The following is a 56,446-nucleotide window of genomic DNA, read 5'->3' on the forward strand; positions in this document are numbered from 1 at the left end:
CAAGGCTTGGGCGGCGCGCTGATGTTGCCGGTCGGTCGACTGGTGGTTTTACGTGCCTATCCAAGATCGGAACTGGTGCGGATCATGGGTTTCATCACCATCCCCGGCCTGCTCGGCCCGTTGATCGGCCCGACCATGGGCGGCTGGATGGTCGAATACCTGACGTGGCACTGGATCTTCCTGATCAACCTGCCGGTCGGCGTCATCGGCTGCTACGCAGTGTGGAAATTCATCCCCGACCTGCGCGGTACCGAGCGCACGCGCTTCGATAGCTTGGGCTTTCTGTTGTTTGGCGCGGCGATGATTCTGATCACCATCGCCATGGAAGGGCTCGGCGAACTGCACCTGCCGCACCTGCGGGTGATGTTGCTGCTGTTCGGCGGCATGGCCTGTCTGGCAGCGTACTGGTTGCGCGCCGGGCATATCGAAAACCCGCTGTTCGCGCCGTCGCTGTTCAAGACCCGCACCTTCGCCGTCGGCATTCTCGGCAACCTGTTCGCCCGTCTGGGCAGCGGCGCCCTGCCGTTTCTGGTGCCGTTGCTGCTGCAAGTGGCGCTCGGTTATTCGCCGTCGCAAGCGGGGATGAGCATGCTGCCGCTGGCCGCTGCGGCGATGGTCGCCAAATGGGTGGCGCGGCCGCTGATCGAACGTCTCGGTTATCGCATCGTGCTGACCGGCAACACACTGGCGCTGGGGATCATGCTGGCGAGCATGGGCCTGGTCAGCGAGCAGACACCGTACTGGCTGCTGCTGTGTCTGCTGGCGGTTCTCGGCGCGATCAACTCGCTGCAATTTACGGCGATGAATACGGTGACGTTGATTGATCTGGATGATGCGAGCGCCAGCAGCGGCAATAGTTTGCTCTCGGTGGTGGCGCAGTTGTCGTTGAGTCTTGGGGTTGCCTGCGCCGGTGCATTGCTCGGCGGATTTACTGCGGAGATTGGTAACGATGTTGTCGAGACCGTATTGGGCGCGTTCCAGCTGACCTTCGTCACGGTCGGGATCATGGCGATGCTGGCGGCGACAATTTTCTCACAACTGTCGAAAGAAGACGGCCGCCGCGCCAAACGCCCGGAAGAGCACATCGAACACTGATTTGCGCTGGAGGGCTTTTGTGGCGAGGGTGCTTTGTGGTGAGGGGATTTATCCCCGATGGGTTGCGCAGCGCCCCCAAGAAAGCTGAATGCGATCAGTCTGATGCACTGAGGCGGCAGGTTTTGGGGCTGCTTCGCAGCCCATCGCGGATAAATCCCCTCACCACAGAGGCTCCTCTGCCACAGGTTCATCTGCGGTCCGGGAACAACTCTGGGTTGTTGATTCAGTCACTGTTCGTCCAGAACTTTCGAGGAAAGTGGCCCGGGGCTGCTACACTGCGCGACATTTTGTTTTGCAGGCCAGTCCCGTGACCACCATCGCCACCGCTTTTAATACTCTGCCGCTGTCCGCCGCCATGCTGGCTAACCTCGAATCACTCGGTTATGCCCAGATGACGCCGATCCAGGCGCAGAGCTTGCCGGTGATCCTCAAGGGGATGGACCTGATCGCCCAAGCCAAGACCGGCAGCGGCAAGACCGCCGCGTTCGGCATCGGCCTGCTCAACCCGATCAACCCGCGCTACTTCGGTTGCCAGGCCCTGGTGATCTGCCCGACCCGTGAGCTGGCCGACCAGGTTGCCAAGGAAATCCGTCGTCTGGCCCGTGCCGAAGACAACATCAAGGTCCTGACCCTGTGCGGCGGCGTGTCGTTCGGCCCGCAGATTGCTTCGCTGGAGCACGGCGCGCACATCATCGTCGGCACCCCGGGGCGTATCCAGCAGCACCTGCGCAAGGGCTCGCTGGTGCTCGACGGCCTGAACACGCTGATCCTCGACGAAGCCGATCGCATGCTCGACATGGGCTTCTACGACGCGATCGAAGACATCATCGTCAAGACCCCGGAGCGTCGTCAGACCCTGCTGTTCTCCGCCACCTACCCGGTGGGCATCAAGCAACTGGCCTCGAAATTCATGCGTGATCCGCAAACGGTCAAGGCCGAAGCGTTCCACGATGACACGCAGATCGAGCAGCGTTTCTACGAGATTTCCCCGGAAGACCGGATGAGCGTAGTGACCAAAGTCCTGCACCACTTCCGCCCGGCGTCCTGCGTGGCGTTCTGCTTCACCAAGCAGCAGGTTCAGGAAACTGTCGACCACCTGACCGCCAAAGGCATTTCCGCCGTCGGCCTGCACGGCGATCTGGAACAGCGTGACCGCGACCAGGTGCTGGCGATGTTCGCCAACCGCAGCACTTCGGTACTGGTTGCCACCGACGTTGCCGCCCGTGGTCTGGACATCGATGCGCTGGACATGGTGATCAACGTCGAACTGGCCCGCGATTCGGAAATCCACATTCACCGCGTCGGCCGTACCGGTCGTGCTGGCGAGAAAGGCATTGCGATCAGTCTGGTTGCCCCGGGCGAAGCACACCGCGCTCAAGCCATCGAACAACTGCAGAAATCGCCGCTGAACTGGGATCAGGTCGAAAACCTCAAATCCCAGGGCCTTGCCCCGCTGCAGCCGCCGATGACTACGCTGTGCATTGGCGCTGGCCGTAAAGACAAGGTGCGTCCGGGCGACATTCTTGGCGCATTGACCGGCGACGCCGGCATTCCGGGTGCGCAGGTTGGCAAGATCGCAATCTTTGATTTCCAGGCCTACGTGGCGGTTGACCGCACTGTAGCCATGCAGGCTTTGCAGCGTTTGAACGACGGCAAGATCAAGGGCCGTTCTCTGCGCGTGCGTATCCTCTGACCCGATCGTTCCCACGCTCTGCGTGGGAACGCATCCTGTGACGCTCCGCGTCACGATTCAACAGCGGACGCAGAGCGTCCATGGCGGCATTCCCACGCAGAGCGTGGGAACGATCATTGTGTGAGGACACCGTTTTGCGCTCTACCGAAGTCGTGATCATTGGCGCTGGCGCCGCTGGGTTGATGTGTGCACTGACCGCCGCCGGGCGTGGGCGTCAGGTGTTGCTGCTCGACCACGCGAACAAGGCCGGCAAGAAAATCCTGATGTCGGGCGGTGGCCGCTGCAACTTCACCAACATGTACACCGAGCCGAGCAATTTCCTCTCGCAGAACCCGCATTTTTGCAAATCGGCACTGGCGCGTTACACCCAGTGGGATTTCATCGGCATGGTCGGCAAGCACGCCGTGCCGTACCACGAGAAAAAACTCGGCCAGCTGTTCTGCGATAACAAGTCCAGCGACATCCTCGAAATGCTTCTGACCGAATGCGATCAAGTCGGTGTCGACCTGCGTCTGGACACCTCGATCCAGACCATCGAGAAAGTCGAAAATGGCTACCTGCTCGACACCACCCTCGGTCAAGTCCAGTGCCAGTCGCTGGTAATTGCCACGGGTGGTCTGTCGATCCCGACGCTGGGCGCCACCGGTTTTGGTTATCAGGTCGCCAAGCAATTCGGCCATGAACTGCTGCCGACCCGCGCCGGGCTGGTGCCGTTCACCATCACCGATCAGCTCAAGGAATTGTGCACCGAACTGTCCGGGACGTCGGTAGATTGCCTGGTCAGCTGCAACGAGCAGAGCTTTCGCGAGAATATCCTGTTCACGCACCGTGGCCTCAGTGGTCCGGCGATTCTGCAGATTTCCTCGTTCTGGGAATCCGGCGACACGGTGGAGATCAACTTGCTGCCGGATCACGACGCCGCGAGCTGGCTGCAACAGCAAGTGGCCGAACGCCCCAATAGCGAGCTGAAAACGCTGCTGGGTGAAATCTTCACCAAGAAGATGGCCAACCTGCTGGCGGACAACTGGTTCGTCTCCAAGCCGATGAAGCAGTACACCCACGCGGAACTGGCGGAGATCGCCGAGAAGCTGGGTAGCTGGAAAGTCGTGCCGGCGGGTACTGAAGGTTATCGCACCGCTGAAGTAACACTCGGTGGCGTCGATACTCGCGAAGTGTCCTCGAAAACCATGGAATCACTGAAAAGCCCCGGCCTGTACTTCATCGGTGAAGTGCTCGACGTCACCGGTCATCTGGGCGGCTTCAACTTCCAGTGGGCCTGGGCCTCGGGTTACGCGGCTGCGCAGTACGCTTAATTCAAAGCTAAATACAAAAACCTGTGGGAGCTGGCTTGCCAGCGATGAGGCCGGCGGATCCAACATCATTGTTGACTGTCAGGCAGCCATCGCTGGCAAGCCAGCTCCCACAGGGTTCCGTGCCCAATTCAAGATTTAATCCAGCACAAGATCTCAAAGGAACACTTTTTGCTGTCAGATGTGATCGGCGCCATTGCGTCGGCGTCATTACTGGCTCAATTTAGCGGCATCGCCTCGGAAGGCCTTCGCACTTCATGTCCTCGACCTCGTTTCGTCAGTCTTTGCGGCGCCTGTGGGCGCTGGATAAATTCAGCTACAGCGTGCGGGTGTTCATCGCCCTGACCGGCAGCATGGCGCTGTGTTGGTATCAGGATGAAATGGGCCTGCTGATCCCGTTGTTCCTCGGCATTATCGCCAGCGCCCTGGCCGAGACCGACGACAGTTGGCAGGGCCGCCTCAACGCACTCGCGGTGACGCTGGTGTGTTTCAGCATCGCCGCGCTGTCGGTGGAATTGCTCTTCCCCTACCCCATCGTGTTTGCCATTGCCCTGGCGCTGGCCAGTTTCGGCCTGACCATGCTCGGGGCGCTCGGCGAGCGTTATGGGGCGATTGCCTCGGCGACGTTGATTCTTTCCGTGTACACGATGATCGGCGTCGATCAACGCGGTGGCGCGGTCACTGATTTCTGGCACGAACCGATGCTGCTGGTGGCCGGTGCGGCGTGGTACGGCTTGCTCTCGGTGTTGTGGCAGGCGATGTTTTCCAATCAGCCGGTACAGCAGAGCCTGGCGCGGTTGTTCCGCGAACTGGGGTTTTATCTGAAGCTGAAATCGTCGCTGTTCGAGCCGATCCGGCAGATGGACGTCGAAGCACGACGGCTGGAGCTGGCCCAGCAAAATGGCCGCGTGGTGGCGGCACTGAACAGTGCCAAGGAAATCATTCTGCACCGGGTCGGCAACGGTCGCCCCGGCTCGAAAGTCAGCCGTTACCTGAAGTTGTACTTCCTCGCTCAGGACATCCACGAACGCGCCAGCTCTTCGCACTATCCCTACAATGCGCTGGCCGAAGCGTTTTTCCACAGTGATGTGCTGTTCCGCTGCCAACGACTATTGCGCCAGCAAGGCAAAGCCTGCCGCGCACTGGCCGAATCGATCCAGATGCGCCAGCCGTTCATCTATGACGCCAGTTTCGCCGAAGCGCTGAGCGACCTCGACGCCTCCCTCGAACACCTGCGCATCCAGAGCAATCCGGCATGGCGCGGACTCCTGCGTTCGTTGCGCGCACTGGCAGCCAACCTCGGCACCCTCGACCGTTTGCTCAGCGACGCAAGCAACCCCGACGCCTTGGCCGACGCCACCGACAGCAGCCTGCTTGACCGCTCGCCACGCAATCTCAAAGACGTGTGGATTCGCCTGCGTACACAACTGACACCGACTTCGTTGTTGTTCCGCCATGCCCTGCGTTTGCCGCTGGCGCTGAGTATCGGTTACGGCATGGTGCATTTGATTCACCCCTCGCAAGGCTACTGGATCATCCTCACCACGCTGTTTGTCTGCCAGCCGAACTATGGCGCGACGCGACGCAAACTCGGTCAGCGGATTCTCGGCACCGCCATCGGCCTGACGGTGGCGTGGGCCTTGTTCGATCTGTTCCCGAGTCCGCTCGTGCAGTCGTGCTTCGCCATCGCCGCCGGGGTGGTGTTCTTTACCAATCGCACCACCCGTTACACCCTGGCGACCGCCGCGATCACCATCATGGTGTTGTTCTGCTTCAATCAGGTCGGTGACGGTTACGGGCTGTTCCTGCCGCGACTGTTCGATACCTTGCTCGGCAGCCTGATCGCCGGCCTCACGGTATTCCTGTTCCTGCCGGACTGGCAGGGTCGGCGTCTGAACAAAGTGCTGGCCAACACCCTGACCTGCAACAGCATCTACCTGCGCCAGATCATGCAGCAATATGCCGCCGGCAAGAGCGACGACCTCGCTTATCGTCTGGCCCGGCGCAATGCGCACAACGCCGATGCGGCGCTGTCGACAACACTGGCGAACATGCTGATGGAGCCGGGGCATTTCCGCAAAGAAGCGGATGTCGGTTTCCGCTTTCTGGTGCTGTCGCACACCTTGCTCAGTTATCTGTCAGGGCTGGGTGCACACCGCGAGACGCAGCTGCCGGCGGAGGTGCGCGAACATCTGATTGACGGTGCAGGTGTGAGCCTCGCGGCGAGCATCGATGAAATCGCTCAAGGGCTGGCGAGCAAGCAGCCGATTGCGATTCAGAGTGATGAGGAAGAAGCGCTGGCCAATGAGCTGGAGCAGATGCCCGATGAGATTGATGAAGGGCAGCGACTGGTGCAGACGCAATTGGCGTTGATCTGCCGGCAGCTGGGGCCGTTGCGTACGCTGGCGGCGCATTTGATCAAGGACACATCTGAAGTTTGAGGTGGCCTGACTGGCCCCATCGCTGGCAAGCCAGCTCCCACAGTGGGTCGGGTGATTCACAAAATTGTGCTTCACCAAAGAACCCTGTGGGAGCTGGCTTGCCAGCGATGAGGCCCTCAGCAACAACACAACTCTGGGATCAGACACCTACATCCCATGCTGCCTCAGCAACCGGTCATAACTGCCATCCGCCTTCATCGCCGCTATCGCCCGATCAAACCCCGCCACGATCTGCTCATGCTGCGGATTTTTCAGACTCACCAATATATGCAGGCTGTTCTCGCTCAACGGTTTGGGCAAGAACTCCACCGAATTGCGCACCTTGGCTGATTCCCGCGCCAGGTAGTACTTCGCGACATACTCGTCCTCCAGCGTCAACTTGACCCGGTCCGCCGCCAGCATGCGCACCGCCATGGCGAAGTTATGCACAGGGACTTTCTGCAAAGCCGTGTCGGCATCAAATGGCGGCGAATAGGCATAACCGCGCACCACTGCAATCGGGTATGTGTGCAATTGCTGCAGATTGGAGTATTCAAGCGGCGTGTCTTTGCGCTTGAGGAAGCGGATGCGGTTGAGCAGGTACTCACCGGAAAACTGCCCGAGTTTCGTCCGCTCATCGTTGTACCAGGCGTTGACCAGTACATCGTAACGGCCTTCGCCGACACCCAGCAGCGCCCGTGCCCACGGCACCTGTTCATAACCGCTGGCATAACCGGCCCGGGCCAGCGCGGTGCTGACGATGTCGGTGGCCAGGCCGCCATTGACCAGCGTGTCGTCGGTAAAGGGTGGCCAGATATCGAATACCAGCCGCAGCTTATCGGCTGCAGCGTTCTGACCCAGCAAGAGCAATCCGATCAAAGCAAAGGCTCGATGCAATCGCGGCATGCTTGAAAATCCTTAGCGGGCGAGCTGCCCGGCGTATTTTTCAGTCAAAACCCAAGGCCCCTTACCGGCGAAACCCAGGCCCTAACGTTAGCTCATTGAAGCCAGTGCACAGCGCTCTCCAGCAGATTACACAAAGAAGACACCGTCGCGAGAAAGGAATGATGGCATTTTGACCTTTATCACAGACTCTTCAGCCATACAGACATCTTTGGCGTCTGCGCTTAGTATCGGGCGACGCCTTCAAGGAATCGAAAAATGACAATCGAATGGGTCTGCAAACATCACAGTGATTTGGGCAAAGAACAGTTGTACGCACTGCTGAAACTGCGTTCGGAAGTCTTCGTGGTCGAACAGAAATGCGCCTACCCCGACCTCGATGGCCAGGATCTGGACGGTGACACCTATCATTTGATGGGTTGGGAGGATGACCAGTTGATGGCGTATCTGCGCCTGCTGGATCCGGAATCCCAGGGCGGTGACGTGGTGATCGGCCGGGTGATAACTGCGCCGCAAGGGCGAGGCAAAGGGCTTGGGCACGAAATGATGGAACAGGCGCTGAAACAGGCCGAGAAGCATTGGCCACAGGTGCCGATCTATCTGTCGGCACAAGCGCATTTGCAGGGGTATTACGGCAAGTACGGGTTTGTGGTGGCGGGTGAGGAGTATCTGGAGGATGACATTCCGCATATCGGGATGCGTCGCTCCTGAAAGCCCCATCGCTGGCAAGCCAGCTCCCACAGAGATCTGCGGCAAACACACTTTTTGTGAATGACAGAAAAACCTGTGGGAGCTGGCTTGCCAGCGATGGCGTCAGCTCAATCGATACACAGCTCAGGGATACTCAAGCACTGCCTTGATCTGCCGCAAATTACGCTCGATCCACCCGCGATCAATCGCCCCCCACTCGCGAATCCGATAGCGCCCGGCATGGTTGCGTGCGCCCTCTTCCTGCTCGAATTCACAAACGATATCCAGATCCGCCAGTGCCGCAATCGTGTCCTGCGCCGTGCGCCGGGGCATGCCGGTCACTTCGGTCAGCGTCGGCACACTCGGCGCCAGACCGCTGTCGATCAGGTACGCCACGTACAAGCGGCGGTAGAAACTGCTTTTGGTCTTGCTGACGTCCATCCACACCTTCCTGGTTGCGTACTGTTAAGCCTGCAGATCCCGCCACGTCAGGTACACGCGCAGATCAAACTCGACCTGGTGATACCCCGGCAGCATGTGCTCACACAATTTATAAAACGCCTTGTTGTGATCCGACTCTTTGAAATGCGCCAGTTCATGCACCACGATCATCTTCAGAAAATCCGGCGCGGCATCCTTGAACAGCGAGGCGATACGAATCTCTTTCTTGGCCTTGAGCTTGCCGCCCTGCACTCGCGAAACCGTGGTGTGCAGACCGAGCGCACGGTGGGTCAGATCGAGGCGGTTGTCGAACAGCACTTTGTCGATGGCCGGGGCGTTGCGCAGATATTCCTGCTTCAAGTCCAGTGCGTAGCTGTACAGCGCCTTGTCGCTCTGCACATCGTGCCGCCCCGAATAGCGCTGATCCAGGTATTCACCCAGACGCCCGTCGGCGATCAGTTGGCGCACCTGATCCTGAAGTTGCGCGGGATAGGCCTGGAGGTACTTCAACACAGTCATGGACGAGCGACACGGTTCGAAAAATGTGCGCCAGTGTAGCGAATTCAACCGGGCAGTGCGCTCCAGTCAAACGGCGCGGCGAAGCTTGCAACGTCCTCGGCGATCAGTGGTCGTGCGACGAGGAAGCCTTGCACATACTCGCAGCCGTGGGCTTGCAGCCATTGATACTGCTCGATGGTTTCGACACCTTCGGCAATCACCAGCAAACCGTATTGCTTGCACAGGTTGATCACCGTGCTCACCAGCGAAGCGTCCCTTTCGGAGTCCGGCAACCGGGCGATCAGATGGCGATCAAGCTTGAGCGTATCGAGCTCCAGGTCACGCAGATGCGTCAGCGAACACGGCCCGGAGCCGAAGTCGTCCAGCGCCACGCGCACCCCGAGATTGCGCAGCAAACGCAGTTGTTTGCGGGTTTCATCCGGGTTTTGCATCAATGCTTCTTCGGTGACCTCGACTTCCAATTGCCGTGGCTGCAAAGAATGTCGCTCCATGACCTGACGCAACTCGGTGACCAGATTCGGCAGGCTGAACTGGGTGTTGCTCAAACTCACGCCGAGCACCAGGTCTTCGGCAAACAGGGTTTCCCAGGCTTTGCGCTGACCGGCACCGCGATGATAAATCCAGCTGCCGAGACGGCTGATCAATCGCGCCTCCTCCAGCAGCGGCAAGAACAACCCCGGCGGCACATCGCCAACGCTCGGGTGCTGCCAGCGCAACAGCGCTTCAAAGCCACGAATCTGGCCGCTGTCGATGGCCACCTGCGGTTGGTAGACCAGATTGAAATCGCGGTTTTCGATGGCCGTGCGCACACTCTCCTCAAGCATCAAACGCGAGCGCGCCCGGCCATTCATTTCGTGATCGTAAAAACGATATTGCTGACGCCCGGCGCGCTTGGCCTCGTACATGGCGATGTCCGAGGCGCGCAGTAATCCGTCGAGGTTCGAACCGCAATCCGGATACGTCGCGATGCCGATACTGGCACCGAGGGCGATGTCCAGCCCTTCGATCTGCTGACAGATCGACACACGTTCGATGAGTTTCTCGGCAATCTTCGCCGCCTGCTCGGGAAACTCAAGATCCAGCAGTGCCGTAAATTCATCGCCGCCCATGCGCGCAAGAATGTCGAACGGCCGCAGACACGCCTTCAACTGCTCGGACACCCAACGCAACACGCGGTCGCCAGCATCGTGGCCAAGGGAATCATTGACCCGCTTGAAACCGTCGAGGTCCAGATACAGCAGCACCCAACTGCTGTCGCTGCGCTCACCGCGCAACAACAGGTTCTCCACGGTCTGGTAAAAACCGCGACGGTTGAGTAACCCGGTCAATGGGTCGGTCACGGCTTGAAATTCGAGCTGTTGGTGCAAGTGGCGCACCACCGACATGTCAAGAACCGTGACCACCATCGCCTGTTGTTCAGTGGGAAGCGCCGCGCAGGACAAGGCCACCGGCACCTGTTGGCCTGGCGCTGTGCGCAATAACGCATCGTGAAGTCTCAAGGTTTCAGCACGCTTGAAGCTGGCATAAAACTCGGATTCGGCCCACTGAGGGATATGTGGTTTCTGCAGATAATCGAGAAACTCCTTACCCTCCAACTCCTTCACCGGCGCGTTCAGCAGGCGCGAAATTGCCGGATTGGCAAAGCGGATCAAGCCGTCCTCGCCCACCACCAATATCCCCTCGGCAGCGTTATCCAGCACCGAGGCATTGAAGGCGCGCGCCACTTCCAGGTCATGACTCAAGCGCTGCAACGCGCGGCGATTGCGCTGGTGTTCCAGCAACGCCTGCACTTTCGGTTTAAGGATTTGCGGATCAAACGGTTTGAACAGGTAATCCACCGCGCCGCTGGCGTAGCCCTTGATCACGGCGTCCTGGGATTGCTCGTTGGCAGTCAGGAAAATAATCGGCGTGAGGCGCGTACGCTGACTGCCGCGCATCAGGCGCGCGACTTCAAAGCCGTCCATGCCCGGCATCTGCACATCCAGCAGCACCAGATCGACGTCGTGTTCGAGCAAAAGATTGAGCGCCTCGAAACCGGAGGCCGCGGTCAACACGTGCCAATCCTGACGCTGCAGCAACGCGCGCATGCTGATCAGGTTTTCAGGGTAATCATCAACGATCAAAAGGACAGAGCTGCCTTCACCTGGCGGGGGTTGCACGCATTCCATGCTGCTTCTCTTGTCGGGACATCAGACCGGTTCCGGTAAAAACCGTACACATACTGAGCCTTCACTCTAGTCGCGGATCTGCAAAAGCAGAAGCTGTCATCAGGCCATCATTTAACCAATGTCAGGTCTAGCCGACTAACGGTCACGCGTGAAGGCCCCTGAAACCGGGAAAGATGGCATTTCGACAGGATGTTGACGCCAAACGTCCGCCGGACGGCGGTTAACAAAAAAACCCTCTACGCTTATAAAGGCCGCCCCAAAACGTGCGGCCTAGAGCTTCTGGCACGTGCGTGCAGTGAAACTTGAGTGGAAGAACCGACATGATCGACCTCGCAACCTGGAACCTCAGCGTTCCCGTTGGCAGCCCGCCATACACCGTCGAAACCTCCAAACTGGTGAACGGCTTCAAGGATCAGTACTTCCATTCCGACACCGGCACTTTGTTCTTCTGGTCACCGGTTACCGGGTCAAAAACCGAAAACGCCATCTACCCGCGCACCGAACTGCGCGAAACCTACAGCAACGGCACTCTGCGCAACTGGTATTACCCCGACGCCGACAACTCGTTGCGTGCCACCGTGACGGTGAACAAGGTGCCCAGCTCCGGCAAGATTGTCATCGGCCAGATCCACGCGTACGAAAGCCAGAAGCCGATGGTCAAACTCGAGTACCAATACAAGACCAAAACCGAGACCGGTAACCTGGTGATCAAGGTGCGCATGCACCCGGATGACGACGAGGGCCGGGTCATCACCCTCGCCACCGGGATCAAGCTGGATCGCGAATTCAACTACCTCATCCACTTGAGCCCCGGCGGCGCACTCGGCATCAGCGCGGCGGGTTATCAGTGGGACAGCCAGATCAGCGCGACGTGGCGCAACAAGCCGCTGTACTTCAAGGCCGGGGTTTATGTGCAGGACAACACCGGCTACACCAGCGAAGGTGGGCAGGTCACCTTCAGCAAACTCGATATCGACCACGATAAATAACTCTTTATTGGCACACATCCTGTGGCGAGGGAGCTTGCTCCCGCTGGGACGCGCAGCGACCCTGAAAAGCGAGGCCTGCTGCGCAGTCCAGCGGGAGCAAGCTCCCTCGCCACAGTGTTATTTATTGCCAGTCGGACATCCTTTAAACGGGGTTGTTTAGATTTGTCGGCCGTTACTTCCGGATGCCTACAACAGCTTGCGTCGTTGCCTACGGGTACGCCAGAATCCGCCGGCTTGTGCGCCTGGCGGGCCATCGGTAACTTGATTCGCGTCACTGATTTCCAGTGATCGGGTTTAGTAGCCCGTGGTGTTTTTCAGTTATGTGCAAGGCGCATCAGTCAGCTTTTGTTAGCCGACTTGATGGTGGCTGTGTGCAGGGCGCTTCGGCGCGCCGGTCAATGCTGAATAACTCCCCGGTCTACTAACCTGCGCACAGCTGCCACCCTCCTTTTAGTAGAGAAGGCAAAGCGGCTCCATCAGGAGTTTTCAGCAAATGATCAAATCAACGCCTCACCCGCCGGTCACCGACCCGGCCTCCCCGTACGAATCCCTCAATTCCAAAAAACTCAACGATGCCGCTGAACGCGCCCTCGACCACTACCTCACCCCTGCCGCCTGCATAATGGCCAGCACCAACAAACCCGAGCCGATGTACCTCGCCAACCCGAAGTACAACACCGAATCCCTGCTGGCCAACGCCAGCGAAACCCTCGGCTCAGCCAGCGAAATGCTCAACAACTTCGCCGCCATGCTCGACATCTCACACCGCAAGACCGCGCTGGGCATCGCGCAAGTGGTCATGCTCGGTGAATTGGCAGTGAATCAAGCGCTGGATCACGTGGAGTTGAAGGAATAGCCACCCATATCGGACTTTTCATCTAAAAACCTCTTGGATGTCCGCTGTAGGTGACAATTCCTTGTCACTGATGGGAAATCATCCACAGATAAACCCGCCCCGCGGCGGGTTTATTCTATAACAGTCCAACGCTCCGACTTATTTGCCCTTAGTCTTCAACTCTTCCTTCAGATAACGCCAGTAACATCGCTTCCAGCGAGATCGTTTTGGTCTTCGAAGTATTACCGGCAGTAGCGAATACTTCATTACGAGCGATACACACATCACGCATCGGGATCACAGTGACTCCGGAGATATTACGTGGGTGGAATTCGCTCAAATTGCTTAAATAAAGGGAACAGACCTGCTTAAATTCCAACTTCTTATACCGAATTTATGAATTACTCGAACAGATCATCGCGAATGACTATAAAAAACTGTCATTTCTATCAGGTTACAAGAAACAGACTTCAACTTAACCTCATCAGCGTGATACCGGAAAAACGACTTCGGACTGAAATTTAGCCCGAGCCTTAAATATCGCGAGCAAAAGGTTAAGAAAATAATGCTTACTTTCCAAGGAACCGTCTCTGATACAGGCCACACTTACATTTGATGACCTAAGCCAACAGGGTGGCAAGTTAAATAATGGGAAAATGAAATATTACGGGCTTAACTTCACCGTCACCGGGAACTATACCGCGAAGACATCCAGATCTTTTAATCTTCAGGCAAAAGCAAAAGCTTCAGATGGGGATGAATATGGGCATGGAGACAGTTCACTCACCATCACCCTGAAATCGTCCGATGGCAACGACAATCAGTTGGGCGGTACTGTTAAAGTTCTCGCAGGCGGGCCGAATGTGGGTAAGACCTACAATATGAACTTCACAAGAGGGTAACCCCAGAGCACAAAAAACCCGCCTTTCGGCGGGTTTCTTGAATCAGCAAATTAACGCTCAGGCTCAGTTAACCTTAGCGTTCAACTCACCCTTCAGATAACGCTGGAACATCGCTTCCAGAGAAATCGGCTTGATCTTCGAAGCATTACCCGCAGTACCGAACGCTTCATAACGAGCGATACACACATCACGCATTGCAGTCACGGTCGCGCCGAAGAATTTACGTGGGTCGAATTCGCTCGGGTTGGTGGCCATCAGGCGACGCATCGCACCGGTGGATGCCAGACGCAGGTCGGTGTCGATGTTGACCTTGCGCACGCCGTACTTGATGCCTTCGACGATTTCTTCAACCGGTACGCCGTAGGTTTCTTTGATGTCGCCGCCGTACTGGTTGATGATCGCCAGCCACTTCCGGTTTCATGGACGAGTAAACGTGCATCAGCAAGGGCAGCAGCTCGCAGTGAAGCGTGGATAAAATGTTTCGTATACGCTACCTTCAATATTAAATGTTACGGTAGCGACACATGGACCACTCTCTGTTGATTAACCGGCTCGGCATCCAATTACGTCAAAAACGTATAAATCGTGGCCTGACGCAGGCTCAGCTTGCCGATCTGGCGGGACTGACGCGATACAAAGTCATCGCGGTGGAGAAAGGCACCCTTTCCGTCGGCATGATCGCTTACGCGCGCGTTTTGGCTGCTCTGGACTGCGAACTCTCGGTGGTTCCAGCAACGATGCCAACCCTTGAAGAGCTTGGGGATTTATTCGAATGAAAATGGCCTCTCTTCAAGTCAGTACCCCACAAGGTAATAGCGGCAGACTTTTCAGCAACGCCGAGGATTTCACTTTTCGTTATCACGAAGATGCATCGCCAAAAATGGCCATCAGCCTCTCGATGCCTGTACGGCATGACGAATTTCGTCGGCGCGAACTGCACCCTGTTTTTCAAATGAACCTGCCAGAAGGCTACGTGCTGGAGCAGTTACGCAATCGCTTGGCCAAGACAGTCAACGTCGACCCAATGCTGCTACTGGCGCTTTCCGGAAGCACATCGCCCATTGGCAGGGTTCACGTACGCTCTGAAACCGTTGATGCCTTGTTGGAGGAGCAAGAATTTCCGGGAGAGAAACTCGAAGAGATTCTCACGTGGGACGGCACGGAAGATATCTTCGCCGACATGCTTGATCGCTACATCCTGCGGGCAGGCATTTCAGGCGTTCAACCCAAGTTGCTGGTGCCGGAACGACAAGAGGCAGAGTTGCCGCGAGTGACATCCAAAACCTCGGACCTGATCATCAAAAGTGGCAGAGACGAATTCCCAGGCCTGGCGATCAACGAATTCCTTTGTATGTCCATGGCAAAAGACGCGGGCATTCCCGTTCCGCCGTTTTATCTTTCCGACAACGCCAAGCTATTTGTCATGCGCCGCTTTGATCGCGACGATCAGCTCAACCCGATCGGTTTTGAAGACATGGCCGTGTTGATGGGGCTGCCGGCTACTCAGAAGTACAGCAAAAGTTATGCAGCCATCGCGAAGGCTGTTCGAGTGTTTTGCCCGGCGAAACACTTGCGCACGTCCCTCGATCAACTCTTCGATAGCGTTGCCCTGAGTTGCATCGTCGGAAATGGCGACGCTCATTTGAAAAATTTCGGTTTGCTCTATTCAGAACCCACGCAACGCGATGCGCATCTGGCGCCGGCTTACGACATCGTCAACACCACCGCCTATATTCCGGAAGATGTTTTGGCGTTGGATCTGGCGGGCAACAAGTCAATGTTCGCCTCCCGACAAGGACTGCTGGAGTTTGCCCATACCTGTGAAATCGAGCAGCCCAGAGAGCGTATTCAAAAGTTGCTCATCGCTGTTGAAGAGGTGCTGAAGCGCCATTCTCAGTATCGGGAACAGGCGCCTCACGTGTTTACTGCCATCAAGCAATCAGCAGCACCATTTGCTCTGACTTTTGGATAGTTTCACTGCACGCAGACATCGCAGCCCACAAAAAACCCGCCTCACGGCGGGTTTCTTGTATCAGCGGTTCAAAGCCAAGGCTCAGTTAACCTTAGCGTTCAACTCACCTTTCAGATAACGCTGGAACATCGCTTCCAGGGAGATCGGCTTGATCTTCGAAGCATTACCCGCAGTACCGAACGCTTCATAACGAGCGATACACACATCACGCATTGCAGTCACGGTGGCGCCGAAGAATTTACGTGGGTCGAATTCGCTCGGGTTGGTGGCCATCAGGCGACGCATTGCGCCGGTGGATGCCAGACGCAGGTCGGTGTCGATGTTGACCTTGCGCACGCCGTACTTGATGCCTTCGACGATTTCTTCAACCGGTACGCCGTAGGTTTCTTTGATGTCGCCGCCGTACTGGTTGATGATCGCCAGCCACTCTTGTGGCACCGACGAGGAACCGTGCATTACCAAGTGGGTGTTCGGGATGCGTTTGTGGATTTCCTTGATGCGGTCGATCGCCAGCACGTCGCCGGTCGGTGGCTTGGTGAACTTGTAGGCGCCGTGGCTGGTGCCGATGGCGATGGCCAGGGCATCAACCTGAGTCTTCTTGACGAAGTCAGCGGCTTCTTCCGGGTCGGTCAGCATTTGGCTGTGATCCAGAACGCCTTCAGCGCCGATACCGTCTTCTTCACCGGCCATGCCGGTTTCCAGCGAACCCAGGCAGCCCAATTCACCTTCAACCGAAACGCCGCAGGCGTGAGCCATGGCTACGGTCTGTTGGGTAACGCGGACGTTGTATTCGTAGTCGGTCGGGGTCTTGCCGTCTTCGCCGAGGGAACCGTCCATCATCACCGAGCTGAAGCCCAGTTGAATCGAGCGCTGGCAGACGTCAGGGCTGGTGCCGTGATCCTGGTGCATGCACACCGGGATGTGCGGGAATTCTTCGATCGCGGCCAGGATCAGGTGACGCAGGAACGGCGCGCCAGCGTATTTACGGGCGCCGGCCGAAGCCTGGACGATCACCGGGGAGTCAGTCTTGTCAGCGGCTTCCATGATGGCGCGCATCTGCTCAAGGTTGTTGACGTTGAAGGCTGGAACGCCGTAGCCGAACTCGGCTGCGTGGTCCAACATCTGGCGCATGCTGATAAGTGCCATTGTGTGTGTCTCTCCCGGTTTGGGTCGTTAATCGTGCCAGCCTGCCGGAGCGGCGGCGGCTATTCAAGTGATTGCAGATCGGGGGTCGAAGCCCGGTCTGGTGATTCGATAAAGCAAATTCTGTTTGTCACTGAAACTCTGTGGCGAGGGGGCTTGCCCCCGTTCGGCTGCGCAGCAGTCGTAAATAGCTTTGGGAGCGCTTCGCACTCCAACGGGGGCAAGCCCCCTCGCCACAAAAGCCCCCCACATTAGAGTGGTGGTGTGTCAGTTATTGCGCTTTGCAGCCGCGGCCAATCAAGTCATTGGTGGCGACCCAGTACACCAGGCCTTCGTCACCCTTGACGTGAAACGCCAGCATGCCATCGCTGTACAACGTGCCCGAGGCGCCCGGCTCTTCTTTCAGGCGATAGACCTGATCGCCGCCACCCAGTCGAACATCGACTTCCTTCTGGCTGGCATCGGCGTAACGCCACAGCACTTTGGCCTGGCTGTCGCAGGTCCAGGTGGTCCAGTTATCCGCCGGGGCGGACGACTGAAACAGGTTCAACTGCGCGCAACCGCCCAACAATGCCAACGCCGCAATGGCGATCAAGCCTTTCATCCGTGTTCCTCGGCTGACGGCGCATGCCGCCAGCCCTGAGTTAAAGAGTCAGACCCGTCAAGGACAACCATGTTCCTTGGCCGGGGTTTGCGTCTCGTATTTGTCCAGGCCGTCCGGCCCCGAGCGCTTGTTCAGCACCGGGTTGGTTTCGGCCTGCCAGTCGGCCTGATAACAGCCCTTCTGCGACTCGCTGGGTGCCGGCGTCGCTTCGGCCTTCGGGTTACTCCCGCAGGCCGCCAGCGAACCGGTCAGCAACAACAGTGCTAACGACTTGACCATGTGACCACTCCTTTGCCTGGCCAATCGGGCGGCCTCAGGCCTTGGCCCGGCTTTCCAGGACTTCTACGGCTGGCAGCACTTTGCCCTCGACGAATTCGAGGAACGCGCCGCCACCGGTGGAAATGTAGGAGATTTGCTCAGCCACGCCATATTTATCGATAGCGGCCAGGGTGTCGCCACCGCCAGCAATGGAGAACGCCGAGCTTTCAGCGATGGCCTGAGCCAGCACTTTGGTGCCGTTGCCGAACTGGTCGAATTCGAACACGCCGACCGGGCCGTTCCACAGAATGGTTTTCGACGATTTCAACAGTTCAGCGAAGTTGGCCGCGGTTTGCGGGCCGATGTCCAGAATCATGTCGTCAGCGGCAACGTCAGCGATCAGCTTGACGGTGGCTTCTGCGGTGTCGGCGAATTCCTTGGCAACCACCACGTCAACCGGCAGCGGCACGCTGACTTTGGCAGCGATGGCGCGCGCGGTGTCGAGCAGGTCCGGCTCGTACAGCGATTTGCCCACCGGGTGACCGGCCGCAGCGAGGAAAGTGTTGGCGATACCACCGCCGACGATCAGTTGATCGCAGATCTGGCTCAGGCTGTTGAGCACGTCGAGTTTGGTCGACACCTTGGAGCCGGCAACGATCGCAGCCATTGGCTTGGCCGGCGCGCCAAGGGCTTTGCCCAGCGCATCCAGTTCGGCAGCCAGCAGAGGGCCGGCGGCGGCGACCTTGGCGAACTTGGCCACGCCGTGGGTCGAACCTTCGGCGCGGTGAGCGGTGCCGAAGGCGTCCATCACGAACACGTCGCACAGGGCCGCGTATTGCTGGGCCAGTTCGTCAGCGTTCTTTTTCTCGCCCTTGTTGAAGCGCACGTTTTCGAACAGCACGATGTCGCCGGCCTTGACGTCTACACCGCCCAGGTAATCGGCCACCAGTGGCACTTCGCGACCCAGAGCCTTGCTCAGGTAGTCGGCGACTGGCTTGAGGCTGTTCTCGGCGGAGAACTCGCCCTCGGTCGGACGGCCCAGGTGCGAGCAAACCATCACCGCCGCACCTTTTTCCAGGGCCAGCTTGATGGTCGGCAGCGAAGCCAGGATACGCGCGTCGCTGGTGACAACACCGTCCTTGACTGGGACGTTGAGGTCTTCGCGGATCAATACGCGCTTACCTTGCAGATCGAGGTCGGACATCTTCAACACGGTCATGGGTCGCACTTCCTACGGTTTTTTTGAAGTTGCTGTTTGCAGATAGTGTTCTGCAACATCCAGCATTCGGTTGGCAAAACCCCATTCGTTGTCGAACCAGGCCAGGATGTTTACCAGTTTGGGGCCGGAAACACGGGTCTGACTGGCATCGACGATGGCCGAATGTGGGTCATGGTTGAAATCACAGCTTGCGTGGGGAAGCTCGGTGTAAGCCAGCAGGCCTTTGAGCGGGCCGCTGGTGGCAGCCTCGCGCAGAATCCGGTTGACCTCATTGGCGTCGGTCGCGGTGGCGGTCTGCATCGTGATGTCGAGGCAAGACACGTTGACCGTCGGCACGCGTACGGCTTTGGCCTGAATTCGCCCGGCAAGTTCCGGCAGCAGGCGCTCGATACCGCGCGCCAGACCAGTGGACACCGGGATCACCGACTGGAACGCCGAACGCGTGCGGCGCAGGTCTTCGTGGTGATAGGCGTCGATCACCGGCTGATCGTTCATCGCCGAGTGAATCGTGGTGATCGACACGTAATCGAGGCCAATCGCCTTGTCGAGTAAACGCAACAGCGGCACGCCGCAGTTGGTCGTGCAGGAGGCGTTGGACACCAGCAACTCATCACCAGTCAGGCAATCCTGATTGACGCCGTAAACGATGGTGGCGTCGACATCCGCCTCGCTGGCCATCGGCTGCGAGAACAACACGCGTGGCGCGCCGGCGTTGAGAAAGCGCTGGCCATCTTCACGGGTGTTGTAGGCACCGGAACACTCAAGCACCAGATCGACGCCAAGGGACGCCCAATCGATGCCTTCGGGGGTGGCACTGCGCAGGACCTTCACGCAGTCGCCATTAATATGCAGACAATCGCCTTCTACTCGCACTTCGCCGGGAAAGCGGCCGTGAGTGGAGTCGAAGCGTGTCAGGTATTCGATGCTGGCCATGTCGGCCAGATCGTTGATTGCGACAATTTCAAACCCGGCTTTCTCGCCTCGCTCAAACAACGCACGCAAGACGCAACGACCAATCCGGCCGTAGCCGTTGAGTGCAACTTTGTAAGGACGCGGTTGAGGCATGGGGTTCTCGATAAAACGCGGGCAGACACAATGCTTGTTTGCGACACACTCCTTGTGGGAGCTGGCTTGCCAGCGATGGGGTCCTCCGCTTCAACATAAATGCTGACTGAACGGACGCTATCGCTGGCAAGCCAGCTCCCACAGGGAATTGCGGTGACCGCTAGATCACCGCGCTGTGCTTAGTCTTCCAGCAGCTCTTCAGCCTGACCCAGGATGTTTTCCAGGGTGAAGCCGAACTCTTCGAACAGTGCCGAAGCCGGAGCCGATTCGCCGTAAGTGGTCATGCCGATCACGCGACCTTCCAGACCCACGTACTTGAACCAGAAGTCGGCGTGAGCCGCTTCGATCGCGATACGCGCGCTGACCTGCAACGGCAGCACGGCTTGCTTGTAGCCCGCGTCCTGAGCATCGAACACGCTGGTGCAAGGCATGGAAACCACGCGCACCTTACGGCCCTGCTCGGTCAGTTTGTCGTACGCCTGAACAGCCAGGCCCACTTCAGAACCGGTCGAGATCAGGATCAGCTCAGGCTCGCCTGCGCAGTCCTTCAGCACGTAGCCACCGCGGCTGATGTCGGCGATCTGACCGGCATCGCGCTCTTGGTGCTGCAGGTTCTGACGCGAGAAGATCAGCGCCGATGGGCCGTCCTTGCGCTCCAGAGCGTTTTTCCAGGCCACGGCCGATTCAACGGCATCGGCTGGACGCCAGGTGTCGAGGTTCGGTGTGGTACGCAGGCTGGTCAGTTGCTCGATCGGCTGGTGCGTCGGGCCGTCTTCGCCCAGACCGATGGAGTCGTGGGTGTAGACGTGGATCACTTGCTTCTTCATCAGCGCGGACATGCGCACGGCGTTGCGGGCGTATTCCATGAACATCAGGAAGGTCGCGCCGTAAGGCACCAGGCCGCCGTGCAGAGTGACGCCGTTCATGATCGCGGTCATGCCGAATTCGCGCACGCCGTAGTACATGTAGTTGCCGCTGGCATCTTCAGCGCTGACGCCTTTGCAACCTTTCCACAGGGTCAGGTTGGAACCGGCCAGGTCAGCCGAACCGCCGAGCAGTTCCGGCAGCAGCGGGCCGAACGCGTTCAGGGTGTTCTGGCTGGCTTTACGGCTGGCGATGGTTTCGCCTTTGGCAGCCACTTCAGCGATGTAGGCCGAGGCTTTTTCGGAGAAGTCGGCCGGCAGCTCGCCGCTCAGACGACGCACCAGTTCGTTGGCTTCGGTCGGGAACGCGGCGGAGTAAGCAGCGAAACGCTGATCCCACTCGGCTTCAACAGCACGGCCAGCTTCTTTGGCATCCCATTCGGCATAGATGTCGGCCGGGATTTCGAACGGGCCGTAGTTCCAGTTCAACGCTTTGCGAGTCAGAGCGATTTCCGCGTCGCCCAGCGGGGCGCCGTGGCAATCTTCTTTGCCCTGCTTGTTCGGCGAACCGAAACCGATGGTTGTCTTGCAGCAGATCAGGGTCGGCAGCGGGCTCTTGCGCGCGGTCTCGATGGCGGTCTTGATCTCTTCCGGATCGTGACCGTCGACGTTGCGGATGACCTGCCAGTTGTAGGACTCGAAACGCTTCGGCGTGTCATCGGTGAACCAGCCTTCGACTTCGCCGTCGATGGAGATGCCGTTGTCATCGTAGAAAGCAATCAGCTTGCCCAGGCCCAGAGTACCGGCCAGGGAGGCGACTTCGTGGGAAATGCCTTCCATCATGCAGCCATCACCCAGGAACACGTAGGTGTGGTGGTCAACGATGTTGTGGCCAGGACGGTTGAACTGCGCGCCTAGCACTTTTTCAGCCAGAGCGAAGCCCACGGCGTTGGCCAGACCCTGACCCAGAGGGCCAGTGGTGGTCTCGACGCCCGGGGTGTAACCGAATTCCGGGTGACCCGGGGTACGGCTGTGCAGTTGACGGAATTGTTTGAGGTCGTCGATCGACAGGTCGTAACCGGTCAGGTGCAGCAGCGAGTAGATCAACATCGAGCCGTGGCCGTTGGACAGCACAAAGCGGTCACGGTCGGCGAACGATGGATTGCTCGGGTTGTGCTTGAGGTAGTCGCGCCAAAGCACTTCGGCGATATCTGCCATACCCATAGGGGCACCGGGATGGCCGCTGTTGGCTTTTTGCACGGCATCCATGCTGAGGGCACGAATGGCGTTGGCACGCTCACGACGGCTAGGCATCGCTGATCTCCTGGGTGTGAATAGATTGAAACGGAAAAAAGGAGGGCATTTTCCCTCACCGGAGCGCCTCGGGGCAATGACAGATAGTCATCCGAGGGCGTTTTTCCCATGGTTAACGGCGGTTTCCGTTGGTGAAACCTTTCCGCTGTTCGTTTGTAGAGTTAACCGTTTCGTGAGAAGTGCCATTTATCGAGCAATATCAAAACTTTTTGATATTGGCCTTGCGGTGATTTACCCCCGTCTCTAGACTGCTGCCCCATGAACTTACGCGTGCCTTCCATTCGCCATGACGATTGCGACGAGCTGGCGGCCCTGTGCAAGGCCGGCGGTGATCCGCTGCGGCTGAATGTACTGCGCGCGCTGGCCAACGATTCGTTTGGTGTATTGGAACTGGCGCAGATTTTCGGCATTGGCCAGTCCGGCATGAGTCATCACCTTAAAGTCCTGGCGCAAGCCGATCTGGTGGCGACCCGCCGCGAAGGCAACGCGATTTTCTATCGCCGCGCCCTGCCCCACACCGAACTGCTGGGTGGCAAGCTGCACGCTGCACTGTTAGAAGAAGTCGACAATCTGGCGCTCCCGGACGACGTCCAGGCGCGAATCGCTCAGGTTCACGCCCAGCGAGCCGCCGCCAGCCAAGACTTTTTCGCCCGGGTCGCGGAGAAATTTCGCGCCCAGCAAGACCTGATTGCCGGCCTGCCGCAGTATCGTGAAAGTGTGCTGGCCCTGCTCGACAAACTGAATTTCAATGGCGCTGCCACGGCCATTGAAGTCGGCCCCGGCGATGGTGCTTTTCTGCCGGAACTGGCACGCCGCTTCGGCACCGTAACCGCGCTGGACAACAGCCCGGCGATGCTCGAACTGGCACGTCAGGTATGTGAACGCGAACAACTGGCTAACGTCAGCCTGCAATTGGCCGATGCATTGAACGGCACCAGCCTGCAAGCCGATTGCGTTGTACTGAATATGGTGCTGCACCATTTCGCCGCACCGGCCGAAGCGCTCAAGCACATGGCCGGCCTGCTGCAACCGGGCGGTAGTCTGCTCGTGACAGAGTTATGTAGCCACAACCAGAGTTGGGCCAGGGAGGCCTGCGGTGATCTGTGGTTGGGGTTTGAACAGGACGATTTGGCCCGTTGGGCCACCGCTGCGGGACTCGTTCCCGGGGAAAGCCTCTATGTAGGCTTACGTAATGGTTTCCAGATCCAGGTCCGCCATTTTCAGCGACCGGCTGGCGACACTCACCATCGGTAAATTCAGGAAAACATCGAGATGAGCGAATACTCCCTCTTCACCTCCGAGTCCGTGTCTGAAGGACATCCGGACAAAATCGCCGACCAGATTTCCGATGCGGTGCTGGACGCCATTATTGCCCAGGACAAGCACGCACGCGTTGCCGTGGAAACCCTGGTCAAGACCGGCGTGGCCATCGTTGCCGGTGAAGTGACCACCAGCGCCTGGGTCGACCTGGAGCAGATCGTTCGTGACGTGATCTGCGACATCGGCTACACCAGCTCCGAAGTCGGCTTCGACGGCGCGACTTGCGGCGTGATGAACATCATCGGCAAGCAGTCCCCCGACATCAACCAGGGTGTTGACCGCGCCAAGCCTGAAGATCAGGGCGCCGGCGACCAGGGCCTGATGTTCGGCTACGCCAGCAACGAAACCGACGTGCTGATGCCAGCCCCGATCACCTTCTCGCACCAGCTGGTGCAGCGTCAGGCCGAAGCCCGTAAATCGGGTCTGCTGCCATGGCTGCGTCCAGACGCCAAGTCGCAAGTGACTTGCCGTTACGAAGGCGGCAAGGTGGTTGGTATCGACGCTGTAGTTCTGTCGACCCAGCACAACCCTGAAGTGTCGTACAAAGACCTGCGCGAAGGCGTGATGGAGCTGATCGTCAAGCACGTGCTGCCTGCCGAACTGCTGAGCAAAGACACCCAGTTCCACATCAACCCGACCGGCCAGTTCATCATTGGCGGCCCGGTAGGTGACTGCGGTCTGACCGGTCGCAAGATCATCGTCGACAGCTACGGCGGCATGGCCCGTCACGGCGGTGGCGCGTTCTCCGGTAAAGATCCATCGAAGGTTGACCGTTCGGCAGCCTACGCTGGCCGTTACGTGGCCAAGAACATCGTCGCTGCCGGCCTGGCCGAGCGCTGCGAAATTCAGGTTTCCTACGCGATTGGTGTGGCCCAGCCTACTTCGATCTCGCTGAACACCTTCGGCACCGGCAAGATCAGCGATGACAAGATCATCAAACTGGTTCGCGAAGTGTTCGACCTGCGTCCATACGCAATCACCACCATGCTGGATCTGCTGCACCCGATGTACCAGGAAACTGCAGCGTACGGTCACTTCGGTCGCGCTCCAGAGACCAAGACTGTTGGCGAAGACACCTTCACCACCTTCACCTGGGAAAAAACCGACCGCGCCGACGCTCTGCGTTCTGCTGCTGGTCTGTAAGACTTCCCCGGCGGTACAAAAAGCCCCGCACGGTTCGCGCCGTGCGGGGCTTTTTCATGCCTGAAATACTTTCTGAACTCAACCCAAAACCCTGTGGGAGCCAGGCTTGCCCGCGAAGAGGCCAGCCGGATCGACATCACACCTTGACCGGACACACCCCGCAAAACACCCCGCCTACCGAGTTCCATTTCGTCTTCTAACCTTCAAGCATTCCCCCTGAGCAAGGACGCTCACGATGCTTGCCACGCTTCGCCTGCTGTTTGTTTTCCTCGTCGCCTGTACGGCTCTCAATGCCCACGCCGATTGCCCGAAATGGCCAGCTACTCAGGCAAAAACCGAAATCACCGCCCTGCAAAACCAGATCGACCAATGGGACGATGCCTATCACCGCCAGGGCCACTCGCTGGTTGCCGACGAAATCTATGACCAGTCGCGCCTGCGTCTGGGCCAGTTACAGCAGTGTTTCAAACTGGCAGCGGTGACCGAGCCCTTGCGCATGGCCTCAGGCTCAGTCGTGCACCCCATCGCCCATACCGGCCTGGACAAGCTTCATAAAGCCGAAGCCGTGCAAGCCTGGCTGCGTGATCGCAAGGATGTCTGGGTACAACCCAAAGTCGACGGTGTTGCAGTGACACTGGTTTATCGCGAGGGCTTTTTGCAGCAAGCAATCAGTCGCGGCGACGGGGTCAACGGACACGACTGGACGGCATCGGCGCGCAAGATCAAAGCGATTCCGCAACAACTGACGCAACCTGTGGATTTGCTGGTGCAAGGTGAACTGTATTGGCGCCTGAACGAGCATGTGCAGGCCCGTTCCGGCAGCGTCAACGCCCGTGCCACGGTGGCCGGGTTGATGGGACGCAAATCCCTGAATGACGAACACGCCGCCGACATCGGACTGTTTGTCTGGGACTGGCCGCAAGGGCCTGCGCAATTGCCTGAAAGATTATCGACATTGGCGACACTGGGTTTTCCCGCCAACGAACTTTACAGCCACGCTGTCAGCGAGTTCGCCGATGCACAAAAATGGCGTGACCACTGGTATCGCTCACCTTTGCCGTTCGCCAGCGATGGTGTGGTTTTGCGCCAGAGCCAGCGCCCACCCGCCGAACGCTGGCCGGCTCGTGCACCCTATTGGGCCATCGCCTGGAAGTACCCGTTCGCCCAAGCGCTGGCCGAGGTGCGCAAAGTCAATTTCAAAGTGGGGCGCACCGGGCGCATCACCCCGGTTCTGGAACTGACACCGGTCATGCTGGATGACCGACAGATCAAACGGGTCAGCACCGGTTCGCTGAAGCGTTGGGAAGAGCTGGATATCCGGCCCGGTGACCAGGTGTCAATCAGCCTGGCAGGGCTGACGATTCCGCGCCTCGACAGCGTTGTGTTGCGCACCACTGAACGGGCGGACATCAATATCCCCAGCGCCAGCGACTTCCATGCCTTGAGCTGCTGGCAACCCACACCCGGCTGCGAAAGCCAGTTTCTCGCCCGCCTGACCTGGCTCAGTGGCAAACACGGACTGGCGATGCAACATGTCGGTCGTGGCACCTGGGAGAAACTTCTCGAAACAGGCCGCCTGAACAACCTGCTGGATTGGTTGACCCTCGATGCGCCAGAGCTTGCTAACATTGCCGGTTTCGGCGACCGCAGCAGTGAGCGCCTGATCTACAGTTTTCACAGCGCCCGCCAACGACCATTCGCACAGTGGCTCAAGGCACTGGGCTTGCCGCCAACAGGTGAAGCAAGGCTGGCTGAGTCGTGGCAGGCACTGGCACAACGTGACACCGAACAATGGCAGGCAGAAGCCGGCATCGGCCCCGGTCGCGCGGCGCAATTGAGCGCATTTTTCCGCGACCCGCAGGTGCTGGCCTTGAGTCAAACCTTACGCGCCGCCGGTATCGACGGCTTCTGAACATGCAATCCCGGTGCGCCGGGAACCCAACGGCCGCCGAAGCGCTCCAACAGCGCAGTGCCCGACCGACCTGATTGCCTTTGCACATGGAGCTTTTATGAAATTTCTCACACCGCTCGCCCTGCTCACTCTTTGTGGCGTAATGGCCGCGCCCGTGATGGCTGCCGAAGATGCTCCGGGCCTCACCGGTTGCGCTGCCAAGAAGCAAGGCATCATGAACCAGATCGAGCAGGCCAAATCCCGTGGCAATGCCGATCAGCAGGCGGGCCTGGAAACTGCGCTGCGCGAAGTGACCGAACATTGCACTGATGCAGGCTTGAAGAAAGAACGCGAAAACAAGGTGCTTGAAGCCAAGCACGAAGTGAGCAAACGCCAGGCTGACCTCGACAAAGCCATGAAGAAAGGCGATCCCGAGAAGATCAACAAACGCAAAGACAAGCTCGCCGAATCGCGCAAGGAACTGCAGGAAGCGCTGGACGAAATCGACAAGTAATTGATGCCCGTGTGGCGAGGGGATTTATCCCCGATGGGCTGCGAAGCGGCCCCAAGTCCATTCAACTCAGCTGTAACAGGCATACCTGGTTGAATGGATTTGCGACGGCTACGCCGCCGATCGGGGATAAATCCCCTCGCCACAGGGTTACTCAGCAGTCTTGAAGATCAATGATCCCGAAATTGCTTATGGCAAGCGCTGCAGGCATCTTCAACTTTCTGCACCGCAGGCCCGAGGTTGCTGGCCTTGTACGGCTGGACCTTGCTGGCGATCACCAATTCACCGGTGGCAGCTTCAAGGGTGCGAGCCATTTCCTGAAACTGCGCCTGTTTCTGCCAGACATCGTCCTTGGCGCTGGTGTGATCTTCTTCGCGCACCTGCGGGAAATGCTTCCACGGCTCATGAGACAACGCATCAAGCTTTACCGCACCTTCAGCAAACTTCGGCCCGTCGAACGGAATACGTCCACGCAACATGCCACCCAGATCTTCACCGGTCTTGAGCATCTGTTTGAAGATCGCCTTGCGTTGCCCCAGCGGAGAGTTCGGATCGACACCGCCACAGGCGGACAAGGTCAGACAGGCCAGCAATACAACAGCAATTCTTTTAAGAGTCATGGTGGCTTCAGGTCACGGAAATCGGCGGCCAGTATCCCCGCGTCACCGCCAAACACCAATAGCCCTATTAAAAATACGGGTTGTTCGAGCGCATGGAGCACTCGGGCAACCGGCACAGGAATCACTCCATGAACAGCCGTTTCAAGGCCTGGCGTCATCCACTGATCGCGACTCTACCCCTGCTGGCGATTCTCGCCGGCTGCACCGGGGGCGACAGCGACAAGCCGAAAACCCATGCGCTGGCCACTTATTCCAGCGCAACCTGGGAAGCACTGCCTGCCGTATCCGACAGTGATCTGGTCGCTGGCTTCGGCTCGTGGCGCAGTGCATGCACTCGACTCAAAGCCGACCCGGTCTGGGGCACGACCTGTGCGGCAGCCGCCAACGTGCCACAAAGTGCCGGCGAGATTCGTGCGTTCCTCAAGCAGAACCTCGACGTGTTTGGCCTGCGCGCTGAAAACGACAACCCCAACGGCTTGATCACCGGCTACTACGAACCCGTCTACCCCGGCAGCCTGACGCCCACCGACGTGGCCAACGTGCCGGTGTATGGCGTCCCCGAAGACATGATCATCGTCTCGCTGGACAGCATTTATCCCGAATTGAAGGGCAAGCGCTTGCGCGGTCGCCTCGAAGGTCGCGTGCTCAAACCCTACGACGATGCAGCGACCATCGAGTCCAAAGGCGTGAAAGCGCCGGTAGTTGCCTACCTGACCGATCCGATGAACCTGCAATTTCTGCAGATCCAGGGTTCCGGGCGCATTCAGACGCAGGACGGCAAGCAGCTGCGCATTGCCTACGCCGACCAGAACGGCCACCCATATCGGCCGATCGGCCGCTGGCTGGTCGAGCAAGGCGAGCTGAAGAAAGAAGACGTCACCATGAGTGCGATCAGCAACTGGGCCAAAGCCAATCCGGCGCGCATCCCTGAACTCCTCGGCAGCAACCCGAGCTACGTGTTCTTCACCCGCAACCCGGACAGCAACGAAGGCCCGCGCGGCTCGCTGAACGTGCCGCTGACTGCCGGTTACAGCGCGGCGGTGGACCGTAAAGTAATTCCGCTGGGCAGTTTGTTGTGGCTGTCGACTACGCGCCCCGACGGGACGGCACTGGTGCGCCCGGTGGCGGCGCAAGACACCGGCGGCGCAATTGCCGGCGAGGTTCGTGCGGATCTGTTCTGGGGCACCGGCGACGCAGCCGGGCAATTGGCCGGGGACATGAAACAGCAGGGGCAGATCTGGATGCTCTGGCCAAAAGGTGCGGCGCTGCCGCAAGTGCCGCAGGTGGCCGATACGGAGAAGAAATAACTCTTCAGATCATCGGTGGCTGTTAGAAAGCCATCGCGGGCAAGCCCGCTCCCACAAGGTTCCTTGGTGTACACAGAATTTCTGTTCACCACTGATACCTGGGGGAGCGGGCTTGCCCGCGATGAGGCCATCAGCAACACCGGTAATCAAACAGACACAAAGAAGAACGAAGCAATCAACCCCATCCCCACAAACCACACCAGCGACCGCAAGATCGCCCAGTCAGCCAGATAGCAAATGATGTACAGCAGGCGACTGGTGATAAACAGCACCGCCAGCACATTGACCGTCACCAGCTCAGCAGTCCCCACCAGATGCGCGACGATGACCGCAGCGGCAAACGCCGGCATCACTTCAAAGCTGTTCAGTTGCGCCGCATGCGCCCGACGAGCCACACCGTTAAGGCTTTCCAGAAAATCGCGCGGATCGTGATTGTCACTCAGCCGGTAGCCACCCACGGCTTTCGCCACGCCGGTGCAGATATACGGCAGAAAAATCGCGATCAACACACACCACAGAGCCACCGTCATAACGCCGTCCTTTTTTCGAGTCATAGAATTCGCGAGCGGTCAGAACTTCATCACCAGCATGCCGATCAGCACCAGCCCACAGGCTAAGAGCCGTGGCCGGCCGAAAGGTTCTTTGAGATAGCGCATACCAAACAGCACCACCAGAATCACGCTGATCTCGCGCAATGCCGCCGCTTCTGCAATCGAGCCCAACTGCATCGCCCACAGCACCAGAGCGTAGCTGAACAACACGCAGAATCCGACGGTCAGCCCCAGCTTCCATTGTTCACGCCAGAACTGCATGAAAGCCGGGCGTTTGGCCACCCACGCCAGCAATGGGAACGGCCAGGCACTGAGCAGCGTGACCCAGACCAGATAATCCAGCGGGTGCGACCAGCGCCGCAACGCCTGACCGTCGATGTAGGTGTAGCAACCGATGCACAGTCCGATCAACGCAACCACCGGCAACATTGACCACGGCAGATGCTTGCCGCCACCGCCCTGCCAGAGCAGGCAGGCCATGCCAAAGGGAATCAGCATGATCCCGAAGATCTGCTGGGTGGTCAGCACTTCGCCAGCAAAAATCAGGGTCAACGCCAGCACCACCAGCGGTGACAAACCGCGCATCAGCGGATAGACCAGACCGAGGTCGCCGACCCGATAGGCCTGGATCAGCAGATAGCGATACAGCAGTTCGAACGCCGCCGAAGCCAGTATCCACGGCCAGATGTCCTGCGGCGGCAGGCTGATGAAGGGCAACGCCAGCGTCACGAACAACAGCGCCACCGTGTCCATGCACGCCACCACCAGCAGCCGTTCGGCGCTGAATTTGATCAGGGTATTCCACGCCGCATGCAACAGCGCCGCCACCAACACCAGAGCTGTCGCCAGCATGTTCTACTCCTTGTTTTTTGCGGTTGACCCTACACCAATGTCTGCGGCTGACCAACCGAGGGGACATCATTGTGTCTCCGCCCCGAATCAGCCCATCCAACCCCTGCATCGAAGAATCGGTGCGCTGTCTTTCCACCCCTCATCCAAAGGACCCCGGATGCTTGAACTTGTCGCCGCTTTTATCTGTTTGACCACCCTCCTGACCTTCGTCAATTTCCGCTTTATCGGCCTGCCGCCGACCATCGGCGTGATGGTCACCGCACTGATGTTCTCTCTGTTGCTGCAAGGCCTGAGCCTGCTCGGCTACCCAGGCCTCGAAGAACGTGTGCAGCAACTGATCGGCCAGATCGACTTCGGCGATCTGCTGATGAACTGGATGCTGTCGTTCCTGCTGTTCGCCGGCGCCCTGCACGTCAACCTGAACGACTTGCGCAGCTACCGCTGGCCCATCGGCCTGCTGGCAACGTTCGGTGTATTGATCGCGACCGCCGTGATCGGCAGTCTCGCCTATTACATTTTTGCCTTGTTTGGCTGGCATGTGAGTTTCCTCTACTGCCTGCTGTTCGGTGCGCTGATTTCGCCGACCGACCCGATCGCCGTGCTCGGCGTACTGCGGACCGCCAACGCCTCGAAACCGCTGAAAACCACCATCGTCGGCGAATCGCTGTTCAACGACGGCACTGCGGTTGTGGTGTTCACCGTGTTGCTGGGCATCGCCCAGCTCGGCGAAACCCCGACCATCAGCGCCACCGCCATGCTGTTCGCACATGAGGCGATTGGCGGCGTGCTGTTCGGTGGGCTGATCGGTTATCTGGTGTACCTGATGATCAAGAGCATCGAGCAGCACCAGATCGAAGTGATGCTGACCCTCGCTCTGGTGATCGGCGGTTCGGCGATGGCGTCCGAACTGCACGTCTCGGCGCCGATTGCGATGGTGGTCGCCGGTCTGATCATCGGCAACCTCGGTCGCAACCTGGCGATGAACGACATGACCCGCAAATACCTCGACGGCTTCTGGGAGCTGCTCGATGACATGCTCAACGCACTGCTGTTCGCGCTGATCGGCATGGAGCTGTTGCTGCTGCCGTTCAACTGGGCGCACGTGGCGGCGGCCAGTTTGCTGGCGCTGGCGATTCTGCTGTCGCGCCTGCTCACCGTGGCCCCGGCCATCGTCCTGCTGCGTCGTTGGCGCACGGTGCCGCGCGGCACCATCCGCATCCTGACCTGGGGCGGTTTGCGCGGCGGTGTCTCGGTGGCGTTGGCGCTGGCGCTGCCACTGGGTCCGGAGCGTGATCTACTGCTGAGCATCACCTATATCGTGGTGCTGTCGTCGATCCTGTTGCAGGGTCTGACCATTGGCAAACTGGTCAAGCACGCGACTCGCAACGAGCCGGCAAGCGTGACTGAAGCCGCGCACTGATACATCCCCTCGACCCGTCGTGGAACACCTTCACGACGAACTGCCGAGCAACTCGAGCAGATGCCGCATCGCCAACGGGCGGTGCGGCGTCGAGCCACGCATCACCACCAGTTCCCGCGAATAACGCTGCCCGTCGCCCACCGGCAATACACACATCCCCTCCAGCGCCATCCCGGCCCATTGCGGCACCAGCGACACTCCCATCCCCTGCGCGACCAGCATGACGATGGTCTCCAGTGCATCCAGTTCACACAGCACGTTCGGCTCAATGGCTTGTTCATCCAGGTAGCGCTGGGCAATCTGTCCACCCCACGAGCGTGCGTCATAACGTATGAACGGATGCTCGCGCAACAGCGTTGCCAGCGACTGCCCGGCGTGCATGGCCGGGGCTACCAGAATCAGTGGCTCGACCTTGAGCACGGCCAGCGCCAATGCCTTCGGCGGCTGGAACGGCGGCCTGACCAGGATCGCCGCGTCAAGCTCACCCGAGAGCACTTTTTCGTAAAGGCTTTTCGAGTCGCCCGGTGTGATCTTCAGCTTCAAATCCGGCGCCGACAGCGACAGTCGCTCGATCAAGGCGGGCAACACACCCGTCAGCGCGGTGGAAATGGCCCCGATCTTCACTTCTCCGGACAGACCGTCATGGTGCCAGTCGCTCTGTAAAGCCTGCGCCTGTTCGATGATTGCCCTGATCTTCGGCAGCATCAGCAGGCACTGGTCGGAGGGTCGCGCCGCATGGGCGGTGCGCAGCAATAACGTGCAGCCCAACTCGCGCTCGAGCGCTTGCACACGCTGACTGATAGCGGCGGCCGTGCGATTCTCGCGGCGTGCTGCTGCTGCAATCGAGCCGGTCTCGACCACGGCCACCAGGCTTTTCAGAAACCGTACATCCATAAGTTTTCCTTTCGCTCAGAACAAGGCGAAGCCGTTTTGCCCCGCCGTACAGCCTGTTTACCCTGAGCGCTCCTTCACTAGGGGACATCATATGAACAGACCTTTTCACGCTGCATACCATGTTTGCGATCTGCAACAGGCGCGGACTTTTTATCGAGATGTGTTGGTCTGCACTGAGGGCCGCAGTACCGAGACCTGGGTCGACTTCGATTTCTTCGGCAACCAGATCTCCCTGCACTTGGGCACACCCTTCGCCACCACCCGTACCGGGCATGTCGGTGAACATAAAGTATTAATGCCGCACATTGGCGTGGTGCTGCCGCTGGATGAATGGCTGGCACTGGCCGAGCGCTTGAACCGCCTCGGCACCGCTTTCGAGATTCCACCCGTGATCCGCTTTGCCGGCGAACCCGGCGAGCAGCGCACGATGTTCTTTCTCGACCCCAGTGGCAACCCGATTGAGGTCAAGGGCTTCAAGGACTTCGCCGGTCTCTTCGCACACTGAGCTTCCCCCCAACAAACACAACAACAAAGGGGTACACCATGACTACCAGACAACCCACCAGCCTTGTCACTCGCATCATGCTCGGGCTGGCCGCCGGAATAATCGTCGGCATCCTTCTCAATCAGTTTCCCGAACACAAGATCTGGTTCATCGACAACCTGTTGCAGCCGGCGGGGGATCTGTTTATCAGGTTGATGAAAATGATTGTCGTACCGTTGGTCTTTGCGTGCATGGTGGTCGGCATCGCCGGGGCAGGCAGCACCAAGGCGCTCGGACGCGTCGGGATCAAGACGCTGGTGTATTTCTTCACGATCACCAGCATCGCCATCGTCTTCGGGCTGATCGTCGGTAATGTATTCCAGCCCGGCGCGGGTGCGGACTTCAGCAGCACGCTGCAAGCACCGGTCACCGGCCTTGCCGCTGCGGGGGACACACAGAATCTGGGCCGAACGCTGGTCAACATCGTTCCGGATAACATCGTGCTGGCCATGTCCCAAGGCAAACTGCTGTCAGTACTGTTTTTCGCCATCCTGTTCGGCTGCGCCTTATCGATGCTGCCCGAAAAGCAAAAGGCGCCACTGATCGCGGTGATGCAGGCGGTTTCGGATACCATGTTCAAGGTCACGCATCTGGTCATGCACTATTCGCCGATCGGCATCTTCGGCCTGATCGGCGTCACCGTCGCCAGCTTCGGTCTCAGTGCCTTGCTGCCGCTGGCCAAACTGATCGGTATCACTTACGTGGCAGTGCTGCTGTTCGCGCTTGGCGTGCTGGGGGTGGTAGCGCGCATGGCCGGGATCCGCTTTTTCCACCTGATTCGGGAAATTCGCAGTGAACTTCTGCTGGCTTACAGCAGCGCCGCTTCGGCCACGGTGATGCCACAATTGATCGAGAAGATGGAGCGTTATGGTGCGCCGCGTCCTATCACCAGCATGGTCATTCCATTGGGCTACTCGTTCAACCTGGATGGCGCATCACTGTTCGCCGGACTGGGCACGCTGTTCATCGCCCAGGCTTACGGCATCGACCTGGGTCTGGCCGATCAGGCGATGCTGGTGCTGATCATGGTGCTGACGTCCAAAGGCGCCGCGGGTGTGCCGGGCTTCATGTTCATCATTCTGACCGCGACCCTGACCGCCGCCGGCTTGCCGGTGGAGGGCGTGGCGATTATCGCTGGCGTCTATCGACTGATGGACATGCCTGTCACCGCACTCAATGTGTTGGGCAATGCATTGGCGCCGCTGGTCATCGCTCGCTGGGAAGGACAGCTCAAGATGCCTGAAGGTAAACCGACCGCCGAGCCGGTCAGCCCCTCATTCAAAGCTTGAAACTATTGAGTCTTGCTGTCGCGGTCATCTGCGCGGGGTGCGCCAGGGTCTGACTTGTCAGCCTTGGGCACGCCGCTTTCGCTGCGAATCTGCGCATGGCTGATCAGGGCGAAGATGAAACTGCCGCCGATGATATTCCCCGCCAGCGTCGGCCCGGCGAACACCATCCAGAAATCACTCCACGGCAGTTCGCCGGCAAACACCAGATACGACACTTCCGCCGAACCGACCACGATGTGGGTGAAGTCGCCCAACGCCATCAGGTAAGTGATGAGGATGATGATCCACATCTTGGCGCTTTCCATGGACGGGATCATCCAGACCATGGTGGCGATCATCCAGCCGGAGACGATGCCCTTGGCGAACATCTGGCTGGCGTGGTTTTCCATGACCTTGCGGCCGATTTCAAGGAAGGCCTGGTCGGTCCTGGTGTCGAAGATCGGCAGTTCAAGCATCACGTACGCCACCAGAATGGTGCCGCACAGGTTGCCGAACAGCACCACGCCCCACAATCGAATCAACCGGCCGAAATTGCGCAGGGTCGGTTTGGTCATCACCGGCAGTACGGCGGTAAGAGTGTTCTCGGTGAACAGTTGCTGGCGCGCGAGGATCACCGCGAGGAAACCCGCGCAGTAACCAAAACTGGCGATCACCTTGAACTCGTCACCTTCGGGCAGGCGCGAGTTGAGCAGGCCCATGCCCATCAGCGACAGGCCCATGGTCAGCCCTGCGGCCAGCGCTGACCACCACAGTGCGGCAATACTTCGCTCCAGTTCCTGGTCGCCTTGGGTGCGGATGATCTCGTGCAGAACCGCCGCGCGGGGCGGCTGGCTTTTCTCGACTTCATGTTTTTCATCGGTCGAGAGGTTGGGGGTCTTGCCGTCTGTCGGGGTGCTCATGGCGGGGGAACCAGTGGGGGCTTTCAGCTACGACCCGCGCCATTCACAGCTGTTCAGTGGTCAGACAAATATGTGCTGACTTCAAAACCGCCATCGCGGGCAAGCCCGCTCCCACAGGGGATTGCGCTGAACCTGTGGGAGCGTGGCTTGCCCGCGATCGGAGCGCCGCCGATGTCAGTTGCTGACCAGCTCATCTTCCTTGAACTGGTCTTTGACGTACTTGATCTCGGTCCGCCCGTGCGGTGCCGGCAGGCCGTCCTCGCCTAAGTTCACGAAGACCATTTTCTCGACCGTAAGGATGCTCTTGCGGGTGATCTTGTTGCGCACTTCGCAGGTCAGGGTGATCGAGGTGCGGCCGAATTCGGTGGCGGTGATGCCCAGTTCGATGATGTCGCCCTGGCGCGAAGCGCTGACGAAGTTGATTTCGGAGATGTACTTGGTCACCACGCGCTGATTGCCCAACTGCACGATGGCGTAGATCGCCGCTTCTTCGTCGATCCAGCGCAGCAGGCTGCCGCCGAACAAGGTGCCGTTAGGGTTCAGGTCTTCGGGTTTTACCCATTTGCGGGTGTGGAAATTCATGTTCACTCCTGAGCGTTTGCCGAAAGATGGGCGCCATCTTGGCAGACTGATCGGTCATGCTCCATGAGCCTTCTACTATGGTCGCTATTAGCGATCTTCATTTGGCCGACAGAAACCCTTTGGAAGATCAGTCTAGACGGCTATAATCGCCCCCGTTTCAAAACGGTCATCTTCAATTGATACCGTTTTCCCGCCACCTGTCCGAGGGGCGCTGCAGCAGGTTCAACCTGTCAGGCTCGGATGGGGCGTTGACTGGCCTTGGCCGGACACTAAACGCACAACGGCGCCCATTCGCATACATTACGAATGGAGGCTCTTCATGAGCGCTGTTATCACGCCTGCAGATTTTAACGATTACAAAGTTGCCGACATGTCCCTGGCTGCCTGGGGCCGTCGCGAAACCATCATCGCCGAATCGGAAATGCCGGCTCTGATGGGTCTGCGTCGCAAGTACTCCGGCGAACAGCCGTTGAAAGGCGCCAAGATCCTCGGCTGCATCCACATGACCATTCAGACTGCCGTGCTGATCGAAACCCTGGTTGCCCTGGGTGCCGAAGTGCGCTGGTCGTCGTGCAACATTTTCTCCACTCAGGATCAGGCTGCTGCCGCTATCGCCGCTGCCGGTATCCCGGTTTTCGCCTGGAAAGGTGAAACCGAAGAAGAGTACGAGTGGTGCCTGGAGCAGACCATCCTGAAGGATGGCCAGCCATGGGACGCCAACATGATCCTCGACGACGGCGGCGACCTGACTCAGCTGCTGCACGACAAGTACCCACAGGTTCTGGATCGCGTTCACGGCGTGACCGAAGAAACCACCACCGGCGTACACCGTCTGCTGGACATGCTGGCCAAGGGCGAGCTGAAAATCCCGGCCATCAACGTCAACGACTCGGTGACCAAGTCCAAGAACGACAACAAGTACGGCTGCCGTCACAGCCTGAACGACGCGATCAAGCGTGGTACCGACCACCTGCTGTCCGGCAAGCAAGCGCTGGTCATCGGTTACGGTGACGTGGGCAAGGGCTCCGCGCAGTCCCTGCGTCAGGAAGGCATGATCGTCAAGGTTTCCGAAGTTGACCCGATCTGCGCCATGCAAGCGTGCATGGACGGTTTCGAACTGGTTTCGCCGTTCATCGACGGTATCAACGACGGTTCCGAAGCAAGCATCGACAAAGCGCTGCTGGGCAAGATCGACCTGATCGTGACCACCACCGGTAACGTCAATGTTTGCGACGCGAATATGCTCAAAGCCCTGAAGAAGCGCGCCGTTGTCTGCAACATCGGTCACTTCGACAACGAAATCGACACCGCTTTCATGCGCAAGAACTGGGCATGGGAAGAAGTGAAGCCACAGGTACACAAGATCCACCGTACCGGCCCGGGCGCTTTCGATGCGCAGAACGACGACTACCTGATCCTGCTGGCCGAAGGCCGTCTGGTGAACCTGGGCAACGCCACTGGTCACCCGAGCCGCATCATGGACGGTTCGTTCGCCAACCAGGTTCTGGCGCAGATCTTCCTGTTCGGCCAGAAGTACGCCGACCTGTCACCAGCCCAGAAAGCCGAGCGTCTGACCGTTGAAGTACTGCCGAAGAAACTCGACGAAGAAGTGGCCCTGGAAATGGTTCGCGGCTTCGGCGGCGTGGTCACTCAACTGACCAAGCAACAGGCTGACTACATCGGCGTCACCGTCGAAGGCCCGTTCAAGCCGCACGCTTACCGCTACTAAGACAAGAGCAGCTGCGAGCGTCTAGCTTCAAGCGGCAAGCGAGGTCAAAAGCCGAACTTGCCGTGCGAAGCCTGAGGCTCCGCCCCTATTTCAAAACAGTGTCAGGCCGCAAGCTTCAGGCACAAGAGACCGGCGCACCTCCGCTGCTCTTGCAGCTTGAAGCTTGCAGCTTGTAGCTGGAGGCTCCCTCCATGTCCCAAGACCGTCGCTACAGCTTCGAGTTCTTCCCGACCAAGACCGATGCTGGGCATGAAAAGCTGCTCAACGTTGCCCGTCAGTTGGCAACGTACAATCCCGATTTCTTCTCCTGCACCTATGGCGCTGGTGGTTCGACCCGTGATCGCACCCTCAACACCGTTCTGCAACTGGAAAGCGAAGTCAAAGTACCGGCCGCACCGCACCTGTCGTGCGTCGGCGACAGCAAGGACGACCTGCGCGGCCTGCTGAACGAGTACAAGGCTGCCGGCATCAAGCGCATCGTTGCCCTGCGTGGCGACCTGCCGTCCGGCATGGGCATGACCAGCGGTGAGCTGCGTCACGCCAATGAACTGGTTGAATTCATTCGTGAAGAAACCGGCGATCACTTCCACATCGAAGTCGCCGCTTACCCGGAGATGCATCCGCAAGCGCGCAATTACGAAGACGATCTCGCCAACTTCGTGCGCAAGGCCCGCGCTGGCGCCGACAGCGCGATCACCCAGTATTTCTTCAACGCCGACAGCTACTTCTACTTCGTCGACCGTTTGCAGGCGCTGGGTGTGGATATTCCGGTAGTACCGGGAATCATGCCGATCACCAACTACAGCAAACTCGCGCGCTTCTCCGATGCCTGCGGTGCGGAAATTCCGCGCTGGATCCGCAAGCAACTGGAAGCCTACGGCGATGACAGCCAAAGCATTCAGCGCTTTGGTGAGCAAGTTGTCAGCGAGATGTGCGAGCGCCTGCTGCAAGGTGGCGCGCCGGGACTGCATTTCTATTCCATGAACCAGGCTGAGCCTAGCCTGGCGATCTGGAATAACCTGAAGTTACCGCGTTAAGCGTTACAAGCAGGATCAAGAGATCGCAGCCTTCGGCAGCTCCTCCAGGGGTTGTCGTTGCTGCGATTTTTTGCGTTTGAATCCGCGAATTAGAGCTTGTGCGGCCACTTTCTGGCTCTTTCACGTTTCTCGTCGTAATCTCAAGCCATGCCTTTGATCGCGCAGTTATTCACCGTGCTGGTTTTTGCTTGCCTGAGCTTCGCCGCTCGAGGCGAGAAGCTGCGCATTGTCACCGAACCGTGGGCGCCTTATGTCTACGAGGAGAACGGCAAAAACCTCGGGCTCGACTACGAAACCACCGCCATCGTGTTCAAGCGCCTGGGCATTGAAGTCGAATGGCAATTCCTGCCATGGAAACGCTGCCTGTCGATGCTGGAAACCGGTCAGGCCGACGGCGCACTGGATATCTTCCACAGTGACGAGCGCGATGCCACCCTGCTCTACCCCAGCGAACCGCTGTCGGATGTCGAGTTCGTGATGTTCTACGCCAACGATCGACCGCACCCCTTCAGCAACCTCGAAGAACTCAAAGGCCTGACCATCGGCACCTCACCGGGTTATCTGTACAGCCCCGACTTCAGCGAATCGACACTGTTTACCCGCGAACCGGCACCGACCCACGAAGCCAATTTCGGCAAACTGCTGCGTGGACGCATTGACCTGCTGATCACCGACCGCCGCGTCGGCCAGCATTTGCTCGATCAGTTGAATATTCGCGATCAGATCAGCGAAAACCCCACAGTCATTAGCCGTCAGAGCCAGTTTCTTGCGGTTCGGCGCAATGCCGGGATGGATTTGCTGGTGCAGCGTTTCGGTGCCGAGCTCAAGCGATTCAAGCGCGAACCAGCGTACGCCGAGCTGAGCGCACGCTATGGCGCGGCGCCCAACGTTGTCGCACCGCTGGGCAATGCCTCGGCCAACAGTAAAACCGTTGAGCAGCAGGAAAGCAGCGCGCAATGAATGCTCTGTTATACTCCGGCGTTCCCGCCAGGCTCACGCCCGGACGCCCGGAACCGTAACAGGCCTCTCGACCCGCTACAGCGCAGCTTTCAGCCCGCGCGAGCGCTCCTGACGTGCCTTCGGAACCGCAGCAGGACCGGACGGGATTGCGTCCTCTTAAACGTGATTCGCGCCAGGCAAGACTCCCATTGGGCCAAGCCCTAACTAAAACAGGATTACTCATGTCCTTTGCTTCCCTCGGTCTCTCCGAGGCTTTAGTCCGCGCCATCGAAGATGCGGGCTATACCGAGCCTACTCCGGTGCAACAGCGGGCTATTCCCGCCGTGTTGCAAGGTCGCGACCTGATGGTTGCGGCTCAGACAGGTACCGGTAAAACCGGCGGCTTCGCCCTTCCGATCCTGGAGCGGTTGTTCCCCAACGGTCACCCGGACAAATCCCAGCGTCACGGCCCGCGCCAACCGCGCGTCCTGGTCCTGACCCCGACCCGCGAACTCGCGGCCCAGGTACACGAGAGCTTCAAGATCTACGCCCGTGACCTGAAATTCGTCAGCGCCTGCATCTTCGGCGGCGTCGGCATGAACCCGCAGGTTCAGGCCATGTCCCGTGGCGTCGACGTTCTCGTCGCCTGCCCGGGTCGTTTGCTCGACCTCTGCGGCCAAGGCAGCGTTGACCTGTCCCACGTTGAAATCCTCGTCCTCGACGAAGCTGACCGCATGCTCGACATGGGCTTCGTCCACGACGTGAAGAAAGTCCTCGCACGTCTGCCGGCCAAGCGTCAGAACCTGCTGTTCTCGGCAACGTTCTCCAAAGACATCACCGATCTTGCCGGCAAGCTGCTGCATAACCCGGAACGCATCGAAGTGACGCCGCCGAACACCACGGTCGAGCGCATCGAACAGCGCGTGTTCCGTCTGCCGGCCAGCCACAAGCGTGCGCTGCTGGCGCACCTGATCACCGCAGGCGCCTGGGAACAGGTGCTGGTGTTCACCCGCACCAAGCACGGCGCCAACCGCCTGGCCGAGTACCTGGACAAACACGGCCTGCCGGCTGTGGCGATCCACGGTAACAAGAGCCAGAACGCTCGCACCAAAGCCCTGGCCGACTTCAAGGCTGGCGAAGTGCGCATTCTGGTCGCCACCGACATCGCTGCTCGCGGTCTGGACATCGACCAGTTGCCACACGTGGTCAACTTCGAACTGCCAAACGTCGATGAAGATTACGTACACCGCATCGGCCGTACTGGCCGCGCCGGTCGTTCGGGCGAGGCGATTTCGCTGGTCGCACCGGACGAAGAGAAACTGCTGAAAAGCATCGAACGCATGACCAAACAGAAGATTGCCGACGGCGATCTGATGGGCTTCGACTCCAGCACCATCGAGGCCGAGAAGCCTGAAGTGCGCGAACGTCCCGACGTGCGCAACCCGCGCAATTCCCGTGGTCCTCGCGGCGACGGCCCGAATGGCGGCGGCGGTGGCGGCGGTCGTAAAGACAAAGGCAAGGACAAGGGCAAAGAGAAACCTGCCGGCGAACGCGGCGAACGCCCTGCCCGTCAGCAGAAGCCACGCGAAGGTACTCCGGCCCGCGAACAGCGTCCGAGCCAACCGCCACGCGCAGCAGCTGATCGTGCACCGGACGAGTTCCTCGACGACGATATCGATAACTTCGGCAACCGCGTTGACTACGTGCCCAAGCCTGCCCCTGCCGGCGGCCGTGGCCGTCGTCCAGGCGCACCGGCTCAAGGTGCAGGCGCTGGTGCCGGCGCACCACGCGGCGGTCAGCCGCAAGGTCGGCAGAACGGTCCGCGCAACAGCAACGGTTCGAGCACCGGCACCCCGCCGGGCAAACGCAGCGGCCCACGCAATGGTGCGCCGCGTGACGGTCAGTCGGGTCGTCGCGACGACTCCGCCTCGTCCTCGCGCAACCGTCGTCCGGCCCGTGACGATCAGCCACGCAGCGAACCGGCAGTGCAGAACCCGCGCAGCACCGGCCCGAAGATCATGCACAAGGAGTCGAAGGCTGATCGCTTCCCGACACCTGAGCAGCTCGATCAACTGCCAAGCCGTCCGCGTGGCGAAAAACCAGCCTTGCTGACCCGCAATCGCTGAGTTGACGCCGCATTGAAAAATGCCCCGCCTCGAAAGAGTCGGGGCATTTTTTATGGCGCCACAAATACCCCTGAATCACCGCATCTCCCCTGTGGGAGCGAGCCTGCTCGCGAAAGCGGTCATTCAGCCAACATCATTGCTGACTGACCCGCCGCCTTCGCGAGCAGGCTCGCTCCCACAGGGGATGTGTGTATGTGTCGCAGGCAATAAAAAACGCCCCCGGTCTTTCGATCGGGGGCGTTTTTATGTGGCCGGGGAAAGTTATTTAACTTTCACACCTTCCAGCGAGATGTCCAGGTCCGCGGTTTGCGAGGAAGGACCTGGGCCCTTGATCCCGAAATCGTTCAGGTTAAGCGTGGTCTTGGCGTTGAAGCCAGCACGTTCGCCGCCCCATGGATCCTTGCCTTCGCCGTTGAACGTGGCCTTGAAGGTCACAGGCTTGGTCACACCGTGCAGGGTCAGGTCACCGGTCACGTCAGCGGTCTTGTCACCGGTCGACTTGACGGCGGTGGAGACGAACTTGGCGTCAGCGAATTTGCCCACGTCGAGGAAGTCTTTGCTGGCGATGTGCTTGTCACGCTCGGCATGGTTCGACCACAGGCTGGCGGTTTTCACGTCAACGGCAATCTTGCTGGCTTCAGGCTTGGCCGAATCCCACGAGAAAGTACCGTCGAAGTCTTTGAACGTACCGTGAATGAAGCTGTAACCCAGGTGGCTGATTTTCCAGTCAACGAAGGCGTGCTGGCCTTCCTTGTCGATTTTGTAATCCGCAGCCATGGCCTGACCAGCCGAGAGCAGTGCAGAACCGATTGCCAGAGCGGCCAGAGTCTTTTTCAACATGCTTTCTTTTCCTTTGAGTCGAGGTTGAACTTCAGGCTTTGCGACCGAGCATTCGCGTCAGGGTCGCATCACGATCGATAAAGTGGTGCTTCAATGCTGCCAACGCATGGAGACCGGAAAAAATTACCAGCGCCCACGCCAGCCAGAGATGAATCACCCCAGCGGTATCTGCCTGATCCGGTAGCCCGGAGACCAGTGCAGGAACTTCAAACAGGCCAAACACCGGAATCCCGACACCGTCTGCGGTGGAAATCAGGTATCCGGCAATCATCACAGCGAACAACGCGAGGTACAGAAACCCGTGGCCGAACTTGGCGCCGATGCGGGTCATGCGGCTGTAGCTTTGCAGCGTCGGCGGCGGTGGGCTGATAAAGCGCCACACAACCCGCAAGACCATCACACCGAGCAGCACCAGACCGATGCTCTTGTGCAGATCCGGCGCGTCTTTGCGCCAGGTACTGTAGTAATCCAGCCCGACCATCCACAGACCCAACGCGAACAGCCCGAAGACCACCAGCGCCACGCCCCAGTGCATGAAGATGCTGACCCAACCATAGCGCGAAGAAGAGTTACGTAGCTGCATTGCCCAAATCCTGTGAGAACTGCGAACCAAGACTAGCGAGTTATCTATCGAATTAAAGCGGAAAATTTCGCTTTGAAATATCGAGAAATACGATCAAGAGTCTGAAAGTAGTGAATTAAGGAAGGATTAAAGGTGATTTCGACGTGGTGTGTCTGGACAAATGATCGTTGCTGAATTCTCGGGTGCCTGCACAAGCCCAAGCAAAGTGGCTGAGGGAAACTGCCGAACGGGAAAGCGTTCTTCAAGTAACCGGCCCCTATTCATGGCTGATTAGTTATGAAGTACCGCCGGCGGTTGCAGACAATCGGCGCTGTAGGGATCTATCTGACATTTATGCGCGAGCTCAGAACTATAACCGCCAGGAAAGAAATGCCCGTTGGAGCAACCGGGAAGTGCAATCAGCAAAAGCATGAGCGTGAACGTTTTCATCGAATGCCTCCTATTTTTCCCAGCATAGAATTGGCGCTGGGGCACCCGCTATCACCTCACTCTGAGTACTTTGTGGGAAGGCTCCGGTACACAAGTAGGCCTCGTGACCGGATGGCGAAGGACAAAAATGCAGGGCAAAAAAAAACGCGACCCGAAGGCCGCGTTTTTATGGGAGCAAAGGCTTACTGCGCCTTGGTCTCAGTCGCTGCAGCAGGCTTGGCTGCTGGCTTCTTCGCCGGTTCAACCTTCTTCGCTGCCGGTTTCGCCGCAGGCTTTTTCACTTCGGTTTTAGCCGCAGGCTTCTTCGCCGCTGGCTTGGCCGCCGCTTTCTTCGCAGGCTCGGCTTTCACCGGAGCGGCAGGCTTCGGTGCTTCCACCGGAGCTGGCGCAGGTGCCGGGGTCGGCGCAGGCGCTGGAGCGACCGGAGCTGGAGCCGGCTCTGGCGCTTTCACAGGCTCAGGCTTCTTCTCGTCATCCGAACCACCAAACAGATTGCTGAAGAAGTTGCCCTTCTTCGCTGCCACGGCACCCGCCGCGCCTGCCGCTGCTGCGGCCGGCACCACTTTCGCCGGTTCAAACGATTTGCCAGCTGCCAGATCTTCAACCTGACTGGCGGCACGCTGACCGGTGCGCAGCGCGCCTTCCAGTGTGCCCGGGTACAAGGTGTCGGTGTGTTCGCCGGCGAACGCTACGCGTTGCAGCGGACGTTCCCAGATACGCCAGAACTTGCTGATCTGGCCCGGGCCGTAAGCCAGGTAGGCGCCGCCCATCGACGGGTCGGTGCTGTAGCGACGGATTTCATAACCGGTGAACGAGCCACGGGCCTGTGGATAAAACGCGTGCAGACGGATCAGCACCTGATCGACCATCTGCTTGTCGCCAAACGCCTGCATCACACGGGCGTTGTCGCCAGAGAGGTTGATCACCACGTTGGCGCCACCCTTCAGCGCTGGCTCGATCCAGAGCATGCCCAGACCGGCGTTGCTGTAAATCTCGCCGGACATGCGCGCCTTGCTTTCCCACACCGGAGTCTTGAACTTCAGCATGATCTGGTCGCGCCAGCCGTAGTTGGTGCCCTTGATCGCGGCCAGGTGCTGAGCGTCCAGCGCCGGGGTCAGCGCAATCTTGTTCAGCGCGCGCAGTGGCACGGCCAGCACCACGTAGTCGGCCTGGTAGCCAACACTGCCGACTTTGACGGTCACGCCGTCCTTGTCCTGAGTGATGGCCGAGACCGGCGAGTTGGTCTTGATGGTCTTGATCTGTTTGACGAACGCCTGCGCCAGCACCTGGCTGCCGCCGACCAGACGCGAAGCGCGCAGGTCACGGTCGGAGATGCCACGATAGACGCGGTTCTGCTGAGCGAAATACAGCAGCGACAGGCGCGAAGGCTCGTCGTAATGAGTGCGGATATCCTGGTTGATCAACTGACGCGCCGTGGCCGGCAGGTTCTGCTTGTCGAGCCAGCTCGACACGTTGATCTGATCCAGTGCGTGCAGCGTGTTGGTCGCCGCCGGGTTTTGCGGGTCATCAATCGAACGCGCCAGATCGTCGAGGGTTTTCTGATAGCGCTTCAAGGCATCGGCGGTGGCCGGTTGCTTGGTCGCCAGATCAGCAGCAGAGAAATACTCGCCGTCGATCAGATAACCCGGCGTCCGCACGAATTCCGGCGCTGGCGTGGTGCCCAGCTTGAAAGTCGAAACGTACTTGTTCAGCACCGGCTGGGTCTTGTCGTTGCCGATCCACTCGCTGGTGGCCATGCCCGAGCGACCGCCCAGACTTGGCTTGGCTTCCAGCAGCGTGACCTGCCAGCCTTTGTTTTGCAGTTCGTAAGCGGCGGTCAGGCCCGACAGGCCGCCGCCGATCACGATTGCGGTTTTATCCTTGGCCAGCGCCGTAACGCTGAACAGCCCCAACATCACCAGCGCACAGGCGCGCAGCCAACCGACAGACATTCAGCGAACTCCGGAAAAACACGTAGGAAAAAGCAGTTTTGCGGGTCAGACGACCCAAAGAACCGCGAAGAATACGTCAGCCATCAAAACGCCGCCAGCGACGTCTATCGGCCCATACAAAGTAGCTCAATCGACACAATGGGTTGTCCCGACGCGATGCATTGCATAGGCTTGCGCGATTGTTTGCCCGCGCCAGACGCGAGCCGCCTCGAGGAGACTGTAAATGGGCCTGAATAACCAGTGGATGCAACGCGATCTCGCGGTGCTGTGGCATCCCTGCACCCAGATGAAAGACCACGAACAGCTGCCGCTGATCCCGATCAAGCGCGGTGAAGGCGTCTGGCTCGAAGACTTCGAAGGCAAGCGCTACCTCGACGCGGTCAGCTCGTGGTGGGTCAATGTGTTCGGCCACGCCAACCCGCGCATCAACCAGCGCATCAAGGATCAGGTCGATCAACTGGAACACGTGATTCTGGCTGGCTTCAGCCATCAACCGGTGATCGAGTTGTCCGAGCGTCTGGTGAAGATGACGCCCGAGGGCCTGAACCGGGTGTTCTACGCCGATAACGGGTCGTCCTGCATCGAAGTCGCGCTGAAAATGAGCTTTCACTACTGGCTCAATCGCGGCCAGCCGGCCAAGAAGCGCTTTGTCACTCTGACCAACAGCTACCACGGCGAAACCATGGCGGCGATGGCGGTCGGCGACGTGCCGCTGTTCACCGAGACCTATAAAGCGCTGCTGATGGACACCATCAAGGTGCCGAGCCCGGATTGCTACGGGCGCCCTGAAGGTATGAGCTGGGAAGAGCACTCGCGCAATATGTTCGCGGCCATGGAGCAAACCCTGGCCGAGCATCATGACAGTGTTGCGGCAGTGATCGTCGAACCGCTGATTCAAGGCGCCGGCGGCATGCGCATGTATCACCCGGTGTATCTGAAACTGCTGCGCGAGGCCTGCGACCGCTACGGCGTGCATTTGATCCTCGACGAAATCGCCGTCGGCTTCGGCCGTACCGGGACGATGTTTGCCTGCGAGCAGGCCGGCATCCGTCCGGACTTCCTCTGCCTGTCCAAGGCCCTGACCGGTGGTTACCTGCCGCTGGCGGCGTGCCTGACCACCGACGAGGTTTACAGCGCGTTCTACGACGACTATCCGACACTGCGCGCCTTCCTCCATTCGCACAGCTACACCGGCAATCCGCTGGCGTGCGCGGCGGCGTTGGCGACGCTGGATATCTTCGAGCAGGACAATGTGATCGAGAACAACAAGGCACTGGCTCAGCGCATGGCCTCGGCGACGGCGCATCTGGTCGATCACCCGAACGTCTCTGAAGTGCGCCAGACCGGCATGGTGCTGGCCATCGAGATGGTCAAGGATAAAGCCACGAAAGAGGCCTACCCTTGGCAGGAGCGCCGTGGCTTGAAGGTGTTCCAGCATGCGCTGGAGCGTGGCGCGTTGCTGCGGCCGCTGGGCAGCGTGGTGTATTTCCTGCCGCCGTACGTGATCACCCCCGAGCAGATCGACTTCCTCGCCGAAGTCGCCAGCGAAGGTATCGACATTGCTACGCGTGACAGTGTCAGCGTGGCGGTGCCGAAAGACTTTCACCCCGGTTTCCGCGATCCGGGTTGATCTCCATCTAAAGGTTTGAGAAGAACCCTGTGGTGAGGGGATTTATCCCCGATGGGTGGCGAAGCCGCCCCAATCCCGGATCGCACATTTCAACTGAAGAACTCGGTTGCTGATTTAGGGGGTGCTCCGCGCCCCATCGGGGATAAATCCCCTCGCCACAAAACTCTGCATACAGCAAGTACGCGCCAATTTTTTAGAGACCCGAAATGAGACTGTCCCGCTTCTTTATCGACGCCCCCCTGAGCACTGGCGAACACGAACTGCCGGAAGCCCAGGCGCATTACATCAGCCGCGTGCTGCGCATGGCCGAGGGCGATGCGGTGCAGCTGTTCGACGGCTCCGGTCATGAGTTTCGCGGATCGCTGGTAGAAGTCGGCAAGAAACGCGTCGTCGTGCAGATAGACGAACAATTGCCCGGCCAGGTCGAATCGCCGCTGCAGATCCACCTCGGCCAGGGCCTTTCCCGTGGCGAGCGGATGGACTGGGCGATCCAGAAAGCCACCGAGTTGGGCGTGAATGAAATCACCCCGATCTTCAGCGACCGCTGCGAAGTCCGCCTGAAGGACGAACGCGCCGACAAACGCCTGCTGCACTGGCGTCAGGTGGCGATCAGCGCTTGTGAGCAATGCGGGCGTTCGCGGGTGCCGGTGATTCATCCGCCGGTGCTGTTGGCGGACTGGATCAAACAGACCGAAGCCGAGTTGAAACTGGTGTTGCATCCGGTTGCCCAGCCGATGGTGAGCCATGCCAAACCGGCGACGTTGGCGTTTCTGATCGGGCCTGAGGGTGGGCTGACGGATGCTGAGGTTGAGCAGGCCAAGGGCAACGGCTTCCATGCCGCCCGCCTCGGCCCGCGAGTGTTGCGCACCGAGACCGCGCCGGTGGTTGCACTGGCGGTGGCCCAACAACTTTGGGGTGATTTCTAGGACGCCATCGCTGGCAAGCCAGCTCCCACAGGTGCTTCGTTGATCAAAAATTTTGTGAACAACACTGACCCCTGTGGGAGCTGGCTTGCCAGCGATTGGCAGCGCCTCGGTCTACAGGACGTAAAACATAATCGCCACAAAGTGCAGCAGGCTCCCGGCGATGACGAACAGATGCCAGATCCCGTGCGCATGCCGCAACCGGTGGTCCAGGGCAAAAAAGATAATCCCCACGGTGTACAAAACCCCACCGGTTGCCAGCCAGGCAAACCCGATGGTGCCCAGCGCCGCAATCAATGGCTTGACCGCCACCAATACGATCCAGCCCATCACCGCGTAGATCACGATCGACAGAATCCGCGCCTCGGAACGCGGTTTGATCTCCTGCAAAATCCCGATCAGCGCCAGCCCCCAGACAATCCCGAACAACGTCCAGCCCCACACCCCGCGCAAGGTCACCAGACAGAACGGCGTATAACTGCCGGCAATCAAAAGGTAGATCGAAAAGTGATCGACCTTCTTCATGATCGCTTTTTTGCGCCCGCGCACGCTGTGGTACACGGTCGATGCGCTGTAAAGCACCAGCAGGGTGAAAGCGTAAATCGCCACACTGACAATCTTCCACGGACTGCCATCCAGGCTGGCGATCACCAGCATCCACACCCCGCCGATAAAAGCCGCCACCGCCCCGACCAGATGGGTCCAGGCGTTCAATCGTTCTCCGTGATACATGTATCGCTCACCTCAATATTCATTACCGCAGCGCGCAAGGCTCGGGCCTTGAGCGTAAAAGCGCAATGTTTCTGTTCAACGCGAACCTGCGCGTGCCCGGTTAATTGGGCACAATCGGCCGATACCAAAAAGAGTCCGCGCCATGCTGATCGACGAAGAATTGACCCTGAAAAAACTCGAGGTGTTCCTCGCCTTCATGCGCACCGGCAATCTGGCCCGCGCCGCTGCCGAGTTGCAGACCAGCAATGTCAGCGTGCATCGCGCGATTCACTCGCTGGAGAACGCCCTGCGTTGTCCGCTGTTCAAGCACGAAGGCCGCAACCTGACACCACTGGAAAGCGCTTATGTGCTGGAAGAACGCGCACAGAAGCTGATTCAGGACGTGGTCGAAAGCGTACGCCTGACCCGCGAAGCCGCCGGGTTCTCCGCTGAACGTTTCAAGCTTGGCTCGTTGTATTCGCTGACGGTGAAGACCGTACCGCAACTGATCATGGGCCTGAAGATCCGCCGCAGCGAACTCAACATCGACCTGATCCTCGGCTCGAACATTGACCTGCTCTACAAGCTGAAGAACATGGAAGTCGACGCGATTCTGGTGTCGCTGGACGACAGCATCAACGACCCGGACTGCGAGCAGATCCCGCTGTTCTCCGATGATATTTTCCTCGCCACCCCGGCGGATTCAAAGTTCGCGCAACGCAGCGAAGTCGATCTGGCCGAGGTGCGCGATGAAACTTTCATCACATTGACCCAGGGTTTTGCCACCCATCAGGACGGCAACCGGGTGTTCAAGCAGGCGGGCTTCGAACCGAAAGTGGCGATGCAGGTGAATGACATCTTCACGCTGCTGAGCATGGTCAGTTCGGGGGTGGGTTATGCGTTACTGCCGGGGCGGATTGCAGCGGTGTATGAGAATCGGGTGAAGCTGATTCCGTTGCAGGAGAAGTATCGGTTGCAGCAGCACATTGGCGTGGTGTTCTTGAAGGCCAAGGAGAGGGATCCGAACTTGCTGGCGTTGTTGGCGGAGTGTCGGATGTATGCCAATCGGCAGATCACCCCATGATCGTTCCCATGCTCCGCGTGGGAATGCCTCAATGGACGCTCCGCGTCCGCTTTGGGACGCAGAGCGTCCCGGGCTGCATTCCCACGCAGAGCGTGGGAACGATCAGTGAGAGAGGCTCAGCCCACAATCCCGCGAACAATGAAGAACAACAACGAAGGCCCAAGCAAACACCCAAGCCCGGTATGGAACGTAGCCGTCAACGCCCCATAAGGCACCAACCGCCGATCCGTCGCCGCCAGCCCAGCCGTCACCCCGCTCACCGTCCCGGCCAACCCGCCAAACACCATCGCCGAACGCGGGTTATCCAGGCCCATCCAGCGCGCCGCGACCGGCGTGCCGACCATCACCAGAATCGCCTTGATCAACCCGGTGGCAATCGACAGCGCCATCACATCCGAACTCGCACCAATCGCCGCCCCCGTCACCGGCCCGACGATGTAAGTCACCGCGCCCGCGCCAATGGTGGTCATGCTCACCGCATCGCGATAACCGAACGCCCAGGCCATGCTCGCGCCGACAATGAACGGCAGGATCGTACCGAGCAGCAGCGCAATCACACCAATCATCCCGGCCTTCTTCGCCTCGGTCGCCTGCACTTCGAACGCGGTGGCGACGATCGCGAAATCACGCAACATCGCCCCGCCCATCAGGCCGATACCGGAGAACAGCGTCAGATCCGCCAGGCCCTTCTGCCCGCCAGTCATGGTGCCGCCGACCCAGGCCAATACCAGACCAATGACAATGGCAATCGCCGAGCCGTGAATGCGCCCGAACGTAAGACGTTTCGAGAGAATCACCGACACCCACATGATCACGCCGACGAAGGCGAAAGCAGTGACCAGACCGTTGTGTTCCAGACCGTTTTCAATGAGTGCCCACATGTCAGCGACCTCCTACCGGGGTGCCGACCGGAGTGACTTCCACCGGTTCGTCGGGCAATGGCTCGCCCTTATGGGTGCGGCTGATCAAGGCAATCGTGCAACCACACACCACCACCGAACCGATTGCCGCCAGCACCGCCACCGGTCCGCCGTGCAGGGCGGTGACGACGTTTTGTTGCGCAGCCATCGCCACCACCACCGGAATATACATCGCGCCCCAGAAGCCGACGCCCATCTCGCAATCCTTGGTCATGCCACCGCGCTTCTGCATCCACAACCGCGCGCAGATCAACAGGATCATGGCGATGCCGACCCCGCCGACATTGGATTTGACGCCCAGCAGCACACCGAGCATGTCACCCATGATCACCCCTGCCAGCGTACAGATCGCCAACAGCGCCACACCGTAAATAATCATTGTTGTAGTCCTCAAAGTGCATCGTCGAATGTTGTTTTTGTTGTTCGAAGCCTGAGTCGCGGCGGTTTAGAGTTGGCGGCTTCCCTCCTCACGCAACAGCGCCTGCAAGGTGTCGAGCCGCGCACTGTCGAAGGCAGTGACTGTGCCCGATTCGAACACCCGGCGCGCCAGCCCGGTCAGCACCGCACCGGGCGGCAGTTCGATCTGTAACCGTACACCGCGCTCGTAAGCGCTTTGCACGGTGCCGCGCCAGTCCACCACGCGGCACATGTTGAAAGCGAGGTCGTCGCGTAGCGCTTCGCGCTTGATGACCGGACGCGCACGACTGCCGCTCAGGTAAGCAATTTTTGGGGCTTTCAGTTCTACCTTGGCGAAGGCTTCGGCAAGGGTTTGCGCCGGTTTTTCCAGCAGCGGGCAGTGCGACGGCACACTCACCGCCAGACGCTTTGCCAGACCGGCACCACGGCCGCGCGCCAGTTCGGCGACCGCTTGCATCGCCTCGTCGCTGCCGGCAATGACGACCTGGTTATCGGCGTTGATGTTGGCCAGGTACACCGGCGTAGCTTCGCTGTGCACCTGCGCCAGCAGCGTTTCGACGGTGGATAACTGCAGACCGATGATTGCGGTCATGCCATAGCCCTGTGGATAAGCCTGCTGCATCAGCTCGCCACGCAGGCTGACCAGATGCAACGCATCGCTGAAGCTCAATGCACCCGCAACCACCGCTGCCGGGTAAGCACCGATGGACAAACCGGCGACGTAATCCGCCGTGAGTCCGTCCTGCAACAACTGCCGTGAAGCCGCGACCCCGGCGATCAGCAGACAAAGCTGCACCGCCCTCGTTGTGCGCAGCGCCTCGGCAGAGTCAAGCAACCGCACATCTTCACCGAGTACATCACTGGCCTCGGTCAACGTTTCTCCAGGCAAACGCTGGAGCATGCCTGCTTGCTGCGCGCCCTGGCCGGGAAACACCAGCAGACTGCTCACGCTGCCTGCTCCTGCGGATTCCACGGATCGGCGACCAGACAGGCCTGATCGACGTTTTTCAGCAGCACCCGTGCCGAACCGCTGGCCCACTCGCGCAGGGCCACAGCACCGAACGGCGTCTGCAATTGCATGTCGACCCGGCACAAGACCTGATCGAACAACGCGACCAGTTTTCGTGCCTGATTACGGGTGAGCAGTTGCGGGGTACGCAGGATCAGATCGAGATCACTGGCCGCGTGCATCGCTTTAAAACCACTGGCCAGTTCAAACCCGACGCTGCCGCTGACACCCCAGACCCAACCGCAGTCATCAAGCATCGGCCGCAGTTGCTTGAGCGCCAGCATGACCGGTAAATCGCGCTCGCAATCGACATGACACAGCGCTTCGGGGCTAACCCGACAGGCAATCGAATCGAGCGTCATAAAAGCCGCCAGCCGCTGCTCGCGCAACACACCGCGCACGCCCACGGCCACAAAACCCTCGGTGCACAAGGCTCGGCGCACCACCACCGGTTGCCCGGCGGCCAGCGACTCGACTGCCCACAGCGGCGCATCCGCCGGCAACTGCGCAGGCGTCATGCCCCAGAGCAGGTCGTGGGCCAGAGGCGTTTTCACCACTGCGCCCTCAGCAACTCACGGACTTTGCTGGAGGCTGCACGATTTTTTGCGCCGAGGCGATTGCTCAGATCAGTGTTGGAGATATCGCCGATGGCTTGCTTCACACACTCGTTAACCCTTGATAGATCTTCCGCCGTCGGCTGTTCGATCTGCTGCACCGACAAGGTTTCCCAGAGCAATCCGAGGCTGGCATAGCTGTCGATGTCGTAAGCCATCGGCGGCACACTGGCGGCCAGTGCTTCCAGCTCTTCGACACTGCGCAAGGTCACCCGCGCTGCCGACGCCTTGCCCATCGCATGCACCATCACCCCCGGATCGCGCAGCGCTATCAAGCGGTTGGCCTGATAACCATGAGCGAGAAACGCCCCGGACATGGCCTTGCCCACCAGCAACGCAATCACCGGATGCCCGGCCAAACGCGCGCGGGCATAGCTGTCCGCAGCGCCGGCCAAAGCCTGATGGATGCCGAGGGCTTCTTCGCGGCGACCATAAGCCTGACTCGGTACGTCGACGATGGCGATGATCGGGCGCTTGTGCGTTTTGTCACGGTCAGCGCTGATTGCATCATCCACAGCCTTGGCCAGACCCCAGCCTTCGAGCAAACCGACTTCGCCATTGCGGGCACGTGGGAAACGGTTGTCCGGGTCAGCGACCACGGCGATAAAACGCCCCAACTCACAGTCAGCGACCCTCAACGAGGCCGGCAGCCCTTCGACCGCGACAGCACCAGCGCTCAAGGCGATGAACCAGTTCAAACCGCGCAGTGAATAACCGCTCATGAGCGCTCTCCTTGATACAGATCGCGAACCACCGACGGTTCGATTTGCTGGTCAGTGTTCAAACTGCTCAGGCGTTGCAGAAACCATTCGGCGCGTTGACTGCGCGGCTGCGCCGACAAACCTTGCTGAAGCAATTCGCCGACCTGCTGACGAATCTGCGCCACATCATCGGCGACATAACGATCCACCAAGCCGCTGGCGAAACGCTGCTCGCCACCGGTCAGGCTCCAAATGAACGGGCGGTCGCGGGAGTCGTATTCTTCGATCCCGGCTTCCTGCTCAATCACCTGCGGGCCGTTCAAACCGAGACGCGCTTCCTGAGTCACCAGCAAATAACTGCAAAGCGCGGCGGCAATCGACATGCCGCCGAAACAGCCGACGCTGCCCGCCACCACACCGACCACCGGTTGGTACCGCTGCAAATCGACAATCGCCGCATGAATATCAGCAATTGCCGCCAAACCGAGGTTGGCTTCCTGCAAGCGCACGCCACCGGTTTCCAGCAGCAACACCGCGCGAGTAGGAATGCCTTTACGGTTGTCCTCAGCGGCCAGTTCCAGCGCACCGGCAATCTTCGCCCCGCCGACCTCGCCAAGGCTGCCGCCCTGGAAAGCGCCTTCAATCGCGGCAATCACCACCGGCAAACCGTCGAGGCTGCCCTTGGCGATCACCACGCCGTCATCGGCTTGCGGCACCACGCCCTGGCGTTCGAGCCACGGCGACATGACGCGTTGAAACGGGTCAAGCAGTTCGCGGAAGGTCCCGGCATCGAGCAAGGCTTTCGCCCGTTGCCGCGCACCGAGTTCGACGAAGCTGTGTTTGTGCAAAAGCGCTGCGCTGTCAGTCATGGCCGATCTCCTCGAAACCTTGTTCCAGACGCAGACGCACCACGCCGGGTGTCGCGCCGAAATCGTGGATATCGATGGCCATGGCCGGCGGCGTGGTGCCGTCGAACATCCGCGCAAACAGATGCTGCCAACGCAACTGCGCACCGTTGACCGAGGTCTGCACGTTGATCGTCAGCTTGCCGGCCGGGCCCGGTTCGATCAGCACTTCCAGATCGCCCGAGCCGACACAACCAACCAGCGCGCGCCCGCGTGGCGGCTGCCCGGCGGGGAATTCAAAGGATAAGGTTTCCATCAAAACGCTCCCTGAAGGATGCCGTCGCGCTCGATACGGTCGAGCAGCAGCGTGGCGGCGAGCAAGTCGGCGGCGCCACCGGGCGAGGCATTCAATGCGATGAGTTGTTGATCCAGTTCGTGCAGGCGCCGACGGCCGCTGAGGCTGGCGCTGCCACCGGCGTCGAGCACTGCTTGCGCGCCGTGTTGCATGGCGTGCAGGCCTTGTTCGCCAGCGCGATAGAGCACGCAGGTGTCGGCCAGGTCAGTCATGATTGCGAGCAAGGCGTCGAGTCGGGCGTTCTGTTCGCCATGCCCGGCGGTGCGGCTTTTTTTCAGTTGCGGCAGGCCACGTTGCAGCACGGACGGGAAGCCGAGTTGCGCTTCCTCACGGGCGCCGCGAGCGCCGTAACGCAGGGCGACCTGGGCGCCGTGGCTCAGTGGTTGGGGTGCGTAACGGTCATCCAGCAAGGCCAGACGTGCGGCGCGCAGGGAGACTGCGTTGGCGCGGGAGGATTGCGGTTCCAGCGCAGCAGCAGTGACCAAAAGCCCCAACGCCCAGATCGCCCCGCGATGAGTGTTTACGCCATTGGTGGTGGCGAGCATGGCTTGCTCGCCTTCACGACCGATGCGGCCAATCGCTTCGCGCAACGTTGAATTTACTTCACCGATTTCAACCGCCGCTTCAGACATTTCCTTGAACGCCGGCCATAACGACAGCGCCGAAGCGTGCATCAGGCCCAGGTGCAAATCGGTGTGCGCGCCGTTGCCACGCCGGTCGACCAGTGCCGGTTTCGGCGACAGATCCGCTTCGTCGATCAACGCGTCCACCGCCAGATCGGCCAATCGATCAGCCAGGGACAGCGGTTTCGCTTGCAGGTTAAGTGCGTGCATTACCAGCTCCTGAATTTGGCGGGCGGGTTGTACAAGCCACCCGACCACTCGACCAGATCAGCCACGCTTTTCGCCGCGAGCAATTCGCGGGTGGCGTCAGTGCGGCGGATGCCAAGGTCTTCGGGCAAGGCGATCAGGCCTTCGCGGCGCATGCGTTCGGTGTCTTTCGGGTTGTGGCGCAGGCCTATGGCGGTGACGCCCGCTACGGCGGCGATCATCGCCTGACGCTCTTCCAGCGAACGCGCCTTGTACAGGTAGGCGATGCCTTCTTCGGTGAGCAGGTGGGTGACGTCGTCGCCGTAGATCATGATCGGCGCCAGCGGCATGCCGCTTTTCTTCGCCACTTCCACCGCGTCGAGGGTTTCGACGAAGGTCGGTTTGCCGCCCTCCTGAAAGGTCTCGACCATTTGCACCACGAGTTTCTTGCCGCGTTCGAGCATCGGTTGCTGCGAGTCGTCGTGACGCATATCGAGCCATGCCGGGGTGCCGTGACGGCGCCCGCGCGGGTCATGGCCCATGTTCGGCGCACCGCCGAAACCGGCG

General features: G+C 59.5%; 54 protein-coding genes, 1 pseudogene and 1 riboswitch (2 of these 56 cut by a window edge). Of the genes and pseudogenes, 25 read left to right on the forward strand and 30 right to left on the reverse strand.

Annotated features, from left to right (window positions below; genetic code table 11):
- The 4 genes from mdtD to yccS form a co-directional block, all read left to right on the forward strand.
- Window positions 1-1,095, forward strand: the 3' portion of a protein-coding gene (gene mdtD / locus ACVVH8_RS27610; protein WP_475227353.1) for a multidrug transporter subunit MdtD. The gene continues 333 nt to the left of window position 1, outside the view; only the last 1,095 of its 1,428 coding nucleotides appear in the window; its start codon lies beyond the left edge, outside the window; the stop codon is at window positions 1,093-1,095.
- 307 nt (window positions 1,096-1,402) lie between these two features.
- Window positions 1,403-2,788: an ATP-dependent RNA helicase DbpA gene (dbpA, locus tag ACVVH8_RS27615; protein ID WP_475227355.1), complete on the forward strand. Its 1,386-nt coding sequence runs from the start codon at window positions 1,403-1,405 to the stop codon at window positions 2,786-2,788.
- Window positions 2,789-2,922: 134 nt separating this feature from the next.
- The gene (locus ACVVH8_RS27620) at window positions 2,923-4,101 is read left to right on the forward strand and encodes a BaiN/RdsA family NAD(P)/FAD-dependent oxidoreductase (RefSeq protein ID WP_103304254.1); all 1,179 of its coding nucleotides are present in this window, start codon (window positions 2,923-2,925) and stop codon (window positions 4,099-4,101) included.
- Window positions 4,102-4,355: 254 nt separating this feature from the next.
- A complete protein-coding gene (gene yccS, locus ACVVH8_RS27625) occupies window positions 4,356-6,539 on the forward strand; it encodes a YccS family putative transporter (protein ID WP_475227358.1) in 2,184 nt (727 codons plus the stop codon).
- Between the two features lie 147 nt (window positions 6,540-6,686).
- Here yccS and ACVVH8_RS27630 read toward each other — a convergent pair whose 3' ends face one another.
- Window positions 6,687-7,424, reverse strand: a complete 738-nt coding sequence (locus ACVVH8_RS27630) for a substrate-binding periplasmic protein (RefSeq protein ID WP_103304256.1) — start codon at window positions 7,422-7,424, stop codon at window positions 6,687-6,689.
- 255 nt (window positions 7,425-7,679) lie between these two features.
- Here ACVVH8_RS27630 and ACVVH8_RS27635 point away from each other — a divergent pair, with 255 nt between their 5' ends.
- Window positions 7,680-8,132 carry a GNAT family N-acetyltransferase gene (locus ACVVH8_RS27635; protein ID WP_103304257.1) on the forward strand — a complete coding sequence of 151 codons (453 nt, stop codon included), beginning with the start codon at window positions 7,680-7,682 and terminating at the stop codon, window positions 8,130-8,132.
- Window positions 8,133-8,255: 123 nt separating this feature from the next.
- Here ACVVH8_RS27635 and ACVVH8_RS27640 read toward each other — a convergent pair whose 3' ends face one another.
- From ACVVH8_RS27640 to ACVVH8_RS27650, 3 genes are read right to left on the reverse strand one after another with little or no spacing between them, the layout of a single operon-like run.
- Window positions 8,256-8,552, reverse strand: a complete 297-nt coding sequence (locus ACVVH8_RS27640; RefSeq protein WP_007913779.1) for a winged helix-turn-helix domain-containing protein — start codon at window positions 8,550-8,552, stop codon at window positions 8,256-8,258.
- Between the two features lie 24 nt (window positions 8,553-8,576).
- Complete coding sequence (locus ACVVH8_RS27645) at window positions 8,577-9,071, reverse strand: M48 metallopeptidase family protein (protein WP_103304376.1); 495 nt, start codon at window positions 9,069-9,071, stop codon at window positions 8,577-8,579.
- A 44-nt stretch (window positions 9,072-9,115) separates the two neighbouring features.
- Window positions 9,116-11,239 carry a putative bifunctional diguanylate cyclase/phosphodiesterase gene (locus tag ACVVH8_RS27650; RefSeq protein WP_401303756.1) on the reverse strand — a complete coding sequence of 708 codons (2,124 nt, stop codon included), beginning with the start codon at window positions 11,237-11,239 and terminating at the stop codon, window positions 9,116-9,118.
- 320 nt (window positions 11,240-11,559) lie between these two features.
- Here ACVVH8_RS27650 and ACVVH8_RS27655 point away from each other — a divergent pair, with 320 nt between their 5' ends.
- From ACVVH8_RS27655 to ACVVH8_RS27665, 3 genes are all read left to right on the forward strand, one after another.
- Window positions 11,560-12,228, forward strand: coding sequence for a polysaccharide lyase family 7 protein (locus ACVVH8_RS27655; RefSeq protein WP_103304259.1), 669 nt, complete (start codon window positions 11,560-11,562; stop codon window positions 12,226-12,228).
- 493 nt (window positions 12,229-12,721) lie between these two features.
- Window positions 12,722-13,084 (forward strand): DUF6124 family protein, encoded by a 363-nt coding sequence (locus ACVVH8_RS27660; protein ID WP_475227360.1) that lies wholly within the window; start codon window positions 12,722-12,724, stop codon window positions 13,082-13,084.
- 635 nt (window positions 13,085-13,719) lie between these two features.
- Window positions 13,720-13,965: a hypothetical protein gene (locus tag ACVVH8_RS27665; protein ID WP_475227362.1), complete on the forward strand. Its 246-nt coding sequence runs from the start codon at window positions 13,720-13,722 to the stop codon at window positions 13,963-13,965.
- Between the two features lie 63 nt (window positions 13,966-14,028).
- Here the strand turns inward: ACVVH8_RS27665 and ACVVH8_RS27670 are convergent.
- Window positions 14,029-14,373 (reverse strand): annotated as a pseudogene (locus ACVVH8_RS27670) (class II fructose-bisphosphate aldolase); the annotation flags it as partial.
- Window positions 14,374-14,489: 116 nt separating this feature from the next.
- On the opposite strand from ACVVH8_RS27670, the gene ACVVH8_RS27675 reads away from it, so the two are divergent.
- Window positions 14,490-14,741 (forward strand): helix-turn-helix domain-containing protein, encoded by a 252-nt coding sequence (locus tag ACVVH8_RS27675; protein WP_213026815.1) that lies wholly within the window; start codon window positions 14,490-14,492, stop codon window positions 14,739-14,741.
- Window positions 14,738-15,937 carry a type II toxin-antitoxin system HipA family toxin gene (locus tag ACVVH8_RS27680; protein ID WP_213026816.1) on the forward strand — a complete coding sequence of 400 codons (1,200 nt, stop codon included), beginning with the start codon at window positions 14,738-14,740 and terminating at the stop codon, window positions 15,935-15,937. The genes ACVVH8_RS27675 and ACVVH8_RS27680 overlap by 4 nt, the downstream gene beginning before the upstream one ends.
- An 81-nt stretch (window positions 15,938-16,018) precedes the next feature.
- Here ACVVH8_RS27680 and fba read toward each other — a convergent pair whose 3' ends face one another.
- The 6 genes from fba to tkt form a co-directional block, all read right to left on the reverse strand.
- On the reverse strand, window positions 16,019-17,083 hold the full coding sequence (gene fba, locus ACVVH8_RS27685; RefSeq protein WP_003229012.1) for a class II fructose-bisphosphate aldolase: 1,065 nt from the start codon (window positions 17,081-17,083) through the stop codon (window positions 16,019-16,021).
- Window positions 17,084-17,351: 268 nt separating this feature from the next.
- Complete coding sequence (locus ACVVH8_RS27690; RefSeq protein WP_103304265.1) at window positions 17,352-17,684, reverse strand: MliC family protein; 333 nt, start codon at window positions 17,682-17,684, stop codon at window positions 17,352-17,354.
- A gap of 57 nt (window positions 17,685-17,741) precedes the next feature.
- Window positions 17,742-17,963: a hypothetical protein gene (locus ACVVH8_RS27695; protein ID WP_401304715.1), complete on the reverse strand. Its 222-nt coding sequence runs from the start codon at window positions 17,961-17,963 to the stop codon at window positions 17,742-17,744.
- A 34-nt stretch (window positions 17,964-17,997) separates the two neighbouring features.
- Window positions 17,998-19,161 carry a phosphoglycerate kinase gene (locus tag ACVVH8_RS27700; protein ID WP_475227365.1) on the reverse strand — a complete coding sequence of 388 codons (1,164 nt, stop codon included), beginning with the start codon at window positions 19,159-19,161 and terminating at the stop codon, window positions 17,998-18,000.
- A gap of 12 nt (window positions 19,162-19,173) precedes the next feature.
- Window positions 19,174-20,226, reverse strand: coding sequence for an erythrose-4-phosphate dehydrogenase (epd, locus tag ACVVH8_RS27705; RefSeq protein ID WP_034153619.1), 1,053 nt, complete (start codon window positions 20,224-20,226; stop codon window positions 19,174-19,176).
- A 179-nt stretch (window positions 20,227-20,405) separates the two neighbouring features.
- Entirely contained in the window at window positions 20,406-22,403 is a 1,998-nt protein-coding gene (gene tkt / locus ACVVH8_RS27710) for a transketolase (protein WP_103304267.1), read from the reverse strand.
- Window positions 22,404-22,661: 258 nt separating this feature from the next.
- On the opposite strand from tkt, the gene ACVVH8_RS27715 reads away from it, so the two are divergent.
- The 4 genes from ACVVH8_RS27715 to ACVVH8_RS27730 all read left to right on the forward strand — a co-directional run bounded on the left by ACVVH8_RS27715 (window position 22,662) and on the right by ACVVH8_RS27730 (window position 27,271).
- Entirely contained in the window at window positions 22,662-23,657 is a 996-nt protein-coding gene (locus ACVVH8_RS27715) for an ArsR/SmtB family transcription factor (RefSeq protein WP_103304268.1), read from the forward strand.
- An 18-nt stretch (window positions 23,658-23,675) separates the two neighbouring features.
- Window positions 23,676-24,866 (forward strand): methionine adenosyltransferase, encoded by a 1,191-nt coding sequence (gene metK / locus ACVVH8_RS27720; protein WP_034153622.1) that lies wholly within the window; start codon window positions 23,676-23,678, stop codon window positions 24,864-24,866.
- A 235-nt stretch (window positions 24,867-25,101) separates the two neighbouring features.
- A complete protein-coding gene (gene ligB, locus ACVVH8_RS27725) occupies window positions 25,102-26,778 on the forward strand; it encodes an NAD-dependent DNA ligase LigB (RefSeq protein WP_475227368.1) in 1,677 nt (558 codons plus the stop codon).
- Between the two features lie 97 nt (window positions 26,779-26,875).
- A complete protein-coding gene (locus ACVVH8_RS27730; protein WP_103304270.1) occupies window positions 26,876-27,271 on the forward strand; it encodes a DUF1090 domain-containing protein in 396 nt (131 codons plus the stop codon).
- Between the two features lie 167 nt (window positions 27,272-27,438).
- On the opposite strand, the gene ACVVH8_RS27735 is transcribed toward ACVVH8_RS27730, so the two are convergent.
- On the reverse strand, window positions 27,439-27,888 hold the full coding sequence (locus ACVVH8_RS27735) for a c-type cytochrome (protein WP_103304271.1): 450 nt from the start codon (window positions 27,886-27,888) through the stop codon (window positions 27,439-27,441).
- A gap of 128 nt (window positions 27,889-28,016) precedes the next feature.
- Here ACVVH8_RS27735 and mltA point away from each other — a divergent pair, with 128 nt between their 5' ends.
- Window positions 28,017-29,195: a murein transglycosylase A gene (gene mltA / locus ACVVH8_RS27740; protein WP_401303829.1), complete on the forward strand. Its 1,179-nt coding sequence runs from the start codon at window positions 28,017-28,019 to the stop codon at window positions 29,193-29,195.
- 146 nt (window positions 29,196-29,341) lie between these two features.
- On the opposite strand, the gene ACVVH8_RS27745 is transcribed toward mltA, so the two are convergent.
- Together ACVVH8_RS27745 and ACVVH8_RS27750 are read right to left on the reverse strand one after the other, a co-directional pair.
- On the reverse strand, window positions 29,342-29,725 hold the full coding sequence (locus ACVVH8_RS27745; protein WP_103304273.1) for an MAPEG family protein: 384 nt from the start codon (window positions 29,723-29,725) through the stop codon (window positions 29,342-29,344).
- A gap of 39 nt (window positions 29,726-29,764) precedes the next feature.
- On the reverse strand, window positions 29,765-30,598 hold the full coding sequence (locus ACVVH8_RS27750; protein WP_103304274.1) for an EamA family transporter: 834 nt from the start codon (window positions 30,596-30,598) through the stop codon (window positions 29,765-29,767).
- A 157-nt stretch (window positions 30,599-30,755) separates the two neighbouring features.
- Between ACVVH8_RS27750 and ACVVH8_RS27755 the strand changes: the two genes are divergently transcribed.
- Window positions 30,756-32,018, forward strand: a complete 1,263-nt coding sequence (locus ACVVH8_RS27755) for a cation:proton antiporter (protein ID WP_213026822.1) — start codon at window positions 30,756-30,758, stop codon at window positions 32,016-32,018.
- 30 nt (window positions 32,019-32,048) lie between these two features.
- Here ACVVH8_RS27755 and ACVVH8_RS27760 read toward each other — a convergent pair whose 3' ends face one another.
- Complete coding sequence (locus ACVVH8_RS27760) at window positions 32,049-32,912, reverse strand: LysR family transcriptional regulator (protein WP_475227371.1); 864 nt, start codon at window positions 32,910-32,912, stop codon at window positions 32,049-32,051.
- A gap of 91 nt (window positions 32,913-33,003) precedes the next feature.
- Here ACVVH8_RS27760 and ACVVH8_RS27765 point away from each other — a divergent pair, with 91 nt between their 5' ends.
- Window positions 33,004-33,417 carry a VOC family protein gene (locus ACVVH8_RS27765; RefSeq protein ID WP_475227374.1) on the forward strand — a complete coding sequence of 138 codons (414 nt, stop codon included), beginning with the start codon at window positions 33,004-33,006 and terminating at the stop codon, window positions 33,415-33,417.
- A 38-nt stretch (window positions 33,418-33,455) separates the two neighbouring features.
- Window positions 33,456-34,745: a cation:dicarboxylate symporter family transporter gene (locus ACVVH8_RS27770; protein WP_475227377.1), complete on the forward strand. Its 1,290-nt coding sequence runs from the start codon at window positions 33,456-33,458 to the stop codon at window positions 34,743-34,745.
- A gap of 2 nt (window positions 34,746-34,747) precedes the next feature.
- Here ACVVH8_RS27770 and ACVVH8_RS27775 read toward each other — a convergent pair whose 3' ends face one another.
- Window positions 34,748-35,644, reverse strand: coding sequence for a formate/nitrite transporter family protein (locus tag ACVVH8_RS27775; RefSeq protein WP_213026825.1), 897 nt, complete (start codon window positions 35,642-35,644; stop codon window positions 34,748-34,750).
- Between the two features lie 174 nt (window positions 35,645-35,818).
- Window positions 35,819-36,226, reverse strand: coding sequence for an acyl-CoA thioesterase (locus ACVVH8_RS27780; protein WP_095137509.1), 408 nt, complete (start codon window positions 36,224-36,226; stop codon window positions 35,819-35,821).
- A 197-nt stretch (window positions 36,227-36,423) separates the two neighbouring features.
- Window positions 36,424-36,522, forward strand: a riboswitch (S-adenosyl-L-homocysteine riboswitch).
- A gap of 23 nt (window positions 36,523-36,545) precedes the next feature.
- Here ACVVH8_RS27780 and ahcY point away from each other — a divergent pair.
- The 4 genes from ahcY (at window position 36,546) to ACVVH8_RS27800 (ending at window position 42,057) form a co-directional block, all read left to right on the forward strand.
- Window positions 36,546-37,955 (forward strand): adenosylhomocysteinase, encoded by a 1,410-nt coding sequence (gene ahcY, locus ACVVH8_RS27785; RefSeq protein WP_064388105.1) that lies wholly within the window; start codon window positions 36,546-36,548, stop codon window positions 37,953-37,955.
- A gap of 191 nt (window positions 37,956-38,146) precedes the next feature.
- Entirely contained in the window at window positions 38,147-38,992 is an 846-nt protein-coding gene (gene metF, locus ACVVH8_RS27790; protein ID WP_003229047.1) for a methylenetetrahydrofolate reductase [NAD(P)H], read from the forward strand.
- 147 nt (window positions 38,993-39,139) lie between these two features.
- A complete protein-coding gene (locus tag ACVVH8_RS27795; protein WP_475227379.1) occupies window positions 39,140-39,952 on the forward strand; it encodes a substrate-binding periplasmic protein in 813 nt (270 codons plus the stop codon).
- Between the two features lie 221 nt (window positions 39,953-40,173).
- A complete protein-coding gene (locus ACVVH8_RS27800) occupies window positions 40,174-42,057 on the forward strand; it encodes an RNA helicase RhlE2 (protein WP_103304278.1) in 1,884 nt (627 codons plus the stop codon).
- Between the two features lie 261 nt (window positions 42,058-42,318).
- Here the strand turns inward: ACVVH8_RS27800 and ACVVH8_RS27805 are convergent, their stop codons facing one another.
- From ACVVH8_RS27805 to ACVVH8_RS27815, 3 genes are all read right to left on the reverse strand, one after another.
- Window positions 42,319-42,897 carry a YceI family protein gene (locus ACVVH8_RS27805; RefSeq protein ID WP_103304279.1) on the reverse strand — a complete coding sequence of 193 codons (579 nt, stop codon included), beginning with the start codon at window positions 42,895-42,897 and terminating at the stop codon, window positions 42,319-42,321.
- Window positions 42,898-42,928: 31 nt separating this feature from the next.
- Entirely contained in the window at window positions 42,929-43,480 is a 552-nt protein-coding gene (locus ACVVH8_RS27810; protein ID WP_213026828.1) for a cytochrome b, read from the reverse strand.
- A 611-nt stretch (window positions 43,481-44,091) separates the two neighbouring features.
- Complete coding sequence (locus tag ACVVH8_RS27815) at window positions 44,092-45,861, reverse strand: flavin monoamine oxidase family protein (RefSeq protein ID WP_475227382.1); 1,770 nt, start codon at window positions 45,859-45,861, stop codon at window positions 44,092-44,094.
- Between the two features lie 223 nt (window positions 45,862-46,084).
- Between ACVVH8_RS27815 and ACVVH8_RS27820 the strand changes: the two genes are divergently transcribed.
- Together ACVVH8_RS27820 and ACVVH8_RS27825 are read left to right on the forward strand one after the other, a co-directional pair.
- Window positions 46,085-47,491, forward strand: coding sequence for an adenosylmethionine--8-amino-7-oxononanoate transaminase (locus ACVVH8_RS27820; RefSeq protein WP_103304282.1), 1,407 nt, complete (start codon window positions 46,085-46,087; stop codon window positions 47,489-47,491).
- Window positions 47,492-47,697: 206 nt separating this feature from the next.
- Window positions 47,698-48,417, forward strand: a complete 720-nt coding sequence (locus ACVVH8_RS27825; protein WP_475227384.1) for a 16S rRNA (uracil(1498)-N(3))-methyltransferase — start codon at window positions 47,698-47,700, stop codon at window positions 48,415-48,417.
- A gap of 111 nt (window positions 48,418-48,528) precedes the next feature.
- On the opposite strand, the gene trhA is transcribed toward ACVVH8_RS27825, so the two are convergent.
- The gene (gene trhA / locus ACVVH8_RS27830) at window positions 48,529-49,146 is read right to left on the reverse strand and encodes a PAQR family membrane homeostasis protein TrhA (RefSeq protein WP_103304284.1); all 618 of its coding nucleotides are present in this window, start codon (window positions 49,144-49,146) and stop codon (window positions 48,529-48,531) included.
- Between the two features lie 142 nt (window positions 49,147-49,288).
- Between trhA and ACVVH8_RS27835 the strand changes: the two genes are divergently transcribed.
- The gene (locus ACVVH8_RS27835; protein WP_475227387.1) at window positions 49,289-50,209 is read left to right on the forward strand and encodes a LysR family transcriptional regulator; all 921 of its coding nucleotides are present in this window, start codon (window positions 49,289-49,291) and stop codon (window positions 50,207-50,209) included.
- A 116-nt stretch (window positions 50,210-50,325) separates the two neighbouring features.
- Here the strand turns inward: ACVVH8_RS27835 and madM are convergent, their stop codons facing one another.
- The 9 genes from madM to mdcA all read right to left on the reverse strand — a co-directional run.
- Window positions 50,326-51,090, reverse strand: a complete 765-nt coding sequence (gene madM / locus ACVVH8_RS27840; RefSeq protein ID WP_103304286.1) for a malonate transporter subunit MadM — start codon at window positions 51,088-51,090, stop codon at window positions 50,326-50,328.
- A gap of 1 nt (window position 51,091) precedes the next feature.
- A complete protein-coding gene (madL, locus tag ACVVH8_RS27845) occupies window positions 51,092-51,508 on the reverse strand; it encodes a malonate transporter subunit MadL (protein ID WP_003229065.1) in 417 nt (138 codons plus the stop codon).
- A 66-nt stretch (window positions 51,509-51,574) separates the two neighbouring features.
- Entirely contained in the window at window positions 51,575-52,495 is a 921-nt protein-coding gene (gene mdcH / locus ACVVH8_RS27850) for a malonate decarboxylase subunit epsilon (protein ID WP_475227389.1), read from the reverse strand.
- Complete coding sequence (locus ACVVH8_RS27855; protein WP_475227392.1) at window positions 52,492-53,112, reverse strand: malonate decarboxylase holo-ACP synthase; 621 nt, start codon at window positions 53,110-53,112, stop codon at window positions 52,492-52,494. Before ACVVH8_RS27855 ends, mdcH begins: the two co-directional genes overlap by 4 nt.
- Window positions 53,106-53,891 (reverse strand): biotin-independent malonate decarboxylase subunit gamma, encoded by a 786-nt coding sequence (gene mdcE / locus ACVVH8_RS27860; RefSeq protein ID WP_475227394.1) that lies wholly within the window; start codon window positions 53,889-53,891, stop codon window positions 53,106-53,108. Before mdcE ends, ACVVH8_RS27855 begins: the two co-directional genes overlap by 7 nt.
- Window positions 53,888-54,739, reverse strand: a complete 852-nt coding sequence (locus ACVVH8_RS27865; RefSeq protein ID WP_475227396.1) for a biotin-independent malonate decarboxylase subunit beta — start codon at window positions 54,737-54,739, stop codon at window positions 53,888-53,890. Before ACVVH8_RS27865 ends, mdcE begins: the two co-directional genes overlap by 4 nt.
- Window positions 54,732-55,031 (reverse strand): malonate decarboxylase subunit delta, encoded by a 300-nt coding sequence (locus ACVVH8_RS27870; protein ID WP_103304291.1) that lies wholly within the window; start codon window positions 55,029-55,031, stop codon window positions 54,732-54,734. The genes ACVVH8_RS27865 and ACVVH8_RS27870 overlap by 8 nt, the downstream gene beginning before the upstream one ends.
- A complete protein-coding gene (locus ACVVH8_RS27875; protein WP_475227399.1) occupies window positions 55,031-55,903 on the reverse strand; it encodes a triphosphoribosyl-dephospho-CoA synthase in 873 nt (290 codons plus the stop codon). Before ACVVH8_RS27875 ends, ACVVH8_RS27870 begins: the two co-directional genes overlap by 1 nt.
- On the reverse strand, window positions 55,903-56,446 hold the 3' portion of the coding sequence (mdcA, locus tag ACVVH8_RS27880; RefSeq protein WP_093429846.1) for a malonate decarboxylase subunit alpha. It continues 1,127 nt past the right edge of the window; the window shows 544 of its 1,671 coding nt (coding positions 1,128-1,671); its start codon lies off the right edge, out of view; it ends in the stop codon at window positions 55,903-55,905. Before mdcA ends, ACVVH8_RS27875 begins: the two co-directional genes overlap by 1 nt.

It is taken from the genome of Pseudomonas trutticola BRTCR10 (assembly GCF_056155105.1).

Coding starts and splice junctions, on each gene's coding strand:
- ACVVH8_RS27680 (WP_213026816.1), top strand. CDS start 14,738: ATGAAAATGGCCTCTCTTCAAGTCAGTACCCCACAAGGTAATAGCGGC.
- trhA (WP_103304284.1), bottom strand. CDS start 49,146: ATGTATCACGGAGAACGATTGAACGCCTGGACCCATCTGGTCGGGGCG.
- ACVVH8_RS27865 (WP_475227396.1), bottom strand. CDS start 54,739: ATGACTGACAGCGCAGCGCTTTTGCACAAACACAGCTTCGTCGAACTC.
- ACVVH8_RS27665 (WP_475227362.1), top strand. CDS start 13,720: ATGAAATATTACGGGCTTAACTTCACCGTCACCGGGAACTATACCGCG.
- ACVVH8_RS27805 (WP_103304279.1), bottom strand. CDS start 42,897: ATGTTGAAAAAGACTCTGGCCGCTCTGGCAATCGGTTCTGCACTGCTC.
- ACVVH8_RS27755 (WP_213026822.1), top strand. CDS start 30,756: ATGCTTGAACTTGTCGCCGCTTTTATCTGTTTGACCACCCTCCTGACC.
- mdcE (WP_475227394.1), bottom strand. CDS start 53,891: ATGAGCGGTTATTCACTGCGCGGTTTGAACTGGTTCATCGCCTTGAGC.
- ACVVH8_RS27870 (WP_103304291.1), bottom strand. CDS start 55,031: ATGGAAACCTTATCCTTTGAATTCCCCGCCGGGCAGCCGCCACGCGGG.
- ACVVH8_RS27795 (WP_475227379.1), top strand. CDS start 39,140: ATGCCTTTGATCGCGCAGTTATTCACCGTGCTGGTTTTTGCTTGCCTG.
- ACVVH8_RS27635 (WP_103304257.1), top strand. CDS start 7,680: ATGACAATCGAATGGGTCTGCAAACATCACAGTGATTTGGGCAAAGAA.
- ACVVH8_RS27825 (WP_475227384.1), top strand. CDS start 47,698: ATGAGACTGTCCCGCTTCTTTATCGACGCCCCCCTGAGCACTGGCGAA.
- yccS (WP_475227358.1), top strand. CDS start 4,356: ATGTCCTCGACCTCGTTTCGTCAGTCTTTGCGGCGCCTGTGGGCGCTG.
- ACVVH8_RS27715 (WP_103304268.1), top strand. CDS start 22,662: ATGAACTTACGCGTGCCTTCCATTCGCCATGACGATTGCGACGAGCTG.
- ACVVH8_RS27640 (WP_007913779.1), bottom strand. CDS start 8,552: ATGGACGTCAGCAAGACCAAAAGCAGTTTCTACCGCCGCTTGTACGTG.
- ACVVH8_RS27695 (WP_401304715.1), bottom strand. CDS start 17,963: ATGGTCAAGTCGTTAGCACTGTTGTTGCTGACCGGTTCGCTGGCGGCC.
- ACVVH8_RS27835 (WP_475227387.1), top strand. CDS start 49,289: ATGCTGATCGACGAAGAATTGACCCTGAAAAAACTCGAGGTGTTCCTC.
- ACVVH8_RS27660 (WP_475227360.1), top strand. CDS start 12,722: ATGATCAAATCAACGCCTCACCCGCCGGTCACCGACCCGGCCTCCCCG.
- ACVVH8_RS27760 (WP_475227371.1), bottom strand. CDS start 32,912: ATGGATGTACGGTTTCTGAAAAGCCTGGTGGCCGTGGTCGAGACCGGC.
- ACVVH8_RS27645 (WP_103304376.1), bottom strand. CDS start 9,071: ATGACTGTGTTGAAGTACCTCCAGGCCTATCCCGCGCAACTTCAGGAT.
- ACVVH8_RS27735 (WP_103304271.1), bottom strand. CDS start 27,888: ATGACTCTTAAAAGAATTGCTGTTGTATTGCTGGCCTGTCTGACCTTG.
- ACVVH8_RS27675 (WP_213026815.1), top strand. CDS start 14,490: ATGGACCACTCTCTGTTGATTAACCGGCTCGGCATCCAATTACGTCAA.
- ACVVH8_RS27815 (WP_475227382.1), bottom strand. CDS start 45,861: ATGTCTGTCGGTTGGCTGCGCGCCTGTGCGCTGGTGATGTTGGGGCTG.
- ACVVH8_RS27780 (WP_095137509.1), bottom strand. CDS start 36,226: ATGAATTTCCACACCCGCAAATGGGTAAAACCCGAAGACCTGAACCCT.
- ACVVH8_RS27690 (WP_103304265.1), bottom strand. CDS start 17,684: ATGAAAGGCTTGATCGCCATTGCGGCGTTGGCATTGTTGGGCGGTTGC.
- ACVVH8_RS27730 (WP_103304270.1), top strand. CDS start 26,876: ATGAAATTTCTCACACCGCTCGCCCTGCTCACTCTTTGTGGCGTAATG.
- ACVVH8_RS27765 (WP_475227374.1), top strand. CDS start 33,004: ATGAACAGACCTTTTCACGCTGCATACCATGTTTGCGATCTGCAACAG.
- ACVVH8_RS27820 (WP_103304282.1), top strand. CDS start 46,085: ATGGGCCTGAATAACCAGTGGATGCAACGCGATCTCGCGGTGCTGTGG.
- ligB (WP_475227368.1), top strand. CDS start 25,102: ATGCTTGCCACGCTTCGCCTGCTGTTTGTTTTCCTCGTCGCCTGTACG.
- ACVVH8_RS27770 (WP_475227377.1), top strand. CDS start 33,456: ATGACTACCAGACAACCCACCAGCCTTGTCACTCGCATCATGCTCGGG.
- ACVVH8_RS27630 (WP_103304256.1), bottom strand. CDS start 7,424: ATGCCGCGATTGCATCGAGCCTTTGCTTTGATCGGATTGCTCTTGCTG.
- epd (WP_034153619.1), bottom strand. CDS start 20,226: ATGCCTCAACCGCGTCCTTACAAAGTTGCACTCAACGGCTACGGCCGG.
- ACVVH8_RS27655 (WP_103304259.1), top strand. CDS start 11,560: ATGATCGACCTCGCAACCTGGAACCTCAGCGTTCCCGTTGGCAGCCCG.
- madL (WP_003229065.1), bottom strand. CDS start 51,508: ATGATTATTTACGGTGTGGCGCTGTTGGCGATCTGTACGCTGGCAGGG.
- ACVVH8_RS27745 (WP_103304273.1), bottom strand. CDS start 29,725: ATGACGGTGGCTCTGTGGTGTGTGTTGATCGCGATTTTTCTGCCGTAT.
- metF (WP_003229047.1), top strand. CDS start 38,147: ATGTCCCAAGACCGTCGCTACAGCTTCGAGTTCTTCCCGACCAAGACC.
- ACVVH8_RS27875 (WP_475227399.1), bottom strand. CDS start 55,903: ATGCACGCACTTAACCTGCAAGCGAAACCGCTGTCCCTGGCTGATCGA.
- ACVVH8_RS27750 (WP_103304274.1), bottom strand. CDS start 30,598: ATGCTGGCGACAGCTCTGGTGTTGGTGGCGGCGCTGTTGCATGCGGCG.
- ACVVH8_RS27775 (WP_213026825.1), bottom strand. CDS start 35,644: ATGAGCACCCCGACAGACGGCAAGACCCCCAACCTCTCGACCGATGAA.
- tkt (WP_103304267.1), bottom strand. CDS start 22,403: ATGCCTAGCCGTCGTGAGCGTGCCAACGCCATTCGTGCCCTCAGCATG.
- metK (WP_034153622.1), top strand. CDS start 23,676: ATGAGCGAATACTCCCTCTTCACCTCCGAGTCCGTGTCTGAAGGACAT.
- ACVVH8_RS27650 (WP_401303756.1), bottom strand. CDS start 11,239: ATGGAATGCGTGCAACCCCCGCCAGGTGAAGGCAGCTCTGTCCTTTTG.
- ahcY (WP_064388105.1), top strand. CDS start 36,546: ATGAGCGCTGTTATCACGCCTGCAGATTTTAACGATTACAAAGTTGCC.
- madM (WP_103304286.1), bottom strand. CDS start 51,090: ATGTGGGCACTCATTGAAAACGGTCTGGAACACAACGGTCTGGTCACT.
- ACVVH8_RS27810 (WP_213026828.1), bottom strand. CDS start 43,480: ATGCAGCTACGTAACTCTTCTTCGCGCTATGGTTGGGTCAGCATCTTC.
- fba (WP_003229012.1), bottom strand. CDS start 17,083: ATGGCACTTATCAGCATGCGCCAGATGTTGGACCACGCAGCCGAGTTC.
- ACVVH8_RS27700 (WP_475227365.1), bottom strand. CDS start 19,161: ATGACCGTGTTGAAGATGTCCGACCTCGATCTGCAAGGTAAGCGCGTA.
- ACVVH8_RS27800 (WP_103304278.1), top strand. CDS start 40,174: ATGTCCTTTGCTTCCCTCGGTCTCTCCGAGGCTTTAGTCCGCGCCATC.
- mltA (WP_401303829.1), top strand. CDS start 28,017: ATGAACAGCCGTTTCAAGGCCTGGCGTCATCCACTGATCGCGACTCTA.